Genomic DNA, 57,671 nt, shown 5'->3' with positions numbered 1-57,671 from the left:
CGTACATCCGGATGGAGAGCCCCAGCCCGAGACCGTCCTCGCCCACCTTCCGCCAGGCGTCGGTGTCCGCCACCAGATCGACGAAGACCGTGGTCGTCCCCGGCCGTCTGATCGTCAGCTCCGAGGCCAGCCAGTGCCAGGGCAGCCCCGTGTACCGCAGGGTCGACGGCGTCGACCGGGCGAGCGCCAGATGCGGCAGCCGCTGCTTGCGGTCGAGCTGCAACTGCCCGGCGACATAGAGGAACAGCGGTCCGGGCTCGGCCGCGGCGGCCCGGATACGGGTCAGCACCGTCTGCGGGTCGAGCGGATCGGCGAGTTCGACCACGGTCGCCGCGCCGGTGCCCGTCAGCGCGCTCGGCGGCACCGCGGCGAGCGCGGGCAGCACGGAACTCGCGTCGACCAGACGCCCTTTCCCGACCGGCGCGGCCGCGATGAGCAGCGCGGTCCCCGTCGCGGCAGTGTCCCCACCCGTGATCAGCACACCCCGCACGGTATCCGACGCCGCCCCCGGGGAGCGCCCCGCACGCCGGTTCCGGGGCGCGCCCCGCACCTCACCCGGACAGGACCTTCGGCAGCCAGCGCAACTGGGCCGCCTGCTGGAACGGTCCGCCCCCCTCATGGTCGTTGAAGTCGTAGACCTCGATCTCCTTGCTCCGCCCCGCATAGGCGTTGAACGCCGCGAACACCGTCGACGGCGGGCAGGTCGTGTCCTCCAGGGCCACCGAGAACAGCGCGGGCATCCGGGCCCGCGCCGCGAAGTGCACTCCGTCGAAGTACGCCAGCGTCCGCCGGACCCGCTCCCCGCTGCCCCGGTGCGTCCGGAGGTAGTTCCCCACCTCGACGTAGGGGAGCCGGTCGGTGATGGAGATCGCCCGGGGGAAGTCGCACAGAAAAGGCACATCCGGAGCTATCGCCACCAGGTCGGGGACGAGCCCGCCCACCGCGAGCGCGACTCCGCCGCCCTGGCTCTCCCCGACCACCGCCGTGCGGGTGGCGTCGGTGAGCGGATGCGCGCGCGCCGCCTCCACCGCGCGGACCGCGTCCGTGATCAGCCGTCGGTAGTAGAAGCTCTCGGGGGCCTCGATGCCCCGGGTCAGAAAACCGGGGTGGGAGGGAGCGCTGCCGACCGGGTCGGCCGTCGTCCCCCCGCTCCACATGCTGCCCTGGCCCCGGCTGTCCATCACGAAGTGGGCGAACCCGGCCGAGGCCCAGAGCAGATGGGCGTGCGGCAGCCCGCGCCCACCGCCGTACCCGACGAACTCCACCACCACCGGGAGCGGTTCACCGGCCCGCGCGGGGAGCACCAGCCAGCCGTCGACCGGATGCCCGCCGAACCCGGCGAAGGTCACGTCGTACACCTCGACCGTGGCGAGCCCGGTCTCCACCGGTTCGAACCGCGCCCCGAGTCCGTGCGCCCGGGTCCGCGCCAGGGTGTCCGCCCAGAACCGGTCGAAGTCCTCCGGCTCGGTGGAGCTGCTGTGGTAGGTGCGCAGTTCTTCGATGGGCAGATCGAACAGGGGCATCGGGCACCGCCTTGGGCTCGGGGACGGCCGCGGCCGCGGGGTGAACGGGGCGGAACAGGGGAAGCGCGGGGAAATTGTGCCCGAAGTCCTGACGATTGTTCAGACGGCGTCGCCCGTATCCCCTTGAAGTGCCGGACCGGGGTGGACACCCGTCCGCGGGGGCGGTACGGCCCCGGCGCCCACCGCCCCCTGTCCGCGCCGGGCGCCCCACCCCTGCGGGGAAGCGCGTACGGCTCCGTACCGCCCCCTGTGTCCGCCGCTCCGCGCCCCCTGTGTCCGCCCGGCACGGTCCGGGCGGAAGACCCTAGGCGTCCGACACCGAGTCGAAGTCCACCTCGTCGCGCGGGATGCCGCGCTCATCCGCGTCCACCGACCGGCGCATCGCCTCGTGCAGCTTCGCCGGGGTCAGCACCCCGGCGAAGCGCGCTCCGTCGACCACCGCGACCCACCCGGCGTCGTGCTGGAGCATTTCGCTGAAGGCCTGCTTCAGGGGCGCCCCGAGCGGTACCCACGCCTCCATGCGGCGGGCCTGGTCGCCCACCGTGGCCTGATCCCCGGCGAGCGAGAGCGCCTCGGCCGACACCCAGCCGTGCAGATCGCCGCTCGTGCCGACCACCACGGCCCAGCGCGCCTCCTCGGCCCTCAGCCGGGCCGCCGCCGCCCGCGCCGGCTCGTCCAGCCGGGCGAGCGGCGGCTGCTCCAGGTCGTCCCGCTCGATCGCGGTCACCGAGAGCCGCTTCAGCCCCCGGTCGGCGCCGACGAACCGGGCCACATAGGGGGTGGCGGGGGCGCCCAGCACGGCGGCCGGGGTGTCGAACTGCTCGATGTGCCCCTGTCCGTACACGGCGATCCGGTCGCCCATCCGCACCGCCTCCTCGATGTCATGGGTCACCAGGAGCACCGTCTTGCGCACGGTCGCCTGGAGGCCGAGGAACTCGTTCTGGAGCCGTTCGCGCACCACCGGGTCGACCGCCCCGAACGGCTCGTCCATCAGCAGCACGGGCGGGTCGGCGGCGAGCGCGCGGGCGACACCGACCCGCTGGCGCTGGCCCCCGGAGAGCTGGGCCGGGTAGCGGGGCCCGTAGGTGCCGGGGTCGAGCCCCACCAGATCCAGCAGTTCGGCCGCCCGGGCGCGCGCCTTCGCCCGTTTCCACCCGATCAGCGCGGGCACCGTCGCCGTGTTGTCCAGAACTGTGCGGTGCGGGAAGAGCCCGACCTGCTGGATGACATAGCCGATACGGCGGCGCAGCCGCACCGGATCGACGGCCGCGATGTCCTCGCCGTCGACCAGGATGCGGCCCGAGGTCGGCTCGATCAGCCGGTTCACCATCATCATCGTGGTGGTCTTGCCGCAGCCGGACGGCCCCACCAGGGTGACCAGCTCACCCTCACCGACCTCGAAGGACAGGCCGTCGACGGCGGCCGTGCCGTCCGGGTAGACCTTGCTGACCTGCTCGAACCGGATCATGTCCCCACGCTAGGAGCGCGGCCGTGCCGCCGCACACGGGCGGGACTGTACGAGTTGCCCGCCCCGGGGCCGGGGGGCCGCGCCGGTGGCCGATCTTTACTTGTCATGACCCTTGCAGACCATGGCCGGGACTGGTTCCATCGTTAGGAAAGTTTCCTTCCAGTCCCGGTCTGTACCCCAACCAGGCAACGGAGACCTCATGAAACCCTCACGGAACGTGCTCCGCTCCCTCGGCGGCTTCGGCGCGGTGGCGGCCGCCCTGCTCCTCGGCGCCACCGCCGTCCCCGCCGCCCAGGCCACCCCCGCCGCCCAGGTCACCGCCCCCGTCTCCCGGGCCGCCGCCCCCACCGCGCCCCGCCCGGCAGCCGCCACCGTCCACGAGGCCGAGAGCGCGGCCGTCTCCCGGGGTGCCGTCGAGTCCAACCACCGCGGCTACACCGGAAGCGGTTTCGTCAACTACGACAACGTCACCGGCAGCAGCGTCGAGTGGACCGTCGCCGCCGCACAGGCGGGCGCCACCTCACTCACCCTCCGGTTCGCCAACGGCACCACCGCCAACCGGCCGATGGACATCAGCGTCAACGGGACCGTCGTCGCCGCGAAGAAGTCCTTCGCCGGCACCGGCGCCTGGACCACCTGGACCACCGTCACCGTGGAGGCCGACCTCAGGGCCGGTGCCAACGCCGTCCGGGCCACCTCCACCAGCGCCAACGGCGGACCCAACGTGGACAGCCTCAGCAGCGAGCCGAAGGGCGCGCCGCCCGCCGGGAACACCCCCGCCGGGATCAACGGCCAGCTCACGGTCTGCGGCACCAAGCTCTGTAATCAGTACGGCAAACCCATCCAGCTGCGGGGCATGTCCACCCACGGCCTCCAGTGGTACCCCCAGTGCGTGACCAACGGCTCCCTCGACGCCCTCGCGGGCGACTGGAAGGCCGACGTCCTGCGGATCTCCATGTACATCCAGGAGGGCGGCTACGAGACCAACCCGCGGAAGTTCACCGACCAGGTCCACGCGATCATCGAGCAGGCCACCGCGCGCGGGATGTACGCGATCGTCGACTGGCACATGCTCAGCCCCGGCGACCCGCACCACAACCTCGCCCGAGCCAAGACCTTCTTCACGGAGATCGCCCAGCGCCACGCGGGCAAGAGCAATGTGATCTACGAGATCGCCAATGAGCCCAGCGGTGTCACCTGGTCGCGCATCAAGAGCTACGCCGACCAGCTGATCCCCGTCATCCGCCGGCAGGACTCCAACGCCCCCGTCCTGGTCGGCACCCGCGCCTGGTCGTCCCTCGGGGTCTCCGAGGGCGCCAACGAGACCGAGATCGTGAACAACCCGGTCAGCGCCTCCAACATCATGTACACCTTCCACTTCTACGCGGCCTCGCACCGCGACGAGTACCTCAGCACGCTGTCCCGCACCGCCGACAAGCTCCCCGTCTTCGTCACCGAGTTCGGCACCCAGGACTACTCCGGTGACGGTGCCAACGACTTCACCATGTCCCAGCGGTATCTGGACCTGATGGCGAGCAAGAAGATCAGCTGGGTCAACTGGAACTTCTCCGACGACCACCGCTCCGGCGCCGTGTTCCAGCAGGGCACCTGCGACAGCGGCGGACCCTGGGCCGGCACCTCGTCCCTGAAGCCCGCCGGTGTCTGGATTCGCGACCGGATCAGGACCGCGGACAACTTCCCCACCGACTGATCCGCCCCTCCCCCGCGGACCGGCCCGCCACCGATCCGCCGGCCGGCCCCCGCCGGCCGTCTCCCGACCGGGCCCACCGGCCCGTCTCCTGACCGGTCCGGCACGGCCCGCCCCACCGCTGAACAGCACAGCGGCCGGGCGGCGCCGGCCGGACCCCGCAGTGCCACCCGCGCCCGCCCGGGGCATCGCCGTGTGATCCCATGGGCGGGCGTGCAGCACAGAACATCAGGAGTGCCAGTGACCCGTTACCGCCAGCCCGGCGTCGTCCTCACCGATCGGTCCTTCACCGTCCCGCTCGACCACACCGAACCCGGTGGCGAGCAGCTGGAGCTCTACGGCCGCGAGGTCGCCGCCGCCGGGCACGGCGGCGAGGAGCTGCCCTGGCTGGTCTATCTGGAGGGCGGCCCCGGCTGCGGCGCCCGCCGCTTCGCCGGTGCGCAGGCCTGGCTGGGCCGCGCCGTCCAGGACTACCGGGTCCTCCTCCTCGACCAGCGCGGCACCGGCCGCTCCACCCCGCAGAACCGCCAGACCCTCCCGCAGCGCGGCGGCCCCGGGGCCCAGGCCGCCCACCTCGCCCACTTCCGCGCCGACAGCATCGTCCGCGACTGCGAGCTGATCCGGCGGCGGCTCACCGGCGGCGCCCCCTGGAGCGTGCTGGGCCAGAGCTTCGGCGGCTTCTGCGCCACCCACTACCTCTCCACCGCGCCCGAGGGCCTGCGCGAGGTGTTCATCACCGGCGGCCTGCCCTCCCTCGACGCCCACGCCGACGACGTCTACCGCGCCGCGTACCCCCGTATCCAGCGCAAGACCGAGGCCCACTACGACCGCTACCCCCAGGACGTGGCGCGGGCCCGCCGGGTCGCCGCCCATCTCGCCGAGCACCCCACCGTGCTCCCCGGCGGCTACACCCTCACCCCCGAGGCGTTCCAGTCGCTCGGCATCCTCCTCGGCGGCGGGGACGGCAGCCACCAGCTCCACTACCTCCTGGAGGACGCCTTCATCAGGACGGGCTCCGGACACCAGCTCTCCGACGCCTTCCAGGAGGCGGCCCTGGGCCACCTCTCCTTCGCCACCCGCCCGCTGTACGCCGTACTGCACGAGGCCATCTACGGCCAGGGCGGGCGGCCCACCGGCTGGTCCGCCGAGCGGGTCCGGGCCGAGTTCCCGCAGTTCGACGCCGCCGGCGCGCTCGGCGGCGGCGCGCCGCTGCTGTTCACCGGCGAGACCATCCACCCCTGGCACTTCACCGCCGACCCGTCGCTGCGCCCCCTGCGCGAGACCGCGGAACTGCTCGCCGCCCGCACCGACTGGGCCCCGCTGTACGACGCCGGCCGGCTCGCCGCCAACGAGGTGCCCGTCGCCGCCGCGATCTACCACGACGACATGTACGTCGACACCGCCCACTCGCTGCACACGGCCCGCGCCATCCGCGGACTGCGCACCTATGTCACCGACGAGTACGAGCACGACGGGGTGCGGGCCGGCGGACGACGGGTGCTGGACCGGCTGATCGCCCTGGTCCGCGGAGAGGTCTGAGCGGCCTCCCCGTCCTAGGGTGTGATCATGACCGACTCCCGTGATCAGCAGCTCGCACCCATGCCCGAGGACTGGCGGCGCGCGCTCGCCGTCGTCGCCCACCCCGACGACCTCGAATACGGCGGCGCCGCGGCCGTCGCGGGCTGGACGGACGGCGGCCGGGAGGTGTCGTATCTCCTCGCCACCCGCGGCGAGGCCGGGATCGACACCATCCCGCCGGCCGCGTGCGCGCCGATCCGCGAACGGGAGCAGCGGGCGAGCGCGGCGGCCGTCGGGGTGTCGACGGTGGAGTTCCTGGACCACCCCGACGGGGTGATCGAGTACGGCACCGCCCTGCGCCGGGACATCGCGGCGGCGATCCGCCGCCACCGCCCCGAGCTGCTGATCACCCTGAACCACCGGGACACCTGGGGCGGCGGGCACTGGAACACCCCCGACCACCGGGCCGTGGGCCGGGCGGCGCTCGACGCGGTGGCCGACGCGGGCAACCGGTGGATCTTCCCCGAACTGATCGCCGAACAGGGCCTCGAACCCTGGAACGGGGTCCGCTGGGTCGCGGTGGCCGCCTCCACCACCCCGACCCACGCGGTCGACGCGCGCCCGGGCCTGGAGCGCTCCATCCGCTCGCTCCTGGAGCACCGCACCTACCTTGAAGCGCTCACGGACGAGGACCCGGAGACCTACTGCCGGACCTTCCTCACCGGCCACGCGGAGGCGGCGGGGGAGCGCTTCGGAGGACGGCCCGCGGTGACCTTCGAACTGTTCCCGCACTGACCGGTCCCGGACCGGCGCTCACCCGCCCCCGGGCGTCTCCCGGAGCAGCAGGGTGACGAAGCCGAGCGTGCGCCGGTAGCCGCGCAGCCAGCCGGCCCGGTGCTCGGCCGCCGCCCTGAGCGCGTCCCCGCTCTCCGGGTCCTCCGGATGGTCGAGTCCCCAGCGTGCCAGGGTCCCGGTCCACGCCCACTCGTACGCGTCCCACTCGGCGAGCGAGCTGACATGCCCGTGGACCGGCGTCCAGCCCTCGGCGGTCACCCGGTCGACGGTCACGGCGAGAGTGTCGTACTCGTCCGCCGCGAACCCCGCGCCGAGCGCGGCCCGGTCCGGCTCCCGCTCCCAGAACCCGTCCCCGATCAGCGCGGTGCCGCCCGGCGCGAGATGGCGGCGGGCGGCCTCCAGGGCGGGCAGCAGACCCCCGAAGGCATGGGCGGCCCCGACGCAGATCACCACGTCGAACCGGTGGCCGGGCGCGAAACCGGCCGCGTCCCCGGTGTGCAGCGCGATCCGCCCGTCCAGACCGGCCGCGCGGAGGTTCTCACGGCCCCGCGCGACGGCCGCCGCGTCCAGGTCGACGCCCTCCGCCCGCAGCCCGGGGCGGTTCCGCGCCGCCCGCTCCAGCCAGACCGCCCGGCCGCAGCCGAGATCGAGCACCCGTTCGTCACCGCGCGGCAGGGCGCGGTCCAGGAGCGCGGCCACCGAGTCGTCGCTCAGGGGCGCGGCGACGGGATGGTCGCCATGGGCGAGCGCACTGATCCTCTGACGTTCCATGGGCACATCCTGCCGCCGGCCGCCCCGCGCGTCTCCTGGATTCTCCCGCCGGGCCGCGCCCCCGCTTCAGCCCGCCGGGAGCTGCTCGGCGGTGGGGTACGAGTCCTGCGCGCCCTTCCGCGTGACGGCGGCGGCTCCCACCCGCGCGGCGTAGGCGGCTGCCGCGGCCAACTCCTCTCCGAGTCCCAGCCGCCACGCCAGGGCGGCGGTGAACGCGTCGCCCGCCCCGGTGGTGTCGACGGCCCGGACCCGGGGGCTCGGCACCCGTACCGCCGTGTCCCCGTCGCCCTCGGCGACCAGCGCGCCCTCCGCGCCCAGCGTCACCACCACCGAGCGGGGGCCCCGGGCGAGCAGGGCCCGTGCCCAGCCGGCGGGGTCGTCGCCCGCCTCCTCGCCGAGCAGGAACCGGGCCTCGTGCTCATTGACGATCAGCGGATCGCAGGCGGCCAGCACCTCGGCGGGCAGCTCGGCCGGCGGCGACGGATTGAGCACCAGCCGCCCGCCGGGCGGCAGGGCGCGCACCGTCTCCGCGACCGTCGCGAGCGGGATCTCCAACTGGACCGAGACCACCCGGGCGGCCCGGAACAGCGGCGCGGCGTCCCGGACATCCGCCGGGGTCAGCCGGGCGTTGGCGCCGGGCGACACCACGATGCTGTTGTCGCCCGAGGGGTCCACCGTGATCAGCGCGACGCCCGTCGGCGCGCCGCCCACCAGCACTCCGCTCACATCGACCCCGGCCTCGCGCTGGGCTTCGAGCAGCAGCCGCCCATGGCCGTCGTCGCCGACCCGGGCCAGCAGGGCGGTACGGGCCCCGAGCCGGGCCGCCGCGACGGCCTGGTTGGCGCCCTTGCCGCCGGGGTGGACGGCCAGATCGGAGCCGAGCACCGTCTCACCCGCCCCCGGCCGGCGCTCCACCCGGGTCACCAGATCGGCGTTGGCCGAGCCCACGACCAGCAGTTCACAGTCGTCCATCCGCAGTCTCCCTCGCTCCCACAGGTCCGGGTCCGTGTCCGGGTCCGGTTCAGCTCCGGGACCGGGTCCGGTCAGCCGGAGCCGGTCGCCTTCCCGCCCCTGTCCATCCTCATGGGCACCGGCACCCGGCGGCGGGCCTCACGCGCCGGGCCGCGCCGGCCGTGTGCCCCGCGGCCGCCCGGCGGCCCGGTCGCCCGGAGCCCGCCGCCGTCGCGGCCGGCCGCCGTCACCGGGGAGCCGCGCGGGCGCGGGCGGGCGCCCCGGTCGGGGGCTGTCGGGCGGGTGTGCTCATGAGGCCGCCGTCCGGCCCTCCGGCCTCCCACCGCCGGAGCCGTGGAGGGTCTGTCCGCGACCGGGGGAGGGGGCGGCGGGCGGCGGCGGGTGCGGCTCGCCGCAGGAGCGCCGGACGACCAGCCTGGCCGGGAGGGTCACCGACCTCGGGGGCCGGCCCTCGATCCGGTCGATCAGCGCCCGCACGGCGGCGCGGCCCAACTCCTCGGTGGGCTGGGCCACCGAGGTGATGGGCGGATCGGTGTGGACGAACCAGGGGATGTCGTCGAAGGCCGCCAGCGCGATGTCCTCCGGGACCCGCAGACCGCGGGCCCTGATCGCGTCCAGCGCGCCGAGCGCCATCAGATTGTCGGCGGCGAAGACGGCCTCGGGGGGCTCGGGCAGCGCGAGGAAGCGCTCCATGGCCGTCCGCCCGCTCCCGGCCTGGAAGTCGCCCTGGCCGATGTACGTTTCGGGCAGCGCCAGGCCCAGGGCGCCGAGCCCCGCGCGGAACGCCGTCACCCGCTCGCTGCCGGTGGTCGTGGCGGGCGGGCCCGCGATGATCGCGAGCCGGCGGTGGCCGAGGCCGTGCAGATGGCCGACCAGATCCGCCACGGCGGCCCGGCCGTCGGCCCGGATGACGGGCACGTCCAGGCCAGGAATCCAGCGGTCCACGAAGACCACCGGCATACCCGACCGCACGGCGTCGGGCAGCAGCGGGGAGCCCCCGCCGGCCGGGGAGACCAGCAGCCCGTCGATCCTGCGGTCCAGCAGGGTGCGGATGTGGTGGTCCTGGAGTTCGGGCCGCTCGTCGGCGTTGCCGAGGATGACGCTGTAGCCGAGGGTGCGGGCCTCCTCCTCGACGGCGCGCGCCAGCGCGGTGAAGTAGGGGTTGAGCAGATCGCTGATGACCAGGCCCAGGGTGCGGGTGCGGTCGGTGCGCAGCGACCGGGCGACCGCGTTGGGCCGGTACTCCAGCGCGGTCACGGCCGCCAGCACACGGGCCCGCGCGCCGGGGCTGACCGAGGGATGGCCGTTGAGCGCGCGCGACACCGTCGCCACGGACACCCCGGCGCGCGCCGCGACATCCTTGATGCTCGCCACCGCCGGACCGCCTCCCTGCCGTGTCATGTTCCGCGTGTCACCGTTTCCAGCGCCGATTGGAATCGATTACACCGAGGTGTGACAAGAGGTCGTGACCGGATTGTGATCTGCCGGTTCGCTTCTCTGTTCCGGCTGGGCGACGGCTCCCGGCCCTGGTCTCATGGGTGCGTACCCGGCGTCCGGCCGGGCGCGGCGCCTCCTTCCCGGAGTGCAAGCGACCGCTTAGTATGCGCTCCGTGGGCAGTGCTGCCAACGGTTTGTGGGAGGCCACGAGATGCAGGCATGGCGAGTGCGCCGCAACGGCGAGCCGAACGAGGTGATGCGGCTCGAAGAGGTGGAGCGGCCGGTCCCCGGGGAAGGACAGGTGCTGCTCAGGGTCCGCGCCGCCACGGTCAACTTCCCCGACGCGCTGCTCTGCCGGGGGCAGTACCAGGTGCGGCCCCCGCTGCCCTTCACCCCCGGGGTCGAGGTCTGCGGCGAGACCGGCGACGGGCGCCGGGTGATCGCCAACCCGGTGCTCCCGCACGGCGGCTTCGCCGAGTACACCCTCGCCGACGCCGCCGGGCTGCTCCCCGCGCCCGACTCCCTGGACGACGCCGGTGCCGCCGCCCTGTGCGTCGGCTACCAGACCGGCTGGTTCGGGCTCCACCGCCGGGCCCGGCTGCGGGCGGGCGAGACCCTGCTCGTCCACGCGGCGGCCGGCGGGGCCGGCAGCGCGGCGGTCCAGCTCGGCAAGGCGGCGGGTGCCACGGTCATCGGAGTGACCGGCGGGCCCGAAAAGGCCGCCGCCGCCCGGGAGTCCGGCTGCGATCTGGTCATCGACCGGCACGCTCAGGACGTGGTGGCCACCGTGAAGGAGGCGACCGGCGGGCGGGGCGCGGATGTCGTCTACGACCCGGTCGGCGGTGACGCGTACACCATGGGGGCGAAATGCGTCGCCTTCGAGGGCCGCATCGTCGTCGTCGGGTTCGCGAGCGGCACGGTCCCGGCCCCGATGCTCCACCACGCCCTGGTGAAGAACTACTCGATCGCCGGGCTCCACTGGGGCCTGTACCGCCAGAAGGACCCGGCGGCCGTGCGCGACTGCCACCGGGAGCTGACCCGGCTGGCCGCCGAGGGCGCGATCGCGCCGCCGATCAGCGAACGGGTCCCCCTGAAGGAGGCCGCCGACGCCGTCCAGCGGGTCGCCGCCGGCACCACCACCGGCCGTCTGGTGGTCTTCCCGGGCGCCGTCGAGGCCCCCCGGACCGGGGCGGTCGCCGACGGGAGCCGCACCCGGCGGGGGGACACCCGATGACCGCCACCGGCGACGGCGGCGTGCGCGGCCTCGCCCGGGACCTGCTCGCCGCCCATCCGCCCGCCACCACCGCGCGGGCCGACTTCCTCCGGGCCCGTTTCGACGCCGGGCTCGCCTGGGTGCACTACCCCGAGGGCCTCGGCGGCCTCGGACTGCCCCGTTCCCTCCAGGCCGTCGCCGACGCCGAACTGGCCGCCGCCGGCGCGCCCGGCAATGACCCCCGCCGGATCGGCATCGGCCTCGGCATGGCCGCTCCCACTCTGCTCGCCCACGGCTCCGAGCAGGTGAAACGGCGCTTTCTGCGCCCCTTGTGGACCGGCGAGGAGATCTGGTGCCAGCTCTTCAGCGAACCCGGCGCCGGTTCGGACCTGGCGGCGCTCGCCACCCGCGCCGTCCGGGCCGGCGAGCACTGGACCGTGGACGGCCAGAAGGTGTGGACCTCCGGCGCCCACCTGGCCCGCTGGGGCATCCTCATCGCCCGTACCGACCCCGATGTGCCCAAGCACCGGGGCATCACCTACTTCATCTGCGACATGACCGACCCCGGTGTGGAGGTCCGCCCGCTCCGCCAGATCACCGGCGAGGCCGAGTTCAACGAGGTCTTCCTCAGCGGGGTGCGCATCCCCGACGCCCACCGCGTCGGCGGCATCGGCGACGGCTGGAACGTGGCCCGCACCACCCTGATGAACGAGCGGTTCGCCATCGGCGGCGGCCGGCTGCCGCGCGAGGGCGGGATGATCGGCCGGGCCGCCCGCACCTGGCGCGAACGCCCCGAACTGCGCACCCACGATCTCCATCAGCGGCTGCTGGCCCTCTGGGTGGAGGCCGAGGTCGCCAGGCTCGCCGGGGAGCGGCTGCGCCAGCAACTCGCCGCCGGCCGCCCCGGGCCCGAGGGCAGCGCGATGAAGCTCGCCTTCGCCCGGCTCAACCAGCGGATCAGCTCCCTGGAGGTGGAACTCCTCGGCCAGGAGGGGCTGCTCTACGACGACTGGACCCTGCGCCACCCCGAACTGGTCGACTTCACCGGCCGGGACGCGGGCTACCGCTATCTGCGCGCCAGGGGCAACTCCATCGAGGGCGGCACCAGCGAGGTGCTCCTCAACATCGTCGCCGAACGGGTGCTCGGACTGCCGTCCGAACCGCGCGACGACAAGGACACCGCCTGGAAGGACCTCGCCCGATGAACCCCGGGACCACCCGCACGACCGGCCCGGCCGGCGACACAGCGGCCGGCCCGCCCGGCCTCCTCTACTCCGACACCGAGGACGAACTGCGCGCCGCCGTGCGCGCCCTGTTCACCGACCGGGCCGGCACCCCCGCCCTGCTCGCCCGCGCCGAGGCCGGGGCGCCCTACGACCCGGTGCTCTGGAAGACCCTCACGGCGGACATCGGCGCCGCCGGACTCCTGGTGCCCGAGCGCCTCGGCGGACAGGGCGCCGGCCACCGCGAGGCCGCCGTCGTCCTGGAGGAGATCGGCCGGGGCATGGTGCCCGCGCCCTATCTCACCAGTGCGGTCATCGCGACCGAGACCCTGCTCGGCCTCGGCGGCTCACACCCCGGCGCCCCCGGCCTCCTCGGCGAGATGGCGGCGGGCCGGGCCACCGCCGTCGTCGCCGTGCCGCTCTCCACCGCACCGCACGGACGGCTCCCCGCCGGCACCGCCCCCGTCCCCGCGGTCGCCGACGCCGCCGCCGCGGATGTGCTGCTCATGCTGCTGCCCGACGGTCTGTACGCCGTCGAACGCCCCCCGCTCGTCCCGCAGACGGCCCTCGACCTCACCCGCCCGCTCGCCACCGTCACCCCGGTCCGCGAGGGCCTCCGGCTCGCGGACCGGCCCGCCGCCGAGCGGGCCGTCCGCCGGGGGCTGCTCGCCGGGGCAGGGCTGCTCGCCTCCGAGCAACTGGGCACCGCCGAATGGTGCCTGGAGGAGACCGTCCGCCACACGCGCCGCCGTCATCAGTTCAACCGTCCCATCGGCTCCTTCCAGGCACTCAAGCACCGTATGGCGGAGCTGTGGCTGGAGATCGTGTCGGCCCGCGCCGCCGCCCGCAACGCCGCCGGGGTCCTCGCCGCCGGCGGTCCCGGCGCACCCCTCGCGGTCGCCGTGGCACAGGCGTACACCTCCAGGGTCGCCGTCCACGCCGCCGAGGAGTGTGTCCAATTGCACGCGGGCACCGGCATGACCTGGGAACACCCCGCGCATCTGTACCTCAAGCGCGCCAAGTCGGCGGAGATCGCCCTCGGTTCCCCGGGCAGCCACCACCGGGCGCTGGCCGAGCTGACCGGGCTCCGCGGCCCCTAGCCGCCGTCCCGCTTCCCGGAGGTATTACGCACCCCATTGACATGCTGTTTAATGCAATCCGTTCGCAATAACAGCTGATCTTCAGTAGGGGTGTGGGTAGCGTGTCCGCGCGACCGAACCGACCGACGCGATCCAAGCGATCGATACGCGGCCTGGCCGCCATGACGACCGTCGCCGCGCTGACCGCCGGCGCGGCGGCGTGCTCCAACCCGGAGAGCTCCGGCTCGGACGGCAAGGACGCCGGGACCAGCGCCGTCGTCGGTATCGCCTATGAGCCGGAGACCCTCAGTCCGCTCCTCGGCTTCGGCAAGGACGGCAACTCCAAGATCTTCGACGGGCTGCTCGCCTTCGACGCCGAGATGCGGCTCAAGCCCGCCCTCGCCGCCGCGCTCCCCGAGGTCAGCGCGGACGGCCTCACCTACACGTACAAGCTCCGCCAGGGCGTGGAGTTCAGCGACGGGAAGCCGTTCACCGCCAAGGACGTGCTCTTCACCTACCGCACCATCCTGGACGAGAAGACCAACAACGCCTCGAAGTCCGAACTCGACGCGATCGAGGACATCCGGGCCCGGGGCGACGACACCGTCGTCTTCACCCTGAAGTACCCCTACGCGCCCTTCGCCCAGCGCACCGTCCTGCCCATCGCGCCCGAGCACATCGCCGGGGAGCAGGACGTCAACACCGGCCCCTTCACCACCAAGCCGATCGGGACCGGCCCGTACACCCTGACCAACTGGTCCAAGGGCGAGAAGATCAGCTTCACGGCCAACCCGTCCTACTGGGGCGGCGCGCCCAAGGTGAAGAAGTTCACCATGGCGATCATCAAGGACGACGACGTGCGCGCCACCCGGCTGCGCGCCGGCGACCTCGACGGCGCGATCCTGCCGCCGAACCTCGCCGAGGGCTTCAAGGGCGACAAGGGCCGGAAGACCCACGCCGCGAAGACCTACGACTACCGCACCGTGACCCTCCCGACCGGCAACAAGGTCGCCGGGGACACCGCCGTCCGCCGGGCGCTCGATGTCGCCGTCGACCGGCAGGCCATGGTCGACCAGATCCTGGAGGGCGCCGGAAAGCCCGCTCACGGCCCCGTGCCCACCGACAGCGAGTGGTTCACGAAGGGCACCGAGCGCACCCACGACCCGGCCCGGGCCAGGAAGATCCTGGACGACGCCGGCTGGAAGCCCGGCGAGGACGGCATCCGGGTCAAGGACGGCGTGCGCGCCGAGTTCCCGCTCTGGTACCTCTCCGGCGACCGGCTCCGCCAGGACCACGCGCTCGCCTACGCCTCCGACGCCAAGAAGGCCGGGATCTCCATCAAGACCCAGGCCGGCACCTGGGAGGTCATCGAGCCCCGGATGAAGAGCGACGCCGTCCTCGCGGGCGGCGGCGCCCCCGGCGACCCCGACTTCGACCAGTACCTGCTGCTCACCTCCTCCCTCGCGGGCGACGGCTTCAACAACATGGCCTGGTACGACAACCCGGTGGTCGACAAGGCGCTGGTCAAGGGCCGGGAGAGCGGGAAGAGGGCCGAGCGGAAGGCCGCGTACGACACCGTCCAGCGCGAGCTGGTCAAGAACCCCGGCTACACCTTCCTCACCCACATCGACCACCTCTACGTCGTGGACGACACCTGGGAGCCGCTGACCAACCAGGTCGAGCCGCACGACCACGGTCTCGCCTCCGGCCCCTGGTGGAACGTCGAGGACTGGACGCCCAAGGGCACGGAGAAGTGACCACCGGCCTCATGAAGGGCGGGGCGGCGACCCGGCGGGCGCGCCGCCTCCCCTGGGGGCCGATGGCACGGATGGCGGGGCGGCGGACACTCTTCGCCGTCCCCGTCCTGCTGGCGGTGACCTTCGGCGTCTTCGCCGTCGCCGCCGCCTCCCCCTTCGACCCGGTGAAGGCGTACACCGGCACCGCCGGGCTCACCGCCTCCCAGGAGAACCTGGACCAGATCCGCGCCAACCTCGGCGTCGACCAGCCCTTCACCACCCGCTGGTGGAACTGGCTCACCTCCGCACTCACCGGCGACCTCGGCGACTCCAGCGTGATGCGCCAGCCCGTCGCCGATGTCATCACCGAACGCGTCGGCTGGTCGGTCCTGCTCGCCACCACCGCTTTCCTCGTCGCGATCGTGCTGGGCACCGTCCTCGGCGTGCTCGCCGCGCGCCGCCCGGGCGGCTGGCTCGACCGCGCTGCCTCCTCCGCCGCGTACACCCTGGAGGCCGCGCCCGCCTTCTGGCTGGGGCTGCTCGCCATCTGGTTCTTCGCCCTCGAACTGGGCGTCCTGCCCGCCGGCGGGCTCACCGACACCGGCAGCGATGTCATCACCCCCGGCCAGGTCGCCTCCCACCTGGTGCTGCCCGCCGCCGTCCTCGGCATCTCCCAGCTGCCCTGGTTCTTCCTCTACGTCCGCCAGGGCGTCGGCGACGCCCTCGACGAGGACCCCGTGCGCGGCGCCCGCGCCCGGGGCCTGGGCGAGAGCACCGTCCTGCTGGGACACGCCCTGCGCTCCGGGATGCTCCCCATGCTCACCCTCATCGGCTCCCGTGTCCCCGAGCTGATCACCGGCGCGCTGCTGGTGGAGACCGTGTTCAGCTGGCCCGGCATCGCCGCCGCCACCGTCGAGGCCGCCACCTCCGTCGACTTCCCGCTGCTCGCGGCGCTCACCGTGCTCGCCACCGCCGCCGTCCTCCTCGGCAATCTGCTCTCCGATCTGCTGTACGGACTCGCCGACCCGAGAGTGGGCTTCGATGGCTGACACCCTCCCCGAGACGTCCTGGCGCTCCCGGGGGCGCACCCGGCGCTCCACCCGCACGGTCCGGATCTCCGTCTCCGGCCTGATCGTCGCCGCCGTCGTCCTCGCCGTGCTGATCGTGCCGCCGCTCGTGCAACTGGACGAGCAGGCCGTCGACCTCTCCCAGAAGCTCCAGCCGCCGTCCTGGGCCCACCCCTTCGGCACCGACGACGTCGGCCGGGACCTGCTCGTGCGCTGTGTCTACGGGCTGCGGATCTCGCTCCTGGTCGGACTGGTCGCCGCGCTCGTCGCCACCGTCGTCGGCACCCTCGTGGGAGCGGCCGCGGCCGCCTTCGGCGGCTGGGTCGACCGGATCGTGATGCGGCTCGTGGACACCTTCGCCTCCGTGCCCCACCTCCTGCTGGGCATCTTCATCGTCGCGATGTTCCGCCCCGGGGTCTGGCCGGTGATCGCCTCCGTCGCCCTCACCCACTGGCTCTCCACCGCCCGGATCGTCCGCTCCGAGGTGCTGTCGCTGCGCTCCCGCCCCTTCATCGACGCCGCCATCTCGGGCGGCGCGTCCCGGCTGCGGGTCACCGGACGGCATCTGCTGCCCAGCGTGCTGCCGCAGGCGGGGCTCGCGGCCGTGCTGATGGTGCCGCACGCCATGTGGCACGAGTCGGCGCTCTCCTTCCTCGGTCTGGGGCTCCCCACCCACCAGGCGAGCCTGGGCAACCTCGTCCAGTCCGCGCGCAGCTCCCTGCTGGCGGGGGACTGGTGGCCGACCCTCTTCCCCGGACTGTTCCTGATCATCCCCACCCTCGCGATAGCGGGGCTCGCGGGGGCCTGGCGGGAACGGATCAACCCGCGCCGTCGATCGGAGCTGATGCTGTGACTCCCGCCCCTCCGGCCTCTCCCGTCGCCCCCGTGTCACCGGCGTCCCCAGTCCTCTCGGTGCGGGATCTCTCCGTACGGTTCCGGATGCGCGGCGGCCGGCACATCGCCGCCGTCAGCTCCGTGGGCTTCGACCTCGCGGCGGGGGAGTGCCTGGCGCTCGTCGGCGAGAGCGGCTGCGGCAAGTCGGTCCTCGCCTCCGCGCTCCTCGGACTGCTGCCGGGCAACGCCCAGACCACGGGCAGCGCCACCATCGACGGCCTCGAACTGCTCGGCGCGGACGAGCGCACCCTCGCCCGCACCGTACGGGGGCGGCGCGTCGGACTCGTACCGCAGAGCCCCGCCGCGCACCTCACCCCCGTACGCACGGTCGGCGCGCAGCTGGAGGAGACCCTGCGGGCCCTGACCGGCACGCCCCGGCGGGAGCTGCGCCGGGCTGCCGTCGCCGCCGCCGAGCGCGCCGCCTTCCCCGCCGACCACCTCGACCGCTACCCGCACGAACTCTCCGGCGGGCTCGCCCAGCGCGCCGCCACCGCCCTCGCGCTCATCGGCGACGCGCCCCTGCTCCTCGCCGACGAGCCCACCACCGGGCTCGACCGCGAGCTGGTCGACCGGACCGCCGACGAGCTGCGCCGGCACATCGACGCCGGCGCCGCCGGCCGGGCGCTGCTGATGATCACGCACGATCTCGCGGCGGCCGAGCGGATCGCCGACCGGGTGGCCGTGATGTACGCGGGCCGGATCGTCGAGATCTCCGCCGCGGGTGCCTTCTTCGGCGAGCCGGGGCCGCGCCACCCCTACGCGCGAGGGCTGCTCGCGGCGCTGCCCGAGCGCGACTTCGCCCCCATCCCGGGCCTTCCGCCGGAGCTGGGCGACCTCCCCGAGGGGTGCGCCTTCGCCGCGCGCTGCCCGCGCGTGACGGAGCGCTGCGCCACCCGCCCGCGCTTCGAGGAGCGCGTGGCCTGCCACCACCCGGCGACCGTGTCCGACGAGCGGAGGACGGCCCGTGTGTGAGCCCGCCGCCCGCCCCGCCCGCCAGGAGGCCCGCCGTGCTTGAACTGGACTCCATCACCGCCGGGTACGACCGCCGCCGTCCCGTCGTCCGCGACGTGTCGCTGACCCTCGCTCCCGGGGAGGCCGTGGGACTCCTCGGCCCCAGCGGCTGCGGCAAGTCCACCCTCGCCCGGGTGGCGGCGCTGCTGCACCGCCCGTACGCGGGCCGGGTCGTCATCGACGGCGAACCCGCCCGGGGCTGGCGGCACACCGCGCCCCGCGCCCAGCGCACCGCGATCGGCGTGGTCTTCCAGCAGCCGAGGATGTCGGCCGACCCCCGGCTCTCCCTGCGCGATCTGATCGCCGAGCCGCTGCGCGCCACCGGCCGCCGGGACGAGACCGGCCCCCGGGTGGCGGAGCTGGCGGACGCGGTCGGCCTCACCGGAGAACTCCTCGCCCGCCGCCCGCACGCGGTGAGCGACGGCCAGCTCCAGCGCGCCTGCCTGGCCCGGGCGCTGGTCCTCCGGCCGCGCTGGCTGATCTGCGACGAGATGACGGCGATGCTCGACGCGTCGACCACCGCGGCCCTGGTGGCGGTGGTCGAGGAGTACCGCCGCCGTGAGGGCGCCGGGCTGCTGGCCGTCGGCCACGACAGGGTCCTCCTGGAGCGCTGGTGCGACCGGACCCTCCACTGGAGCACCCCGGCCCCGGACCCGGCCGCCGTCTGAGGAGCCCCCGGTCCCGCACGGGCGGGCGGGTGCCACCTCGGCCGTCCCCGAGGTGGCACCGGCCGCCCCCGAGGTGGCACCGGCCGCGCCGGCGGGTGGCGTTCCGGTGGCGGTGGCGCGAACTCCCCGTGGTCCCCTGCCCTTCCGGGCCCCGCGGGCCGATACTCGGGGCGTCCCTCCCCTCTCCGCGCACCGGAGGCATCCCCGTGCCGAGCACCCGCCGCAGAGCCCTGACCGCCGCCGCCGCCGCGCTGGCCGGCGGCATCACCGTACCCGCCGCCGCCCGTGCCGACGGGCGCTCCCGCACCCGCGCGCTGCGCCGGGCGCACGCGCACAACGACTATCTGCACCCGCGCCCGCTCCACGACGCCCTGGCGCACGGCTTCACCAGCCTGGAGGCCGATGTCTTCCTGGTCGGCGGGGAGCTGCTGGTCGCCCACACACCCGGGGAACTCGACCCCGCCCGCACCCTCGGCGCCCTCTACCTCGACCCGCTGCTGGAGCGGGTCCGGGCCCACGGCGGCCAGGTCCACCGGGGCCGGCCGCACCCCGTGCAGCTCCTGATCGACATCAAGGCGGACGGCGCCGCCTGCTACGGCGAACTCGACCGGCTGCTGCGGCGGTACCACCGGATGCTCAGTGTCTTCTCGCACGGACGGGTCCGCCTCGGCGCGGTCACCCCCGTGATCTCCGGCGACCGGGCCGCCCGCGCGCCGATGGAGGCGCAGGCGCACCGGTACGCCTTCTACGACGGCCGTCTCGACGACCTCGGCACCTCCGCCCCGGCCTCCCTCATCCCGCTGGTCTCCAGCAACTGGAACCACAGCTTCACCTGGCGCGGAGTCGGCCCCTTCCCGCCGGCCGAGCGGAAGCTGCTGCGCACGATCACCGCCTCGGCCCACGCGGGCCGCCGGCGCGTCCGCTTCTGGGCCACCCCCGACACCCCCGGAGCCGCCCGGGAAGCGGTCTGGGGCGAGCTGCTCGCCGCCGGCGTCGACCATCTCAACACCGACGACCTGGCCGGCCTGGAGCGGTTCCTGCGCCGCCATGGGCCCTGACGGGACGGCCCGCGAGCCCAACCACCCGTACGGCGGACACGCCAGTCGGCCGTACGGACCGCTCACTGCGCCAGACTACGGCCGAATGCCGCAAATCCGGCACAGTGAAGGAGGTTGGCGATGGCCATTTCGATTTCGGTGGTGCTGCTTCTGGTGGTGCTCGCGGTGATCTTTCTCCGCAACGGCGGACTGAAGTTCTCCCACGCGCTCACCTGCGCGCTGCTCGGCTTCTTCCTGGCGGGCACCAGCATGGCGCCGACCATCCACGAGGGGGTCGCGGCCACGGCCGAGGTCGTCGGCAGCCTGCATCCGTGATCCCGGTCCCCGGGCGGCGGATCAGCCGCCCACCACATGGGACCGGATCAGGAACCGCACCCCCTCCGGCGCCTCCAGGGAGAAGCCGCTGCCGCGCCCCTCGACCACATCCACCACCAGCCGGGTGTGGCTCCACAGCTCGTACTGGCTCCGCGACATCCAGAAGGGGATCACCTCCGCGACGCCCTCCACGCGCAGCTCCGCCAGCAGCACATCGGACTGCCCGGTCCGGAACTCGCCTCGCGGATAGCACATCGGGGCGCTGCCGTCACAGCAGCCGCCCGACTGATGGAACATCAGCGGACCGTGCGCCGCCGTGAGGACGGACAGCAGTTCTGCGGCGGCCGGAGCCAGCTCCACGCGCGGGGATGCGGTCATCCCGGCAGCAGAGCACGGACAAGGTTGCGACCCCGTTGCGCCCCGCCATTCGGCCGACGGGCCCTGTCGCCCGCGCCCGTGTCCGGGAATGATGTCGGGGGTCCGGCCGCTTGGACGATGTGGCGGCGAAGCGGCCGTGACCGACGAGAACTGTCTCCGAGGAGAGAAGGGCGGACACCATGCCTCTTGAGGGCGAGTACGAGCCGAGCCCGGCGCAGTGGGTGCGGGACCAGGTCGAGCTGTACGAGAGCTCCGGCGGCACCGAGGGTACGACACTCAGGGGCATGCCCGTCGTCATCCTGACCACCCGGGGCGCCCGGAGCGGCCGTATCCGCAAGTCCCCGCTGATGCGGGTGGAGCACGGCGGCCGGTACGCCATCGTGGCCTCGGCCGGCGGCGCGGACAAGCACCCCGTCTGGTACCACAATGTGGTGGCCGAGCCGGAGGTGGAGCTTCAGGACGGGCCCGTGCGGCAGGACATGACGGCACGCGAGGTGACCGGCGAGGAGAAGGCCGAGTGGTGGGCGCGGGCCGTCGAGGCCTACGCCGACTACGCCGACTACCAGAAGAAGACGGACCGCCCGATCCCCGTGTTCGTCCTCGAACCGGCCGGGGAAGCCGTCTGAGCGGAGTCGTGGAACCCGGCCCCGTCTGCGTGTGCCGCGCGGGGGCCGGCCCTGCCCGCCGGACGGGCTGAATTCGGCGGTCCCGTCATGCGGTGAAGCGCGCCCCGCCCCGCCCCGCCCATCCCGCCCGCCCCGCCGGCCCCGCCGGGAGCCCGGGCGATCCCCGCGATCCCCGCCTCGGCCTCCGAGGCGCGGGGATTCGTGGCCCTCGGCGCGGCTCCTGTGGTCCGGGGTCCTTCCTTGAGCGCCGGACCGACCGGGAGTGCCCGGCGCCGGTCCCTGTGCGCCGGGACGCGTCGTTGAGCGCCGCACGGGCGCGGAGCGTCCGGCGCGGGTTCAGGCCAGATTCGGGGCGGCGGGGCGGCGCCCCGGCCGGCACCCGCCACCGACGGCCGCCGGGCGCGCCCGGGCGGCCGTCCTCCCGGTTCCCGCTCCCCGGCCCCCTGCGGAGCCGCCCCTCGGGCCACATGCCCCGCAGAGCCCGCCAGGCGACCGCGCCCCCCCCGCCCTGTCCGGAACGGACGCGCATTTTCCCCACCCCGACATCGGCGCGGCACCACCATGACCGGTATTGACCATATGAAGGTCAGAAGTGTCGTTTTCCTTATACGCCGGAGACACGCCACGTTCATCCGGCGCTGGTCTCCCGTGCACGCGCGGCGGGCATCACTCCCACACCCCCATCCCTCAGAGCCCAGGATCAGGACCTCGGAGGAACCCATGCGAAGAAGCACCCCCACCCGGCCGGCGGCCCTCCCCATGACCCTCGTCACCGCCACGGTCGTCGCATCGGCCGTGGTGGCGGGCGGCGGCACGGCCCACGCCCGCACCCCCGCCGAGCACCTCACCGCCAGGACCCCGCTCCCCGCACCCCCCGTCGTCGACGGCGGGGGGTGGAAGTCCGGCCACCTCCAGGGCATGGCCCTCGACCGGCTCAAGGGCCATATGTACTTCTCGTACACCAACCTCGTGGTGAAGACCGACCTGCGGGGCAAGCCCATCGGCTCCGTCACCGGTTTCACCGGACACCTCGGAGACCTCGCCTTCAACAAGAGCGACGGCCGGGTCTACGGCTCCCTGGAGTACAAGTCGGCGAAGGCCTTCTACATCGCGATCCTCGACGGCGACCGCATCACCCGGATGAACATGGACGCCGAGTCCACCGGCGTGGTCACCACCGTCCACCTCGGAGAGGTCGTCAAGGACTACACCGCCGACATGAACGGCGACGGGGTCTTCGACGGCAACACCGGCAACACCCCCGATCACCGCTACGGCTGCAGCGGCATCGACGGCGTGGCCTTCGGCCCCGCCCTGGACGGCTGGGGCCAGAGCAGGCTCACGGTGGCCTACGGCGTCTACTCCAACACCACCCGCACCGACAACGACCACCAGGTCCTGCTCCAGTACGACGTCCGCACCTGGTGGAAGTACGAGAAGCCGCTCACCGAGAGCGCCCCGCACACCAGCGGCCCCCGGTTCCACCAGGGCAAGTTCTTCGCGTACACCGGCAACACCACCTACGGCGTGCAGAACCTGGAGTACGACGCCGACAGCGGCAACTGGCTGATGGCGGTGTACAAGGGCAAGAAGAAGACCTTCCCCAACTACTCGCTCTACGTCGTCGACGGTGCGAAACGCCCCCGCTGGGCCCCCGTGACCGGCCAGGCGCGCCCCGAGTACGGCCGCCATCTCTCCCTGCTGCCGCAGGGGCTGCACGACACGAAGACCGGTCTGTACGGGTATGAATCGGCCGGGCAGTACGGGCTGATCCCGCTCGACGACGGCCGCTTCTACGTCGCCGAGGCGGGCACCGTCGACTCGGGGGGCGAGACCCTCCAGACCGGGCGGGCCCTGCTCCACGAGTGGACCGGCGCCACCCCCAACCCGTTCGCCCGGCTCACCCGCCGCTGATCCGTACGCCTCCCCGTTGCCGAGTTCGGCGGCCGGCGGTCAGCGGGCCCCACCGCCGAACTCCTCGGCCAGCTTCTCCACGGCGGCCGGGTTGCGCGGGCTCTCCACCAGATCCACGTAGTCCAGCACGACGAAACGGTTGTTCCGGACCGCCGAGACACCCGCGAGCGGCGGATACGAGCGGAGGAAGTCCTTCTTCTGCCCGGCGGTGGTCCCGCCGTAGTTGTTGATCACGATCACCTCGGGGTCCCGCTCCACCACCGTCTCCCAGCCCACCGTCGTCCAGCTGTCCTCCAGGTCCTTCATCACATGGTCGCCGCCGGCCTTGGTGATGATGTCGTGCGGTCCGGCGAAGGCTCCCGAGGTGAACGGCTTGTCCCGGCCGTCGTCGTAGAGGAAGACCCTCGGCCGGTCCGCCCCTCGCGGCGCCCCGGCCTGCGCGTCGGCCACCCGCTTCCGGAACTCCCGCACCAGCTCGTCGGCGCGCTTCTCGACATCGAAGAGGGTCCCGAGGTTGCGCAGATCGGTGTAGAGGGCCTCCAGCGGCGGCATCACCCCGCGCACCTTGCCCTTGCCGCTGCGGCAGGACTCGGTCAGCAGATACGAGTCGACTCCGAGCCGCTTCAGCACGGCGGGGGTGAAGCCCTCGCCCTCGTTGAAGCCGTAGTTCCAGCCGGCGAAGACCAGATCCGCGCGGGCGTCGAGGACCAGCTCCTTGTTGATCCGCTTCTTCGACAGCCAGGTGGTGCGGTCGTAGGCGCCCTTCCACGGCACGTCCTTGACGGAGCCCTTGTTGTCCGGCATCACATAGCCGGCCATCCGGTCCTCCAGACCGAGGGCGAACATGATCTCGGTGATGCCGACATCGTTGGTGACGACCCGCTCGGGAGCCCGGTCGAAGGTCCTGCGCTCCCCGCAGTTCTCGATGGTCACCGGGTAGTGGCGGCCGGCCCGGGGGCCCTTCTCCTCGGTGGCGACCTCGGCCCCGCAGCCGGAGAGCGCCAGCACGGTGGCGAACGCCAGAGCGGCGGTGAGCGGGGGACGGAACATGGCACGGACTCCTCGGTGAGAGCGGACAGCGCGGCGAAACGAACAGAACAGTCAGCACGGACAGAACAGACAGCACGGACAGCACGGACAGGGCGCACAGGGCGCACAGGGCGGACGGAGGGTCAGAAGGGCCGGGGGATCTCCCCGGGACCCGGCGGCAGCCGGTCGAACAGCAGATGGACCGCGCCCGACACCGGATGCGCCACGCGGTGCGCCCGCACCCCGAACACCTCCGCGAGCAGCTCCGCCGTCAGCACCTCCCCGGGAGGCCCACAGGCCACGATCCGGCCGTGGTCGATCACCTGGAGCACATCGCAGTGCGCCGCCGCCAGATTGAGGTCGTGCAGCGCGGTCAGCACCGTGAGGCCGCTGGCGCGCACCAGCGCGAGCACCTCCAACTGCTGGGCGATGTCCAGATGGTTGGTGGGCTCGTCGAGCACCAGCACACTCGGCCGCTGGGCCAGCGCGCGGGCGATGAGAACCCGCTGTCTCTCGCCGCCGGAGAGGGTGGGGAAGGCACGGCCCGCCAGATGGGCCGCACCGACCGAGGCCAGCGCGGCCCGGCACACGGAGCGGTCCTCGGCCGTGGTCCTGACGGCCGCCCGCTGATGGGGGAGACGCCCCATCGCCACCACCTCGGCGACGGTGAAGTCGAATTCGGCCACGGTCTCCTGGGGAAGCGCCGCCACTCTGCGCGCGCCCTCCCGGGAGCTGAGCGCGTGCAGATCGTCGCCGTCGAGCCGTACCGTGCCGGCCGTGGGCGTCAGCGCCCGGTAGACACAGCGCAACAGGGTGGACTTCCCGCTGCCGTTGGGGCCGACCAGACCCACCAACTGCCCGCTCCCGGCCCGCACGCTGACCTCCTCCACCAGACGGGCCCCGGCCACGGAGACGGTCACGTCCTCGATGTCGATCCGCATCACTTGCCTCCGAAGGCATAGCCGCGACGGCGCATGAGCAGGACGAAGCACGGCACTCCGATGACCGCCGTCAGCACGCCCACCGGCAGCTCGGTCGGTGCCAGCACCGTCCGCGAGAGGATGTCCACCCAGATCAGCAGGATCGCGCCCGCCAGGGGCGCGACCGCCAGCAACCGGCGGTGGTCGGCGCCCACCACCATCCGTACGGCATGGGGGACCATCAGCCCCACGAAGCCGATCGCCCCGCTCACCGCCACCACCGCACCCGTGACGGCGGCGGAGACCAGGAAGAGTTCCCGGCGCAGCCGGTCCGCGTCCACGCCCAGCGCGGCGGCGGTCTCGTCGCCCATGGCCAGCGCGTTCAGCCGGCGGGCGGAGAGTCCGAGATGGACCAGCCCGGCGGCCACCGCGCCCGCCGCGATCGGCACCGAGTCCCAGTTCGCCCCGCCGAGGCTGCCGAGCAGCCACATCATCGCGGAGCGGGCCGCCTCACCGTGCTCGGCCGCGAAGACCATGAAGGTGGTGACGGCCGAGAAGCCGTAGTACATGGCGGTGCCCGTCAGCACCAGCCGGACCGGGGTGAGCCCACGATCCGTCCTGGCCACCGCGTACACCAGGGTCATCGCCAGCAGAGCGGAGACGAAGGCCGCGGTGGAGAGCGCCCAGACCCCGAGGGCGCTCAGCGTCCCGAAGATGAGGACGGCGTTGGCCCCGACCGCCGCCCCCGAGGAGATCCCGAGGACGAACGGGTCGGCCAGCGCGTTGCGCACCATGGCCTGCACGGCGACCCCGATCGCGGCCAGACCGGCCCCGACGACCGCCGCCAGCACGGCGCGCGGGAAGCGCAGCTCCCAGACGATGGTGTACGCGGCGGCCTCGCCGGGGGTGATGGTGCCGCCGGTGAGCCCGGCCCGCAGATGGCCCAGCACCTCGCCCCAGCCGATGCCCGAGGCGCCGATGCCCGCGCCGCAGACCACGGAGAGCGGCAGCGCCGCGCCGAGCGCGAGGACGAGCGGGAGGAGGGGGACGCGCCGGGGCGGCGCGGGGCCCGTGCCCGAGGGGGCCGGACCGCCGGGTGGCGCGGTGGTCTTGCGGTCGGTGCCTACGGCCACGTGCGAGGTCGCTTCCGCCTCGGGCCGTGCTCCGGCGGGGAGAAAGCGGCCCGGTGACGCACGCGCCCGGCCCGGCATCCTCTCGCAGTCCACGGCGAGTTGACAGGATTCAGCGCCGCTGCGGGTGATCGGGCTCACGGGCCCGGCTCTCCCGGGCTCCGTCCACCGTTGCGGGTCAGCGCCGGATTTCGACCGGACTTCCCCCACAGGGCGGTTGCAGCGTAACGCGTCCCCGCGCGGGCCGTCGGGCGGGGGCCGCCGCACGCGGGTCGGCGGCCGGCCCAAGTGCCCCGGGGCACCGCCCGTCACCGGCCGCGCGGGTGTCCCGCCCGGCGCGGCGGCCCGCCGGGCGCCGGTGATCCCGTCACCCCGGCACGAGCGCTCCGTCACCCCGGGTGGCGGGGGCGGGTGCCGCCGTGCGGGGCCGCCGAAGCGGACCTAGCCTGGTGAAAGATGTCCGTCCCCGGCCCGGAGGAGGTCCCGTGAGGTGTTCGCCGTCTCTCCGGCGCGGGGCCTGCGCGGCTCTGGCGACGGCCGCGATGCTGGTGGCACCCGTCTCCACGGGAGCCGCCGGCACCCTGACCGCGCCGGGGGCCGCCGCCTCCGTGTCCGCCGCCTCTGTCGCCGCCTCCGCCTCCGGGGAGCCCTCGCCGGGCGGTGGATTCCCCGAGCTGGACGCCTCCGTCGCCGAGCGGCTGGACACGGCGGTCCAGCGGGTCATGCGGGAGGCCCGGGTGCCCGGTGTCACCGTCGGGCTGTGGGCCGCCGGGAAGGGCGGCTATGTGCGCTCCTTCGGCGTGGCCGACAAGGCCGGCGGCGCGCCCATGGAGCCCGGTCTGAACATGCGGATCGGCAGCGAGACCAAGACCTTCACGGTGACGGCGGTCCTCGAACTGGTGGACCGGGGCGCGGTGGGACTCGACGACCCGATCGAGCGGTACGTCGAGGGGGTGCCCAACGGGGACCGGATCACCCTGCGCGATCTGGCGGGCATGCGGAGCGGGTTGTTCAACTACTCCATGGACGAGGACTTCTTCCGGGCGCTGACCTCCGATCCGGAACGGCCGTTCACCCCGGAGGAGTTGCTGGACTACTCCTTCAAGCACCCGGTGCGGTTCCAGCCGGGGGCGGAGTTCGAGTACTCCAACACCAACGCGATTCTGCTGGGACTGGTCGTGGAGAAGGCCGGCGGCATGCCGCTGAACGAATTCATCGAGGAGAATGTCCTGGAGCCCGCCGGGCTGCACCGCACACTCTTCCCGACCGGCGCGGAGTTCCCCGCTCCGCACGCCCACGGCTACACCGACCAGACGGCGTCCGGCGAGGTCGAGGACGCCACGGACTGGAATCCGTCCTGGGGCTGGGCCGCCGGGGCGATGATCTCCGACCTCGGGAATCTGCGCAGCTGGGCCCGGACCGTCGCCACCGGCACCCTGCTGACCCCGGAGACCCAGGCCGAGCGGCTGAGGACCGGCCCGACCACCATCCCGGGCGCCGGGTACGGCCTGGGCATCTTCAATGTGCGGGGGTGGATCGGCCACAACGGATCACTGCCCGGCTACGAGTCCCTGACGATCCATCTCCCCGAGGAGGAGGCCACCCTGGTCGTCCTCCTCAACACGGACATCGTGCACGACGGGGCCGAGCCCAGCACCCTCTTCGGTGAGGCGGTCACCCGCATCGTGACACCGGACCACGTCTACAACCTCCCGGTACCGGCGACGAAGTCCCCGTCCCCGTCTCCGTCCCGCAGCGGCTGAGCCGCTCAGGACGCCGCGGCCGGCTTCTCCCGGGGGAGGGAGACCGCGGTGAGCAGCGCGGCGGCGACCAGGAGCCCGCCGGCGACCAGAAAGGCCCGGCCGTACCCCGCCGCCAGCGCCTCCTGGGCCGTGCCGCCCGCGTTCCCGGAGGCGCGGCCGGCGCTGAGCGCCAGGGTGGACAGCACCGCGAGGCCGATGCTGCCACCGCACTGGCGGCTGGCGTTGAGCAGCCCGCTGGCCAGCCCTGCCTCCTCGGGCGCCACCCCCGATGTGCCCATATAGGTGTTGGTGACCATGCTCAGCCCGATGCCCACACTCGCCACCAGGGACGGGCCGAGGAAGCCCCCGGCGAAGGTCGACGTCGGCGCCATGGTGCTGAACCACACCATGCCCGTGCCGCCCAGCAGCAGCCCGCCGACGATCAGGGTCCTGCGGTCCACCCGTCGCACCAGGCGCATGCCCAGGGTGCTGCCGGCCACGGCCCCGCAGCAGAACGGGAGGAACGCCGCGCCGGCCTCCATGGGCCCGTACCCCAGCACGTTCTGGAGGAACAGCGAGGCGAAGTAGAAGCCGGCCACCATCCCGGCGCCCACCAGCAGCCCCGTCACATTGGAGAGCCAGACGGTCCGGCTGCGGAAGATCCCCAGCCGGACGATCGGCGCGGGACAGCGGCGCTCCCACCAGACGAAGACGGCGCCGAGCACCACCGCCAGCGCCAGCACCGACAGGGTGCGGACCGAGCCCCAGGCGTGGTGCTCGGTGCCCAGCACGCCGTGGGCGGCCGCGGTCATCGCCGCCGTGACGAGCACCGCGCCCGGCACGTCGAGCCGCGCCCGGCCGCCGGTGCGGCGGTCCCGCACCGATGCCAGGGCGATCGGCAGGGTCAGGGCGACCAGCGGCACATTGATGAGCAGGACCCACCGCCAGCCCAGCAGATCGGTCAGCAGTCCGCCCGCCAGCACGCCCAGCGCGGTGCCGGAGCCGGCCACCGTGGCCCAGACGCCGACCGCCCGGGAGCGGGCCGGCCCCTCGGCGAAGGTCACCAGGATGACGGTCAGCCCGATCGGGGCGAGCACGGCGCCCGCCAGCCCCTGGCCCGCGCGGGCCGCGATCAGCTGCGCCGGGTTCTGCGCGAGGCCGCCGAGCAGTGAGGCGACGCCGAAGAGCACCAGACCGGCGGCCATGGTGCGCCGGTGCCCGAAGAGATCCGCCAGCCGGCCGCCCAGCAGGAGCAGCCCGCCGAAGACCAGGGTGTAGGCGTTCACCACCCACGACAGTCCGCCGGGGGAGAAGCCGAGGTCGCGGCTGATCTCCGGCAGCGCCACATTCACCACGCTGATGTCCAGCACCACGATCAGCTGGGACAGGCACACCGCCGCCAGCACCAGCCCGGTGCGGGGCCCGGGGCACGGTGTCGCTTCCGCCGCCCCGGGCGGCGCGCCGGGCGCCGTACCCCTGGCGGGGGAGTGTCCGGCGGAATCACCCACGGTTGCCTCCTGTGTACCTGGCCGCACTGCTCGGGTAAGGTATGCCTAACTTACCTGCTGTGCAAGGGCGCTCGATCGACACGGCGTCCAACTGGCGGGCAGGCCAAGTTGATTCGCTCATACAAGGATGATTAGGCTTGCCTAATCAAGATCGCATGCAGGGTGTCGGGTGGAATGGGGGAGGCCGGGTGGCTGAGTCATGGTGCCGCTCCGCCGGTACGGAGGCGGCCGGGTGGTGAGGCCGCGCGGTCGGACCGCGTCCGCCCCCACCGCGTCGCCGGCAGGGCCGCGCAAGCGGCCCGGGACGGGATCGCATCCCTCGCAGAGCCGTTTACCGGACCCGGCCCGGAGCGCCGGACCCCCGGAGGGGACGGCGGCGCGGCACCCCGCCCGGGCCACGGGCCGCCGCCGGGCGGCGGCGGTGCGCTGGAGCGGGCTGGCCGCCGGCCTGGTGGCGCTGGCGGCCGTCTGTGTGCTGAGCCTCGCCGTCGGCGCGCGGAGCATTCCGTTCGCCACCGTGTGGGAGGTGCTGGCCCACGGCCGGGGCGGTGAGGAGAGCTTCGTCGTACGGGAGCTGCGGCTCCCGAGGACCGTGCTCGGACTGCTCGCCGGGGCCGCCCTCGGGCTCGCCGGAGCGCTGATGCAGGGGCTGACCCGCAATCCGCTGGCCGACCCGGGGCTGCTCGGTGTGAACAACGGGGCGGCGGCGGCCGTGGTGGTGGCGATCTCCGTGCTGGGCCTCGGATCGCCCGTCGGCTACGTCTGGTTCGCCTTCCTGGGCGCCGCCGTGGCGTACACCGCCGTCTATCTGCTCGGCTCGACCGGGCGGGCGGCGACACCCGACCGGATGGTCCTCGCCGGGGCCGCGGTCAACGCCTCCCTGGTCGCCTTCGTCTCCGCCGTGGTGATCCACGACCCCGCCACCTTCGACGAGTTCCGCTTCTGGGCGGTGGGGTCACTCGCCGGGCGGGACCTCGATGTGGCGTTCCAGGTGGGCCCGCTGATCCTGCTGGGTGTGGTGATCGCGCTGAGCCTGGCCCGGCCGCTGAACGCGCTGGCGCTGGGCGACGAGACGGGCCGGGCGCTGGGCGCGCGGACCGAGCGGACCCGGATCGCCGGTGCCGTCGCGATCGCCCTGCTCTGCGGGGGAGCGACCGCCGTCGCGGGGCCCATCGCCTTCATCGGTCTGGCGGTGCCGCACATCGTCCGCATGGTCACCGGCCCGGATCAGCGCTGGGTGATGGCCTATTCGCTGGTACTGGCGCCGGTCCTGCTGCTGGGCGCCGATGTCGTGGGGCGGCTGCTCGCCGCCCCGGGAGAGCTGGAGGCGGGTATCGTCACCGCATTCCTGGGCGCGCCGGTCTTCATCGCGCTCAGCCGCCGACGCAGGATCACCGCCCTGTGAGCGCCGTACGGGAGCGCCGGCCCGCTGTCCGGCCGGTCACCGGCGAGGTGTTCCGCACCCGCGCGGGCGGCGTCTCGCTCCGCTTCCACCGGCGCACGTTCACCGTGGCCGCGCTGCTGGCCCTGGTGACCGCGGTGGTGGGTGTCGTCAGTCTGACCACCGGCAGCTACCGCGCCTCGGTCCCCGACGTGGTCGCGACCCTGCTCGGCGGCGGACCCGCCGGGCTGGACTTCATCGTCAACGAACTGCGGCTGCCCCGGCTGCTGGTGGCCGTGATGGTCGGTCTCGCGCTGGGCATCAGCGGGGCGATGTTCCAGAGCATCTCCCGCAATCCGCTGGGCAGCCCGGACATCATCGGCTTCACCGTCGGCTCCGCCTCCGGCGCCCTGGTGGTGATCCTGCTGCTGGACGGTGGTGTCCAGGCCATAGCCGCCGGCGCGGTCGGCGGCGGCCTCGCCACCGCCGCGCTCGTCTACGCGCTCGCCTTCCGCCGGGGTGTGCAGGGGTTCCGGCTCATCCTGACCGGCATCGGCACCACCGCCATGCTGGCCTCGCTCAACGCCTATCTGCTCTCCCGCGCCGCGCTCGCCGACGCGCAGACGGCCCAGCTCTGGCTGACCGGAAGCCTGAACGGACGGCGCTGGGAGCACGCCGGGCCGCTGGCCCTCGCGCTGCTGGTGCTGGTGCCCGCCGCCCTCTTCCTCGGCCGCCGGATGACACTGCTCGAAATGGGGGACGACGCGGCCCGCGCCCGCGGGGTGCCCGCCGAGCCGACCCGGCTCACCCTGCTGGTGGTGAGTGTCGCGCTCACCGCGGTGGCCACCGCCACGGCGGGGCCGATCGCCTTCGTGGCGCTCGCCGCCCCGCAACTGGCCCGCCGGCTGACCCGCTCACCCGGCGCCGGCCTGGTGACCGCCGGGCTGATGGGCGCCCTGCTGCTGGCCGCCAGCGATCTGGCGGCGCAGCGGGTACTGGCCCCGACCCAACTGCCGGTGGGGATCGGCACCGCCGCGCTCGGCGGACTGTATCTCGCCTGGCTGCTGGGCCGGGAATGGCGGAACCGGTGAGCGCGCGCCCCGGCCGGGGCCGTACGGCAGACCACTTCGGGCACCACCAGGGAAGCGGACAGGACACGACATGAACGACTCCGCGCACAGCGTCCGGCTGCACGGCGAGGGGCTGACCCTGGCCTATGACGAGCGAGTGGTCGTCGACGGCCTCGACGTCGCCGTACCGGACGGCTCCTTCACGGTCATCATCGGCCCGAACGCGTGCGGGAAGTCCACCCTGCTCAAGGCGCTCTCCCGGATGATCAGGCCCCGGGCCGGGGCCGTCCACCTGGACGCGGCGCCCATCTCCTCGTACTCCGCCAAGGAAGTGGCGCGGCTGCTCGGCCTGCTCCCGCAGACCTCCACCGCCCCGGGCGGGATCACGGTGGGGGACCTGGTCGCGCGGGGCCGCTATCCGCACCAGCGGATGCTGCGCCAGTGGTCCACCGCGGACGAGGACGCGGTGGTCGGGGCGATGGAGATGACCGGAGTCCTGGAACTGGCCGACCGCTTCGTGGAGGAGCTCTCCGGCGGGCAGCGCCAGCGGGTCTGGCTCGCCATGGTCCTCGCCCAGCAGACCGGGATTCTCCTGCTGGACGAGCCCACCACCTTTCTCGACCTCGCCCATCAGATCGAGGTGCTCGACCTCTGCTGGGATCTGCACCGCACACGGGGGCACACCCTGGTCCTGGTGCTGCACGACCTCAACCAGGCCTGCCGCTACGCCACCCATCTGATCGTGATGAAGGACGGCCGGATCGCCGCCCAGGGCGATCCCGCCGAGATCGTCACGGCTGAGCTGGTGCGGGAGGTGTTCGGGCTGTCCTGCCGGATCATCCCCGATCCCGAGGTGGGCACTCCGCTGGTGGTGCCCTCGGCCCGCCCCGACGACCCGCGCCGGCTGCGCTCCGCGCCGGCCGCTGCGCTCACCGCCGCCGACACCCGGCGCGGCTGACCTCCGTCCGCCTCCGTTCCGGCCGGGCCCGCGCGGGCGGTCGCGGAACACCCCCCGCTGTGGAGTGCCGGGGGCGGGACCGTCGCGTGCACCCTGTTCCGGGAGGGTGTTCCGGGGCTCCGGAGGGGTGCGTTCCACCGGCGTCGCACGGTGCGTCAATGTCGCTGTGACGATGGTCATTTGGCCGATGACCAGTGGTGCGCACGGAAGAGATTAGGTTAGACTAACCTTACTATCCGCTGGTCGGGTGGTGGCACGGGTAACCCAGGCCGACGACGTGAGGATCTCGTCCATGACGACGAACCCCTTTGACGACGACAGTGGAACCTTTCACACCCCGCTCAACCAGGAATGCCAGGGGACCGGTACGCGGCCGATGAGCCCGATCGGACGGACGGCCCGCCACGCGCGGAGCCGTGCGCACCTCTGAGATCACCAGTACCGCTGAGCCGGTCATAGGCAATACCTCTCATCAGCAGGTGTCGACCTGCGTTTGAGCCGTCCAGAAAATCTGTCTGTCACGGCGCACTCAGTGCTGCCAGAAGAGGACTTCCCATGCGGACCACGGAGCACCGTCAGCATGCGGTGAGCGTGCGGTGACCACTCTCTCCGATCGATTCGACTACCGGGCCGGCGCCGTCGCCGCCCTCGGCGACCCTCTCGCGGTCGCCGCCTCCCTGGCCAAGGGAGCCACCGCCCCCTATGTGCTGTTCGAGCGCGGCGGCCAGTGGTCCTTCGGCTCCGGGGCGGCCTATGAACTGCTGCTCCACCCCGACCGCATCGAGGTGCGGTCCGGCTCCGGCACAACCGTCACCCCCACCGGGCCCGACCCGCTCCAGCAGGTCGCGGAGCTGCTCGCCGAGTGCCCGCTGCCCGGCTGGCGCGCCTACGGCTGGGCCGGCTTCGAGCTGTCGTATCTGCTGCACGGCCTGCCCGGGCTGATCGGCTCCGAGCCACTGCTGCACTTGATCGTCCCCGAGCGGGAGGTGCGCTGCCGGGAGGGCGAGGCGGCCCTGCGGGCCGTGGACCCGGGGGACCTGCCCGCGCTGGAGGCCCTGGTCGCCGAGGGACCGGCGCCCGCCCCGGGCCGGCCGCTGGAGCTGGACGAGAGCGAGTCGGGCGAGCAGTACCGCAAGGCCGTCGCCGCCGCCGTCGACGACATCAGGGCCCAGCGGCTCCAGAAGGTCATCCTCTCCAGGATCGTCCCGGTGCCCCAGGACATCGACCTGGCCGCCACCTACCTCCTGGGCCGCCGGGGCAACGACCCCGCCCGCTCCTTCATGCTGGACCTGGGAGTGCACCGGGCGGCCGGGTTCAGCCCGGAGACCGTGGTCGAGGTGGACCCGGACGGCTGGGTCTCCACCCAGCCCCTGGCCGGTACCAGAGCCCTCTCCGGCGACGCGGACGCCGACCGGGGCCGGCACGAGGAACTCCTCGGCGACCCCAAGGAGATATTCGAGCACGCGATCTCCGTCAAGGCGGCCTGCGAAGAGCTGTACACGATGTGCGAGCGCGACTCCGTCGTCGTGAACGAGTTCATGACGGTCCGGGAGCGCGGCAGCGTCCAGCACCTCGCCTCCCGGGCCGGCGGGCAGCTCGCCCCCGGCCGCAACGCCTGGCACGCGCTGGCCGGGCTCTTCCCGGCGGTCACGGCCTCCGGCCTGCCCAAGGCCGCCGCCTGCACCACCATCCACCAGTACGAGAACAGCCCGAGGGGGCTGTACAGCGGCGCCGTCCTCACCGTCGACGCCGATGGCTCCCTCGACGCCGCCCTCGTCCTGCGGACGGTCTTCCAGCGCGACGGCCGCACCTGGCTGCGCGCGGGCGCCGGAATCGTCGAACACTCCACTCCGGAACGCGAGTTCGAGGAGACCTGCGAGAAGCTCCGCAGCACCAGCAGATTCCTCGTCCCCTCGACGCCGTCCGACACCGGCCGCCCCGCGGGGCCCCGGCGACCCGCGTAACCGCGATTCGGGAGCAGCTGACTGATGAGCCCACACGACCTGACCCCCGACGGCCTGCGCCGGGTGATCGCTGAACTGGTCGAGGAGGAACCGGAGTCGATCGACCCCGATGCCAACCTCTTCGCGCTGGGGCTGGCCTCCATCGAGGTGATGCGCCTGGTCGGCGGATGGCGCCGGGCCGGACTGACGGTGAACTTCGCCGAGCTGGCCGAGCAGCCCACGCTGGCGGGATGGACCGGGCTGGTCGCCGCCCGGAGCCCGGCCGCGGCGCAGCCGCCGCGGACCGCCGCCCCGGAGCCGCCGGTGGAGCCCGGCGACCCGGACGCCGAGTTCCCGCTCGCGGTGATGCAGCACGCGTACTGGGTCGGGCGGACGGACGGGCAGCGGCTCGGCGGGGTCGCGGCGCACCTCTACACCGAGTTCGACACCGCCCCGGGCGGCGGGGTCGACCCCGGGCGCCTGGGGGCCGCGCTGGAGCGGCTGGTGGAGCGGCACGCGATGCTGCGCGCCCACTTCACCGACGACGGGCGGCAGCGGATCGGGGCCCGCTCCGGCTGGCGCGGGCTGACCGTGCACGATCTGCGCGGCCTCGACGGGCCCGCGGTCGGCAAGCGGCTCGAACACACCCGGGACCTTCTCTCCCACCAGATGCTCCGCATCGACCGGGGCGAGGTCTTCTCCACCGCGCTCAGCCTGCTCCCCGGCGACCGGACCCGGCTGCACCTCGATGTCGACATGGTCGCCGCCGACGCGGTCAGCTACCGGCTGCTCCTGGCCGACCTCGCCCGGCTGCACACCGATCCGGACACCGAGCTGCCCGCCATCGGCTACGGCTACCGCCAGTACCGGGCGGCCCGGCCCGGCAGCCGTGCCACGGCCGCCGCCCGGGCCGCCCGCTACTGGGCGGACCGCCTGCCCGAGCTGCCCGGCGCACCGGAGCTGCCGCTCGCGGCGGCCACCGGGGACCGCCCCGCCGCCCGGGTCACCCGCCGCCACTTCGTCCTCGGCCCCGACGGCCGCCGCCGGCTCACCGAGGCCGCCCGGCGGCGCGGACTGACCCCGGCGATGGCCGTGGCCACCGCCTTCGCCGAGGTCGTCGGGGCCTGGTCCGCCCAGCCCCGGTTCCTGCTCAATGTGCCGCTGTTCGACCGCGAGCCGCTCCACCCGGACATCGACCGCGTCGTCGGCGACTTCACCGGCTCGGTCCTGCTCGACGTGGACCTCTCCCGGCCGCTGCCGTTCGTGGAGCGGGCCCGCGCCGTCCAGGCCCGGATGCACGCCGACATGGCCCACGCCGACCACTCCGGCGTCGAGGTGCTGCGCGACCTCTCCCGGCGGGCCGGGGAACAGGTCCTGGCCCCCGTGGTCTTCACCAGCGCCCTCAATCTGGGCGAGCTGTTCCACCCCGCCGTGCGCACCGCCTTCGGCGAGCCGGTGTGGATCGTCTCCCAGGGTCCCCAGGTGCTGCTCGACGCCCAGATCACCGAACTCGGCGGCGGTCTGCTGGTGAACTGGGACATCCGGGAGGACGAACTCGCCCCCGGAGTGGCCCCGGCGATGTTCGCCGCCTTCGAACAACTGGTGCGCCGGCTCACCGAGTCCGGGCCCGCCTGGGACCTCCCGGTCGACGGACTGCTGCCCGCCGCCCAGCTCACCGCCCGTGAGCGGGCCAACGACACCGCCCGCCCGCGCCGTGACCGGCCACTGCACCAGGACTTCTTCGACCGGGCCGGTACGCACCCCGAGGCGCCCGCGCTCCTCTGGGGCGAGGACGGAGTCCTGACCCACGGCGAACTCGCCGACCGGGCGCTGCGGGTGGCGCAGGCGCTGCGGAACCGGGGAGTGGGCCCGGGCGACCGGGTCGGGGTGACCCTGCCGAAGGGCCCGGACCAGGCCGTCGCGGTCCTCGGAGCGCTCGCCGCGGGCGCCGCCTATGTGCCGCTGGGGGTGGAGCAGCCGCCCGCGCGCGCCGCCCGTATCACCGCGGCCGCCGGGTTCGCCGCCGTCATCGCCGAGCGCGGCGGGGCCGGGAGCGGAAGCGGGGACGACGGCGCCGGTACGGCCCGTGCGCTGACCCTGGCCGATGCGCTCGCCGAAATCCCCCCGGGGGCCGCGCCCGCGCCGTACACGGGCGACCCCGAGCACCCCGCGTATCTGCTCTTCACCTCCGGCTCCACCGGAGAGCCCAAGGGCGTCGACGTGCCGCACCGGGCCGCCGTGAACACCCTCGACGACCTCGTCGAGCGCTACGCCCTGGGCCCGGACGACCGCACCCTGGCCCTCTCCGCGCTCGACTTCGACCTCTCGGTCTTCGATCTGTTCGCCCCGCTCTCCACCGGCGGCGCCGTGGTCTGGCCGGGCCAGGACGACCGCCGCGACGCCCGGAGCTGGGCCGAGCTGGTCAACCGGCACCGGGTCACGGTCCTCAACTGTGTGCCCGCGCTGCTCGACATGCTGCTCACCACCGGGGAGGAGCTGGGCACCTCCCTGCGGCTGGTGCTGCTCGGCGGCGACCGGATCGCCCCCGAACTGCCCGGCCGGCTGGGCGATGCCGTCCCCGGCTGCCGCTTCGTGGGCCTCGGCGGCACCACCGAGACCGCCATCCACTCCACCGTCCGCGAGGTGGACACCGCCCCCGCGCACTGGCACTCCGTCCCGTACGGAACGCCGCTGGGCAATGTGGTCTGCCGGGTGGTGGACCCCCTCGGCCGGGACTGTCCCGACTGGGTCCCCGGCGAGCTGTGGATCGGCGGCGACGGTGTCGCCCTGGGGTACCGGGGCGATCCCGGGCGCACCGCCGACCGCTTCGTCCAGCACCTGGGCCGGCGCTGGTACCGCACCGGCGACCAGGCCCGCTACACCCCCGCCGACGGCATCGAGTTCCTCGGCCGCCGCGACCACCAGGTGAAGATCCGCGGCTTCCGGATCGAGCTGGGCGAGGTGGAGGCCGCCCTCGCCGCCGACCCCCGGGTCCGCTCCGCCGTGGCCCTCGCCACCGGCACACCCGCCGCCCTCGTCGCGGCCGTCGTCCCCGCCGCGGCGGACGCCGGCCGGGAACCCGCTCCCGGCGCGGAGCCCGCGCCGGACCCCGGCGCCGGCCGGGACCCGGAATCCGCCCCGGACCGGGGCGCCGGACCCGGCGGCGGACCGGACCACGGCCCCGAGGCCCTCCGGGAGGCCCTGCGCGCCCTGCTGCCCCCGCACATGGTGCCCGACCGGATCACCTTCCTGGAGGCCCTGCCGCTCACCGCCAACGGCAAGACCGACCGCGCCGCCGTCGCCGCCCTCACCGGACGGGACCGCTCCGGCCCCGCCCGTACCGCACCGTCCACCCCCCTGGAGCGCGCCGTCGCCCACATCTGGGAGGAGACCCTCGCCGTCCGGGACATCCCCGCCGACGAGGAGCTCTTCGCCCTCGGCGGCGACTCGGTCCGCGCCACCGGCATCGTCGCCCGCATCCGGGAGGACCTGGACGCCCCCCAGGCGTCCGTGCGGATGCTGTTCGCCGCCCCCACCGTTGCGGGGCTGGCCCGTGCGCTGGCCGCCGCCCACCCCGACCCCGGGCGGCTCGACCGGGTGGCACGGCTCTTCCTCGACATCGAGGCCCTCTCCGACGACGAGGTCGCCGCCCGGCTGGAAGCCGCCGGCACCCCGGACGCGGGGGAGGGGCGATGAGCGCCGCGACCGGGGACCCCGGGCCCGCCTTCACCCCCTGGCCCGGCGCGGACGCCGCGCGCTACCGCGGCCTCGGCCACTGGCGCGGCACCGCGCTCGGGGAGCTGCTGCGCACCTGGGCCGCCCGCTCCGGCGGACACACCGCCGTGATCGCCGGCTCCGAACGGCTCACCTACACCGAGCTGGACGAGCGCGCCGACCGGCTCGCCGCCGGTCTGATCGCCCTCGGTGTCGAGCCCGGCGACCGGGTCCTGGTCCAGCTCCCCAACACCACCGACTTCGTGGTGCTGCTCTTCGCGCTGACCCGCTGCGCCGCCGTACCCGTCCTCACCCTGCCCGCCCACCGCCGCTCCGAGATCGCCCATCTCGCGGCCCTCTCCGAGGCCGTCGCCTATGTCGTCCCCGACCGGCACGCGGGCTTCGACCACCGGGAGCTGGCCGCCGAGGTCGCCGGGCTCGTCCCGACCCTGCGGCACATCCTGGTCGCCGGGGACCCCGGGCCCTTCACGGCGCTGCGCGACGTGACGGCGGAGCCCGGTCCGCTGCCCGCGCCGGACCCGGCCGCCCCCGCCGTGCTGCTGGTCTCCGGCGGCACCACCGGCAAGCCGAAACTCATCCCCCGCACCCACGACGACTACGCCTACAACGCCCGTGCCAGCGCCGAGGTCTGCGGACTGACCGCCGCCGACGTCTATCTCGCCGCCCTGCCCGTCGCCCACAACTTCCCCCTCGCCTGCCCCGGGCTGCTCGGCGTGCTCGGCACCGGCGGCACCGTGGTGCTCGCCCCCGCGCCCAGCCCCGATGTGGCCTTCCCCCTCATCGAGCGCGAACGGGTCACCGTGACCGCGCTGGTGCCGCCGATGGCCCGGATGTGGACCGAGGCCACCGAGTGGGCCCCCGAGGACCTCTCCTCGCTCCGGCTGCTCCAGGTCGGCGGGGCCAGACTGGAGGCCGATCTCGCCCGGCGCATCCCGCCCGCCCTCGGGTGCGCGCTGCAACAGGTCTTCGGCATGGCCGAGGGGCTGCTCAGCTACACCCGGCCGGAGGACCCCGACGAGACGGTCGCCACCACCCAGGGCCGTCCGCTCAGCCCGGAGGACGAGGTGCGCGTCCTGGACCGCGACGGCGCCCCGGTGCCGCCCGGCACCGTGGGGGAGCTGTGGGCCAGGGGTCCGTACACCCTGCGCGGCTACTACCGCGCGGCCCGCCACAACGCGGGCGCCTTCTCGCCCGATGGCTTCTTCCGCACCGGCGACCTGGTGCGCCGGCTGCCCAGCGGCCATCTCGTCGTCGAGGGCCGGGCCAAGGACGTCGTCAACCGGGGCGGTGAGAACGTCTCCGCCACCGAACTGGAGGAGCACCTCCTCACCCATCCGGCCCTCTCCCAGGCCGCGGTCGTCGCCCTGCCCGACGAGAGCCTCGGCGAACTGGTCTGCGCCGTGGTCACCCTCGCCCCCGGTGCCGCCCGGCCCAGGCTCAAGGAGCTGCGCGCCCATCTCGCCGGGTGCGGCCTCGCCGACTTCATGCACCCCGACCGGCTGGAGGTGCTCGACACCCTCCCGCTCACCGCGGTCGGCAAGATCAGCAAACGCGACCTGGTGACCCGGCTCACCGAGGGCTCCGGCTGAGTGCCGCCCTCGCCCCACCGATCTGACCGAACCATGCCAATGGAAGGCGAACCCCCCGTGACAACTGACGGTGCCCGGACGGAACGAGGAGCGGCTGAGCGCAGGCGGGAACTGCTGCGCCTCGCCAAGGAGCGCGAGAACCTCGGCGCCGACCCCGCCCCCCTGTCCGCGCCCGCCGCCGCGGACCGCCAGGACCTGCCGCTCTCCGCGGGCCAGCGGCGCATGTGGTCGATCCAGCAACTGCACCCCGAGAGCGTCGCCTACAACGTGCTGATCGCCCTCGACCTCACGGGACCGCTGGACGGCGCGGTCCTGGGCCGGGCCCTCGCCCGGCTCACCGCCCGCCACGACATCCTGCGCACCACCTACCGCACCGGCCCCGACGACACCCCCGTCCAGCGGGTCGAGGCCGGCCTCGCCGTGCCCTTCGACCGGGTGGACCTCAGCCATCTGCCGGGCCCCGCCGCCGCCGAGCGCACCGCGGCGGAGGCCAGGGCCGCGGCCGGCCATGTCTTCGACCTCAGCGCCGAGGCCCCGCTGCTGCTGCGGCTCATCCACACCGGCGCGGACACCCACACCCTGGTCCTCGTCGCCCACCACATCGCCTGGGACGACAGCACGTCCGCCGTCTTCTTCGGCGAGCTGATGGAGGAGTACCTCGGACTCATCGGCGGTACGCCGCCCCCGCGCGGCCCGGCCCTCCAGTTCGCCGAAGCCGCCGCCCCGGACCGGCCCGCGGACCCCCGGCCCGAGGGACTGGCGTACTGGCGCGAACGGCTGGCCGCCCCGCCGCCCCCCGTCGACCTGCCCCGGCTCAGCGGCGGCTCCGGTGGCACCGGGCGCCCCGGGGACGACCAGGCGCACCGGCTGCTGCCGGGCACCGGCCGCCGCGTCCGGGAGTTCGCCCGCCGCGAGGGCGCGTCCCCGTTCATGGTGCTCCTCGCCGCGGTCAACGCCCTGGTCCACCGCTACACCGGCGCCCAGGACTTCCTGGTGGGCGCGCCCGTCGTCAACCGGGACTTCCCCCGCGCCGATGAGGTCGTCGGCTACCTCGGCAACACCCTCGCGCTCCGCGCCGACGTCCGCCCCGGGGACAGCTTCACCGAACTGGTCGCCAAGGCCCGGGCCCGCTGTGTCGAGGCGTACGAGCACCAGGACATCGAGCTGGACCATGTCGCCCGGGAGGCCGACCCGCAGCGTCTGCGGGGCGACCAGGGCCTGTTCAACCTGGTCCTCTCGCTGCGCAGCACCGTGCTCGCCCCCTTCACGGCCGCCGGTCTCACCGCGACCCGCCGCCACCTCTACAACGGCAGCGCCCGCTTCGATCTGACGCTGGCCGCCGAGTTCGACGGCGACGAGGTGGGCGTCGAGGCCAACCACTGGGCCGACGACGGCGCCGCCGCCATGGCCCGGCAGCTCCTGCGCCATCTCGACACCCTCCTCGACGCGGCCCTGGAGCGGCCCGACGCCCCCATCGGCTCCCTGGAACTGCTCACCGCCGGCGAGCGGGCGCGGATCACCGCCGCCGCGGCCGGTCCCACCCCCGAGCTGCCCGGCACCCTGCTGCCCGCGCTCTTCGAGGCCCAGGCGCGGCGCACCCCCGAGGCCACCGCCCTGCTCTCCCCGGCCGGTTCGCTCACCTACGCCGAACTCAACGCCCGCGCCAACCGGCTCGCCCGCGAGCTGGCCGGCCGGGGCATCGGCCCCGAGGACCTGGTGGCCCTCTCGGTGCCCCGCTCCCACGACACCGTCGTCGCGGCGCTCGCCGTGCTCAAGTCCGGCGCCGCCTATGTGCCCGTCGACCCCGACTACCCGCCGGACCGGGTCCGCTTCATGCTCACCGACCCCGCGCCCGCGCTGCTGCTGACCACGGCCGGCGCCGCCGCCGGGCTGCCCGGGGACGCGGGCCCCGAGCGGCTGCTCCTGGACGCCCCCGGGACCGCCGCCCGGCTCGCCGCGCACGGCGGGGAGGACCTCACCGACGCCGACCGGACCGCCCCGCTCCACCCGGACCACCCGGCGTATGTCATCTACACCTCCGGCTCCACCGGCACCCCCAAGGGCGTGGTCGTCGCGCACCGCGCGCTCGCCGCCCATCTGGACTGGGCCGTACGGCTCTTCAAGGGCCTCGCCGGGCACACCCTGATGCACTCCTCGGTCTCCTTCGACTTCTCCGTGACACCGATGTACGGGCCGCTGCTCCAGGGCGGTGTGCTCGAACTCTGCGAGGACACCCTCGACGCCCTGGCCTCCGCCGCCGGCCGGGCCAGCTTTCTCAAGATCACCCCCAGCCATCTCCCGCTGCTGCCCGCCGTACGGCTCGCCGAGGCGGGGGAGCGCACCCTCGTGATCGCCGGTGAGGCGCTGCGCGGCGAGGCCCTCGCCGAATGGCGGCCCCCGGCCGGCGGCACCACCGAGGTGATCAACGAGTACGGTCCGACGGAGACCACGGTCGGCTGCCTCCTGCACAGCCTCGGCACGGGCGACGGCACCCCGCCGGGCCCCGTCCCCGTGGGCCGCCCGGTGCCCCACACCACCTGCCATGTGCTCGACACCTCCCTCGCGCCCGTCCCCGACGGGGTCACCGGCGAGCTGTACATCGGCGGAACCCAGCTCGCCCGCGGCTATCTCGGCCGCCCCGGCCTCACCGCCGCCCGCTTCGTCGCCGATCCGTTCGGCGCGCCCGGCACCCGGCTCTACCGCACCGGGGACCTGGTCCGCCGCCGCACGGACGGCACCCTGGACTTCGTCGGCCGCGGCGACGACCAGGTGAAGGTCCGCGGCTTCCGGGTCGAGCTGGGCGAGGTCGAGGCCGCCGTCGCCGCCTTCCCCGGCGTCACCGCCGCAGCCGTGACCACCCACCACGACGGCCCCGGCGGCACCTATCTCGCCGCCTACGCCGTTCCCGCCGGACCCGGCGCCGTCGACGAGGCCGCACTCCGCGGCCATCTGGCCGCCCGCCTCCCCGAACACGCCGTCCCCGCCGCCGTCGTCCTGCTCGACGCGCTGCCGCTCTCCCCGTCCGGCAAGACCGACCGCCGGGCCCTGCCCGCTCCCTCCTTCACCGCCACCGCGCCCGCCCGGGAGCCGCGCACCGACGCCGAGCGGACCCTGTGCGAACTCTTCGCCGGGCTGCTGGGCATCGAGTCCGTCGGGGTGGACGACTCGTTCTTCGAACTCGGCGGGGACAGCATCGTCGCCATCTCCCTCGTCAGCCGCGCCCGCGCGGCGGGCCTGCGGATATCGCCCGGCGACGTCTTCACCCACCGCACCCCCGCCGCGCTGGCCGCCGCCACCGCCGCGCCCGAGGAAGCGGCGGCCCCCGCCGACGACGGCACCGGCACCGTCGTGCCCACGCCCGTCATGCGGGCCTTCGCCGCCCGCCCCGGCGGCCTGCTGCCCCGGCACCACATGTCCGCGCTGCTCGACGTGCCCGGCGAGCTGGACACCGAGGCGCTGACCACCCTGCTCCAGGCCCTCATCGACCACCACGGCGCTCTGCGCTCCCGGCTCGAACCGGGACCGCAGCTGGCCGTGCCCGCTCCCGGAGCCGTGTCCGCCGCGACCCTGCTGCACCGCGTCGACACCACCGGGACCACCGGCCCCGGACTCGCCGATCTGATCGCGGCCGAGCACGCCGCGGCCCTCGCCCGGCTCGACCCCCGGGCCGGGGCCATGGCCCAGGCGGTCTGGTTCGACGGCGGCCCGGACGGCGGCAGGCTCGCCCTGCTCGTCCACCACCTCGCCGTGGACGGCGTCTCCTGGCGGATCGTCACCGAGGACCTCGCCACCGCCTGGCAGCAGCTCCGCGCCGGCGAACCGGTCCGGCTGCCGGAGGTCCGCACCTCCCTGCGCCAGTGGACCAGCGCCCTGGTCGACGCGGCGAACCAGCCCGGGCGCACCGCCCAGCTCGACATCTGGCGGGAGGTCCTGGACGGCCCCGACCCGGTTCTCGGCACCCGCAGGCCCGACCCCGAGCACGATCTGTGGTCCACCATGGACACCGTCACCGTCACCGTGCCCCCCGCGACCACCACCGCGCTGCTGACCACCGTCCCCGCCGCCTACTCCGCCGGCGTGGAGGACATCCTGCTCACCGCGCTCGGCCTCGCCGTCACCGCCTGGCGCCGCGACCAGGGCACCGACGAGCCCACCACCCTGGTCACCCTGGAGGGCCACGGCCGCGAGGAGAGCGTGCTGCCCGGCGCGGACCTCACCCGCACCGTCGGCTGGTTCACCAGCCAGTACCCGGTCCGCCTTGATGTCGCCGGGCTCGACCTCGACGACGCGCTGGCCGGCGGCCCCGCCGCCGGGGACGCCGTCAAACGCGTCAAGGAACATCTGCGCCAACTCCCGGACCGGGGACTGGGGTACGGACTGCTCCGCCGGCTCAACACCGCCACCGCGGCCACCCTCGGCGCCTTCCCCGAACCACAGATCGGCTTCAACTACCTCGGCCGCTTCGGCACCACCGACGGGGAGAGCCGCCGGGACTGGACGATCGGCTCCGGCGGCCTCACCGCCGCCTCCGACCCCCGGATGCCCGCACCCTCCGCCGTCGTCGTCAACGCCCTGACCGAGGACACCCCCGAAGGCCCCCGGCTCACCGCCCACTGGACCTTCCCCGAGGGCGTGCTCGGCGCCGCCGGCGTCACCGCGCTCGCCGATCGCTGGCTCGCCGCCCTGACCGCCCTCACCACCCACACCGAGCGCCCCGACGCGGGCGGTCTGACCCCCTCGGACCTCTCCCTGGTCTCCCTCGACCAGGCCCAGCTCAACGCCCTGGAATCGAGGTGGCGCACCGCATGAGCACCCGCTCCCCGATCGAGGACGTCCTGCCCCTGACCCCCCTCCAGGAGGGTCTGCTCTTCCACTCCGTCTACGACGAGACCTCCCTGGACGTCTATGTCGCCCAGCTCGTCGTCGATCTGACCGGCCCGCTGGAGCCCGCCCGGCTGCGCCGCGCCGCCGAGGCCCTGGTCCGCCGGCACACCTGTCTGCGCGCCGGCTTCATCCGCGACACCGGCTCCCCGGTGCAGGTGGTCCTCCGCGAGGTCACCGTCCCCTGGCGGCAGACCGATCTGTCACCGCTCGACGAGAGCGCCAGGGACGCCGAGCTGACCCGGCTCGTGGAGGCCGACCGAGTCCGCCGCTTCGACCTGGAACAGCCACCGCTGATCCGCTTCCTGGTCGTCACCACCGGCCCCGGCCGGCACCGCCTGGTGATGACCAACCACCACATCGCCCTGGACGGCTGGTCCACCCCGCTGCTGATGCGCGACCTCTTCGCGCTGTACGCCGCCGACGGCGACCCCGCCGCGCTCCCCGCGGCCAAGCCCCACCGGGACTTCCTCGCCCACCTCGCCGGGCGGGACCGCGAAGCGGCGCTGGCGGCCTGGCGCACCGCCCTGGACGGCGTCCACGAACCCACCCTGCTCGCCCCCGCGGGCCGGCCCGACCGCCCCCAGCTGCCCGAGGAGGTCGGCGCACGGCTGCCCCAGCACCTCACCGAGCGGCTCACCGCGCTGGCCCGCGCCCACGGCGTCACCCTCAACACCGTCGTCCAGACCGCCTGGGGTCTGCTCCTCAGCAGGCTCACCGGCCGCCGGGACGTGGTCTTCGGCGCCACCGTCTCCGGCCGGTCGCCCCTGCTCCCCGGCGTCGAGACCATCGTCGGCCTGCTGATCAACACCCTTCCGGTACGGGTCCGCACCGACCCCGCCGAGACCGTCGCCGAACTGCTCGTCCGCGTCCAGGCCGAACAGGCCGCCCTCATGGACCACCAGCACCTGGGCCTCGCCGACATCCAGCGGATGACCGGCACCGGGGAACTCTTCGACACCCTCACCGTCTTCGAGTCCTTCCCCTTCGACGCCGACGCCATCACCGCCGCACAGCGGGGCGCCGGACTCACCGCCGCCTCCACCACCCGGCCCATCGCCACCCACTACCCTCTCACCCTCATGGTGGAGCCCGGTCCGGGCGGCACCGGTCTCCTCCTCAAGCACCGGCCCGACACCTTCGACCGGGCCGCCGCCGAGACCGTGCTGGACCGCTTCCAGCGCGTCCTCGTGGCCATCGCCGACGACCCCGGCGCCCGCTGCTCCCGGCTGGACGTGCTCAGCCCCGGCGAGCGCCGCGAACTGCTGAGGCCGGCCGCCGAAGCCCCGGCGCCACCGCCCGGCGCCACCCTGCCCGCGCTCTTCGAGGAGCGGGCCGCCGCCGCCCCCGGGCGCGTCGCCGTCGTCGACGGCGAGGAGCGGCTCACCTACGGCGAACTCAACTCCCGGGCCAACCGGCTCGCCCACCGGCTGATCGCGCTCGGCGCCGGCCCCGAACACCTGGTGGCCCTCGCCCTGCCCCGCTCGGCCGAGCTCGTCGTCGCCGTCCTCGCGGTCCTCAAGACCGGCGCGGGCTACCTTCCCGTCGACCCGGACTACCCGGCCGACCGGATCAGGCTGCTGCTCACCGACGCGGCCCCCACCGCCCTGCTGACCGTGCGCGGCACCCTCACCGACACCACCCTGCCCGCTCTGCCCACCCTGCGCCTCGACGACCCCGGCACCCTCGCCGACCTCGGCCGCCGCCCGGACACCGATCCGGACGACGCCGCGCGCCGGGCCCCGCTGGACCCCCGGCACCCCGCGTACGCCATCTACACCTCCGGCTCCACCGGCACCCCCAAGGGCGTCCTGATCCCGCACGCCAACGTCGTCCGCCTCTTCGCCGCCACCGCGCCGCTGATCGAACCCGGCCCCGACGACGTGTGGACCCTCTTCCACTCGTACGCCTTCGACTTCTCCGTCTGGGAACTCTGGGGCGCCCTGCTCCACGGCGGCCGGCTCGTCATCGTGCCCACCGCCGTCAGCCGCTCGCCCGAGGACTTCCTCACCCTGCTCGACGAGCGGGGGGTGACCGTGCTCAACCAGACGCCCTCCGCGTTCCACCAGCTCACCGCGGCCGTGACGGAGCGCGGCACCCCCACCGCCGGTCTGCGCGCCGTCATCTTCGGCGGCGAGGCCCTCCAGCCCCCGCGCCTCGCCGACTGGTACGCCGCCCACCCCTCCGGCGGCCCGCGCCTGATCAACATGTACGGCATCACCGAGACCACCGTCCACGCCACCCACCAGCCCCTGCACGCCGGGATGACGGACACCGCCGCGAGCCCCATCGGACACGCCCTGCCGGGCCTCGGCCTCCATCTGCTCACCCCGGACCTGGACCTGGCACCGCCCGGTGTCATCGGTGAGGTGTACGTCGGCGGGGGCCAGCTCGCCCGGGGCTATCTGGGCCTGCCCGGGCTGACCGCCGGCCGCTTCGTCGCCAGCCCCTTCGCCCCCGGCGAGCGGCTCTACCGCACCGGCGACCTGGCCCGCCGCGCCGCCGACGGCACCCTGGAGTTCGCCGGCCGCGCCGACGACCAGGTCAAGATCCGGGGCTTCCGGATCGAGCCCGGCGAGGTCGAGGCCGCCGTCGCGACCCACCCGGGGGTCTCCCGCTGCGTGGTCGTCGCCCGCCGGGACGGCCCCGGCGGAACCCGGCTGACGGCCTACGCGGCCACCGCCGCCGGCCCCGCGCCCACCCCCGCCGAACTGCGCGCCCACACCGAGAAGGTGCTGCCCCCGCACATGGTGCCGGCCTCCTTCACCGTGCTCGACACCCTCCCGCTCACCCCCCACGGCAAGGTCGACACCCGGGCCCTGCCCGCCCCCGACACCAGCGGCACCACCACCGCGAGGCAGCCCTCCGGCCCCGCCGAGACCACCCTGTGCGAGCTGTTCGCCCACGTGCTCCACCTGGACCGGGCCGGGCCCGATGACTCGTTCTTCGAACTCGGCGGAGACAGCATCCTCGCCATCGGACTGGTCTCCCGCTCCCGCGCCGCCGGACTGCCCCTGACCCCCAGGGACGTCTTCACCCACCGCACGCCGGCCGCCCTGGCCCGCGCCGCCGGCCGGGCCGCGCCCGCCGCCCCCGCCGAGGCCGACGACGGCACCGGCGAGGTCGGCCCCACACCCATCACCGCCTGGCTCGGCGCCCTCGGCGGCCCGGCGGCCGGACTCTCCCAGTCCGCCACCGTGCCCGTCCCGGCCGGCACCACCGAAGAGCACCTCACCACCGCCCTCCAGACGCTCATCGACCACCACGACGCCCTCCGGCTGCGCACCGAACGCACCGCACCCGACTCCTGGACCCTGCGCGTCCAGCCCCCGGGCGCCGTGCCCGCGGGCCCCCGGCTGCACCGGGTGGAGTGCGCCGGACTCGGCGGCGCCGAGCTGGCCGGGACCGTCCGCGCCCGCGCCGAGGCCGCCCGCGCCCGGCTCGCACCCGACGACGGCGACCTGCTGCGGGCCGAGTGGCTCGACGCCGGACCCGGCCGCCCCGGAACGCTGCTGCTGGTCCTGCACCACCTCGCCGTCGACGGCGTCTCCTGGCGCATCCTGCTGCCGGACCTCGCCACCGCCCTCACCGCCGCCGCCGCGGGCACCCCGCCCGGGCTGCCCGCCGCCACCACCTCGCCGCGCCGCTGGGCCCAACTCCTCGGCGAGGAGGCACGGAACCCCCGCAGAACCGCCGAACTCCCGCTGTGGACCGAGATCCTCACCGACCCCGGCCCCCTCCTCGCCGGGCGCCGGCCCGACCCCGAGCGCGACACCCAGGGCACCGCGGGCCGCCTCGAACTCCGGCTGCCCGCACACCTCACCGAACCCCTGCTCGGACGCGTCCCCGCCCTCTTCCACGCCGGAGTGCAGGACATCCTGCTCACCGCGCTGACCCTCGCCCTCGCCCAGTGGCCCGAGGGCGGCAGCCCCGCCGTCGTCGAGGTCGAGAGCCACGGCCGGCACGAACACCTCTTCCCCGGCACCGACCTCTCCCGCACCGTCGGCTGGTTCACCGCCGTCCACCCGGTCCGGCTCGCCACCGACCCGCTCACCCCCGCCCGGCTCCGCGACGACGGCGCCGCCCTGGGCCGCGCGGTCAAGGAGGTCAAGGAGCAGCTGCGGGCCGTCCCCGACGCCGGAATCGGCTACGGACTGCTGCGCCGGCTCAACCCCGACACCGCGCGGGCCCTGGCCGCCCTCCCCGCGCCGCTGGTGGGCTTCAACTACCTCGGCCGCTTCACCGCCCCCGCCGGCGACGCGCCGGCCGCCGGGGGACCGGTGGGCAGCGGCGCCGACCCGGCGATGCCGCTCGGCCACGCCATCGAGGTCAACGCCGCCACCTGGGACACCCCCGAGGGACCCCGCCTCACCGCCCGCTGGACCTGGGCCCCCACCCTCCTCACCGAGGACCGCGCCCACGCGCTGGCCACCGCCTGGTTCACCGCCCTGGAGGCCCTCGCGTCCACCGAGGACCTGGCGGGCGCCGGCGGACGCACCCCGTCGGACCTGCCCCTGACGGGGCTCTCCCAGGACGACATCGACGACCTGGAAGCCGAGTTCGACGACACCGTGACCGACAGCGACAGGATGCCGTCATGACCCAGCAGTCCCGCATCGAGGACGTCCTGCCCCTGACGCCCCTCCAGGAGGGCATGCTCTTCCACACCCAGCTCGACGACGGGCAGGGGCCCGATGTCTACACCGTGCGGCTGGGCATCGACCTCACCGGACCGGCCGACCCCGCGGCCCTGCGGCGCGCCGGACAGGCCCTGCTGGACCGGCACCCCAACCTCAGGTCCGCCTTCCGCACCAGCAAACAGGGCCGCCCGATGGCCGTCGTGCTCCGCCGGGTCGCGCTCCCCTGGACCGAGCACGACCTCTCCGCACTCGACGAGGGGCCGCGCCGCGCCGCCCTCGCCGAACTCGCCGAGCGCGAACGCGCCCGCCGCTTCGACGTCCGCACCCCGCCCCTGCTGCGCATGGCGCTCATCCGCCTCGGCGCGGACCGCTTCCGTCTCACCCTCACCTTCCACCACGTCCTGCTCGACGGCTGGTCCTCCCCGCTGGTCCTGCGGGAACTGCTGGCGCTGTACGCGGGCGGCCCGGACGCCGCCGCGCTGCCCCCCGTCACCCCCTACCGCGACTATCTGGCCTGGCTCGCCGAGCAGGACCGCGACGCCACCGCCGCCGTCTGGGACCGGGCGCTCGACGGGCTCGACGGACCCACCCTGCTGGCCGGCCCCGCGCCCGCCCGCACCCCCGCGCTGCCCCGGCGGGTCGACCTCACCACCCCGCCGGAGCTGGCCGCGGCCCTGCACACCCTCACCCGGAGCCGGGGACTGACCACCGCCACCCTCGTCCAGGCGGCCTGGGGCCTGCTGCTCGCCCGCCGCACCGGCCGCACCGATGTCGTCCTCGGCACCGCCGTCTCCGGCCGCCCCCCGGAGATCCCCGGGGTGGAGACCATGGTCGGCCTCTTCATCAACACCGTTCCGGTACGGGTCCGGCTGGACCCCGCCGAACCCCTCGGCGCCCTCCTCGAACGCCTCCAGGACGAGCAGTCCCGGCTCCTCGGCCACCAGTACCCCGGCCTCGCCGAGATCCAGCGCTCGGCCCCGTCGGCGGGCGGCGGCGAACTCTTCGACACCCTCGCCATCGTCGAGAACTACCCGCCGCCCACCACCCGCGAGCCGGTGGCCGGACTCCGGGTCACCGGCCTGGACGGCGAGGACGCCACCCACTACCCGCTCACCCTCACCGCGGTCCCCGACCCCGCCACCCCCGGCGGGCTCGCCCTCACCCTCGACTACCGGCCGGACACCTTCGAGCGCGCGGACGTCCTCCTCATCGGCGAGCAACTGCTCCGTGTCCTCGGCCACCTCGCCGCCGACCCCGGCCTGCCCACCGCCCGCTGCGAGGCCCTCGCCCCCGCCGAGCTGACCCGCGCCCTGGAGAGCTGGCGCGGTGAGAGCGCCCCGCTGCCCGAACAGACCCTGCCGGAGCTGTTCCGGGCCCGGGTGGCCGCCGACCCCGGCGCCGAGGCCCTGGTGCACGAAGGACAGAGCCTCAGCTACGCGCGGCTCAACGCCCGCGCCAACCGGCTCGCCCGGCTGCTGACCGCGGCGGGCGCCGGCCCCGAGGACCTCGTCGCCGTCGCCCTGCCCCGCTCGCCCGAACTGGTCGTGGCGCTCCTCGCCGTCCACAAGGCCGGAGCCGGCTACCTGCCCATCGACCCCGGCTACCCCGCCGAGCGCGTCACCCTCATGCTCGACGACGCCCGGCCCGCCCTGCTGCTCACCCCGCCCGGGGTGCCGCACCCGGCGCCGGACACCGGCACACCGCAGCTCACCGTCGGACCCGACACCGGCGCGGAGCACCCGGACCACGACCTGGAGCCCGGGGAGCGCACCGCCCCGCTGCGCCTCCAGCACCCCGCGTACACCATCTACACCTCCGGCTCCACCGGCCGTCCCAAGGGCGTCACCGTCCCGCACACCGCGATCGTCAACCGGCTGCGGTGGACCCAGCGGGCCTACCCCCTGCGCCCCGGCGACCGGGTGCTCCAGAAGACCTCCGCGAGCTTCGACGTCTCGGTCTGGGAGTTCTTCTGGCCGCTGATCACCGGCGCCACCCTGGTCCTCGCCCGCCCCGAGGGCCACAAGGACCCCGCCTATCTCGCGGCCCTCATCCGGGACGAGCACATCACCACCGTGCACTTCGTCCCCTCGATGCTCGACGCCTTCCTCCAGGAGCCGGCCGCGGCCGGCTGCCGCGGGCTGCTGCGCACCCTGCTGTGCAGCGGGGAGGCACTGCGCCGGGAGACCGCCGACCGCTGCCACCGGCTGCTCGGCATCAGCCCCGACAACCTCTACGGGCCCACCGAGGCGGCCGTGGACGTCACCGCCCACGCGCACCGGCCCGACGCGCCGCCCGCGCCGACCGTCCCGATCGGCCGCCCGGTGCACAACACCCGGGTGTACGTCCTCGATCCGGCGCTGCGCCCGGTCCCGCCCGGCGTCACCGGCGAACTCCACCTGGCCGGGCCCCAGCTGGCGCGCGGCTACCTCGGCCGGCCCGGCGCCACCGCCGAACGGTTCTGCGCCGACCCCTACGGCCCTCCCGGCGAGCGCATGTACCGCACCGGGGACCTGGTGCGCTCCGACGCCGACGGCGTCCTGGAGTTCATCGGCCGCACCGACGACCAGGTCAAGATCCGGGGCTTCCGGGTCGAGCCGGGCGAGGCCGAAGCCGCCCTCACCGGCTTCCCCGGCACCGCCCGGGTCTGTGTCGTCGCCCGCGAGGACCGCCCCGGCGACCTCCGCCTGGTGGCCTACGCCGTACCCGCCGAGGGGGCCGGAACCCCCGACCTCGAAGCGCTGCGCGCCCACGCCGCCCGCACCCTGCCCGAGCACCTGGTGCCCGCCGACTACGTCCGGCTCGACACCCTTCCGCTCACCCCCAGCGGCAAACTGGACCGCCGCGCCCTGCCCGCCCCCGGGCGGACCACCGGCGCCGGGGGACGGGCCCCGGCCACCCTCCGCGAGAAGCAGCTGTGCGCGCTCTTCGCCGATGTCCTCGGCCTGCCCGCGACCGGCCCCGACGACCACTTCTTCCACCTCGGCGGCCACTCGCTGCTCGCCACCCGGCTCGTCAGCCGCATCCGCGGCGAACTGGACACCGACGTACCCCTGCGGGCCGTCTTCGACGCCCCCACCCCGGCCCGGCTCGCCCTCCTCCTCGACGGCGGCGCCACCGCCCGGCCGGCCCTCGCACCCGCCGTACGGCCCCCGGCGATACCGCTCTCCTTCGCCCAGCGCCGGCTCTGGTTCCTGGACCGCCTCGACCCGGACGGCACCACCTACAACATCCCCTGGGCCTGGCGGCTGTCCGGACCGGTCGACCCCGGCGCCCTCCACGCGGCCCTCGGCGATCTGACCGGCCGCCACGAGGCCCTGCGCACCGTCCTCCCCGACGACGACGGCGTCCCGCGCCAGCACGTACTGGCCCCCGAGGAGGCCCGCCCCCCGCTGCACACCGAATCCCTCGCCCCCCGGGACCTTGCCGCACGCCTCGCCGAGGTCGCCGCCCACCGCTTCGCCCTGGACCGGGAGATCCCCTTCCGGGCCCATCTGCTCACCATGGGCCCCGCCGACCACCTCCTGGTGCTGCTGGTGCACCACATCGCCGCCGACGGGGCCTCGCGCGGCCCCCTCCTGCGCGACCTGGACACCGCCTACGCGGCCCGCCGCGAGGGCCGCGAGCCCTCCTGGGCGCCGCTGCCCGTCCAGTACGCCGACCACACCCTGTGGCAGCGCGAACTCCTCGGCGACGAGGACGACCCGCGGAGCACGGGCCGCCGCCAGGAGGCGTTCTGGACCTCCGCCCTGGCCGGTCTCCCCGAGGAACTGCCCCTCCCCGCCGACCGCCCCCGGCCCGCCACCGCGAGCCACCGGGCCGACACCGTCCCCTTCACCGTGCCGCCGCGGCTCCACCGCGCCCTGCGCGACCTCGCCGACCAGTGCGACGCCAGTGTGTTCATGGTCCTCCAGGCCGCCCTGGCCGCCCTGCTGACCCGGCTCGGCGCCGGCCACGACATCCCCCTCGGCACCCCCGTCGCGGGCCGTGCCGACGAGGCTCTCGACGGCCTGGTGGGCTCCTTCACCAACACCCTCGTGCTGCGCGCCGACACCTCGGGGAACCCGGGCTTCCTGGATCTGCTGCGCCGGGTCCGGGACACCGACCTCGCGGCCTACGCCCACCAGGAGCTGCCCTTCGAACGCCTGGTTGACCTGCTCAACCCGGTCCGCTCGCTCTCCCGCCACCCGCTCTTCCAGGTGATGGTGGCCCACCAGGTCGTGCCGGCGCCGGGCACTCGTCTGCTGGGGGTGCCCGCCGCCCAGCACGACACCGGGCTGCGCACCGCCAAGTTCGACCTCGCCCTCGATCTCACCGAGCGGCCGGGCGAGGACGGCATCAGCGGCCGGCTCGACTACCGGCTCGACCTCTTCGACCCGCCGACCGCCCGGGCCCTGGCCGAACGCCTGGTCCGGGTCCTCGAAGCGGTCGCCGCCGAACCGGACCGTCCGATCGGCGCGATCGAGGTGCTCTCCCCGGACGAGCGGACCAATATCCTCGGCCCCTGGAGCGGCTCCCCCTCCTCCCAGGCCCCCATCACCCTGGTGGACGCCTTCGAGGAGCAGGCCGGGCTGCGGCCCGACGCGGTGGCGGTGGTCCTGGAGACGGAACAGGTCACCTACCGGGAGCTGGACGAGCGCGCCAACCGGCTGGCCCGGCTGCTGCTGTCCCGGGGAGCCGGACCCGAGCGGCTGGTCGCCCTCGCGCTGCCCCGCTCGATCGACACCGTCGTGGCGCAGCTCGCCGTGGTCAAGACCGGCGGTGCCTATCTGCCGCTCGACATCGACTACCCGGCCGAGCGGATCGCCCTGATGCTCGACGACGCCGCGCCGGTGATCGTGGTGACCGTCGCCGCGCTCACCGGGGGACCGGCCGCCGCCCGACCGGAGGCGGTGGCCGTGGTGCTCGACGACCCGGCGACCGCCGCCCGCGCCGCCGCGCTGAGCGCCGGCCCGGTCACCGACGAGGAACGCGGCGGTGCCGTGACCCCGGACCACGCCGCCTACCTCGTCTACACCTCGGGCTCGACGGGCCGGCCCAAGGGGGTGCTGCTCACCCACTCCGGAGTCGCCGGGCTGATCGCCACCCAGCGGGAGCGGTTCGGCGTGGGCCCCGACAGCCGCATCCTGGCCTTCGCCTCACCCGCCTTCGATGTGGCGTTCTGGGAACTCTGCCTGGCGCTCTGCTCCGGCGGCCGGCTGATCGTCGTACCCTCCGAGCGGCGGGTGGCCGGACCGGAGCTGACCGAGTACGCCCTCGACCACGGAGCGACCGTCTTGATCCTGCCCCCCGCGCTGCTGGAGGCCCTGCCGCCCGAGTGCGAACTGCCCGAGGACTCCGTGCTGCTGGCCGGCACCGAACGGGTCTCCCCCCAGCTGGTGACCCGCTGGGGCGCCAACCGGCGGCTGTTCAACGCCTACGGGCCCACCGAGGCGACCGTCAACTCCACCCTCGGCGCCTGCGATCCGCAGGAGTACGCGGACACCGCGCCGGGCTCCGTGCCCATCGGCATCCCCGACCCGGGGACCCGTGCCCATGTCCTCGACGCCGCCCTGCGCCCGGTGCCGCCCTCGGTCCCCGGTGAGCTGTACCTGGGCGGCGGCGGACTCGCCCGGGGATATCTCGGCCGCCCCGGCCTGACGGCGGAACGGTTCGTGGCCGACCCCTTCGGACCGGCGGGCAGCAGGCTCTACCGCACCGGCGATGTCGTGCGCCGGCGGCCCGACGGCCGGATCGACTTCATCGGACGCAGCGACGACCAGGTGAAGATCCGGGGCTTCCGGATCGAACTCGGCGAGGTGGAGGCCGCCCTGACGGCGCAGCCGGAGGTGGTGTCGGCCGCCGCCGCGGTCCGCGACGACCTCCCCGGCGGACGCCGTCTGGTGGCGTACGCCGTCCCCGCGCCGGGCCGGACCCCCGACCCCGAGGAACTGCGCGCCGCGCTGGCCGGCGTGCTGCCCGGGGCCATGGTCCCGTCCGCCGTGATGCTCCTCGACGCGCTGCCGGTCACCGGCAGCGGCAAGCTGAACCGTGCCGCGCTGCCCGCGCCCGACCGGCTCGGCCCCGCCGAGGGGGAGCGGCCCACCGACCCGGTCCAGAAGACGCTGGCGGATGCCTTCGCCGAACTGCTCGGCCTGCCCGGGGTGGGGGTCCACGAGGACTTCTTCGCCATCGGCGGGCACTCGCTGCTCGTCCCGCGGCTCCTGGCCCGGGTCCGCTCCGAGCTGGGGGCGAGGATCGCGACCAGGACCTTCTTCGACGCGCCCACCGTCGCCGCCCTGGCCGCGCAGGTCACCGCGGCGACCGGTGGGGCCGACGCGCCCGGCGGCGCGGACGCGCCCGACCCGGCGGCCCAGCTCCGGCTGGACGCCCGGCTGGACCCGGCGCTGCGCGCCCTGCCCGGCCCCGCGCACCCCGCCGACCGCCCGGCGGAGATCCTGCTGACCGGGGCCACCGGCTTCGTCGGCGCGTTTCTGCTGGAGACGCTGCTCTCCGTCACCGGGGCCCGGGTGCACTGCCTGGTCCGCGCCGCCGACGAGACGGCGGCCGGCGCCCGGCTGCGGGAGACCAGGGACCGCTACGGCCTGCCGGAGCTGCCGCCCGGCCGGGTGACGGCGGTCCCCGGCGATCTGGGCCGGCCCGGGCTCGGACTGGACCCGGCGACCTATGCGGCGCTCGCCGGGCGGATCGACACCGTCTTCCACAACGGCGCCTCGATCAGTCTGCTGCGCGGGTATCCGGCCCTGCGGGCGGGCAATGTGCTGGGCACCGCGGAGATGGTGCGCTTCTCGCTCACCGGGCGCCTCAAGCGGCTCCACCACACCTCGACCCTGTCGGTGATCCCGCGCCTGGAGACGGGGCTCGCCCGCTGGCCCGAGGAGGCGGAGCTCCCGGAGATCGAGGGGCCGGGCAACGGGTATGTGCAGAGCAAGCGCGCGGCGGAGGCGCTGGTGGCGGCGGCCGGGCGGCTCGGTGTCCCGACGACCGTCCACCGGCTCGCCCGGGTGACCGGGCACAGCCGCACCGGCGCGTGGACCACCGAGGACTTCCTCGGCAGGCTGCTGGTCGGCTCGCTGCGGGTGGGGCTGCTGCCCAGCCACGGCCCGGCCGAACTGTGGACGCCGGTGGACCAGGTGGCCGAGGGGATGGTCCATCTGGCGCTGCGGCCCGAGTCGCGGGGGCAGGTCTTCCACCACGCGGACACACCGGCGGTCTCCATGGCCGACCTGGCCGAGTGGATGACCGCCTGCGGGCGGCCGGTGGGGCTGGCGGAACCGGCGCGGTGGGCGGACGCGCTGGCCGAGGACCCGGGGAACCCGGTGGGTCCGTTCCTGCCGCAGCTCCGCGGCCAGGCTCCCCGGCCGGCGGCTCCCTGGGTGCCCGAGCCCTTCCACACCGACCGTCTGCGGTCCGGGCTCGCGGACTCGGGGCTGCCGCGCCCGCAGCCGGGGCCCGGGCTGCTGGCCCACTACCTCCGCTTCTTCGAGTCCCAGGGCCTGCTGCCCCCGCCGCCGTCCTAGCCACCCGAGCCCGGGCCGCCCGCACCCCGCGGGCCCCGGGGCCCATCACCGGTGTGCGGGCTCCCGCGGCCCCGGGTCGGTCCTCAGTCGCCGGACGGGCTGGGAATGTTGCTGGGCGGGCCGCGAGTGTGGGCTCCCGTGGCCCGGGGTCGGTCCTCAGTCGCCGGACGGGCTGGGAATGTTGCTGGGCGGGCCGCGAGTGCGGGTTCCCGTGGCCCGGGGTCGGTCCTCAGTCGCCGGACGGGCTGGGAATG

The 57,671-nt window shown here is 74.6% G+C and carries 36 protein-coding genes (1 of these 36 running past the window's edge); 25 read left to right on the top strand and 11 right to left on the bottom strand.

Going from position 1 to position 57,671, the window contains the following annotated elements:
- The 3 genes from ABT122_RS21805 to ABT122_RS21795 form a co-directional block, all read right to left on the bottom strand.
- Positions 1–481, bottom strand: the beginning of a protein-coding gene (locus ABT122_RS21805; protein ID WP_351554631.1) for a hypothetical protein. It extends 1,118 nt beyond the left edge of the window; 481 of the gene's 1,599 nt are visible here — the first part of the coding sequence; its start codon is at positions 479–481; its stop codon lies off the left edge, out of view.
- A 70-nt stretch (positions 482–551) separates the two neighbouring features.
- Complete coding sequence (locus ABT122_RS21800) at positions 552–1,523, bottom strand: acetylxylan esterase (RefSeq protein WP_351554628.1); 972 nt, start codon at positions 1,521–1,523, stop codon at positions 552–554.
- 304 nt (positions 1,524–1,827) lie between these two features.
- On the bottom strand, positions 1,828–2,991 hold the full coding sequence (locus ABT122_RS21795) for an ABC transporter ATP-binding protein (RefSeq protein ID WP_351554625.1): 1,164 nt from the start codon (positions 2,989–2,991) through the stop codon (positions 1,828–1,830).
- Positions 2,992–3,190: 199 nt separating this feature from the next.
- Between ABT122_RS21795 and ABT122_RS21790 the strand changes: the two genes are divergently transcribed.
- From ABT122_RS21790 to ABT122_RS21780, 3 genes are all read left to right on the top strand, one after another.
- Positions 3,191–4,702 (top strand): cellulase family glycosylhydrolase, encoded by a 1,512-nt coding sequence (locus tag ABT122_RS21790; protein WP_351554622.1) that lies wholly within the window; start codon positions 3,191–3,193, stop codon positions 4,700–4,702.
- A 237-nt stretch (positions 4,703–4,939) separates the two neighbouring features.
- A complete protein-coding gene (locus ABT122_RS21785; RefSeq protein ID WP_351554669.1) occupies positions 4,940–6,238 on the top strand; it encodes an alpha/beta fold hydrolase in 1,299 nt (432 codons plus the stop codon).
- Between the two features lie 27 nt (positions 6,239–6,265).
- On the top strand, positions 6,266–7,012 hold the full coding sequence (locus tag ABT122_RS21780) for a PIG-L deacetylase family protein (RefSeq protein WP_351554619.1): 747 nt from the start codon (positions 6,266–6,268) through the stop codon (positions 7,010–7,012).
- 18 nt (positions 7,013–7,030) lie between these two features.
- On the opposite strand, the gene ABT122_RS21775 is transcribed toward ABT122_RS21780, so the two are convergent.
- The 3 genes from ABT122_RS21775 to ABT122_RS21765 form a co-directional block, all read right to left on the bottom strand.
- Positions 7,031–7,783: an SAM-dependent methyltransferase gene (locus tag ABT122_RS21775; RefSeq protein WP_351554616.1), complete on the bottom strand. Its 753-nt coding sequence runs from the start codon at positions 7,781–7,783 to the stop codon at positions 7,031–7,033.
- A gap of 66 nt (positions 7,784–7,849) precedes the next feature.
- On the bottom strand, positions 7,850–8,755 hold the full coding sequence (locus tag ABT122_RS21770; protein WP_351554614.1) for a ribokinase: 906 nt from the start codon (positions 8,753–8,755) through the stop codon (positions 7,850–7,852).
- A gap of 288 nt (positions 8,756–9,043) precedes the next feature.
- Entirely contained in the window at positions 9,044–10,129 is a 1,086-nt protein-coding gene (locus ABT122_RS21765) for a LacI family DNA-binding transcriptional regulator (RefSeq protein WP_351554611.1), read from the bottom strand.
- 274 nt (positions 10,130–10,403) lie between these two features.
- On the opposite strand from ABT122_RS21765, the gene ABT122_RS21760 reads away from it, so the two are divergent.
- From ABT122_RS21760 to ABT122_RS21715, 10 genes are all read left to right on the top strand, one after another.
- On the top strand, positions 10,404–11,426 hold the full coding sequence (locus ABT122_RS21760) for an NADPH:quinone oxidoreductase family protein (protein WP_351554610.1): 1,023 nt from the start codon (positions 10,404–10,406) through the stop codon (positions 11,424–11,426).
- Positions 11,423–12,610, top strand: a complete 1,188-nt coding sequence (locus ABT122_RS21755; protein ID WP_351554609.1) for an acyl-CoA dehydrogenase family protein — start codon at positions 11,423–11,425, stop codon at positions 12,608–12,610. The genes ABT122_RS21760 and ABT122_RS21755 overlap by 4 nt, the downstream gene beginning before the upstream one ends.
- Positions 12,607–13,728, top strand: a complete 1,122-nt coding sequence (locus ABT122_RS21750; RefSeq protein WP_351554606.1) for an acyl-CoA dehydrogenase family protein — start codon at positions 12,607–12,609, stop codon at positions 13,726–13,728. Before ABT122_RS21755 ends, ABT122_RS21750 begins: the two co-directional genes overlap by 4 nt.
- A 161-nt stretch (positions 13,729–13,889) precedes the next feature.
- Positions 13,890–15,464: an ABC transporter substrate-binding protein gene (locus ABT122_RS21745; RefSeq protein WP_351554603.1), complete on the top strand. Its 1,575-nt coding sequence runs from the start codon at positions 13,890–13,892 to the stop codon at positions 15,462–15,464.
- A gap of 62 nt (positions 15,465–15,526) precedes the next feature.
- Entirely contained in the window at positions 15,527–16,492 is a 966-nt protein-coding gene (locus tag ABT122_RS21740) for an ABC transporter permease (RefSeq protein WP_351554667.1), read from the top strand.
- Positions 16,485–17,363 carry an ABC transporter permease gene (locus tag ABT122_RS21735; protein WP_351554600.1) on the top strand — a complete coding sequence of 293 codons (879 nt, stop codon included), beginning with the start codon at positions 16,485–16,487 and terminating at the stop codon, positions 17,361–17,363. The genes ABT122_RS21740 and ABT122_RS21735 overlap by 8 nt, the downstream gene beginning before the upstream one ends.
- A gap of 86 nt (positions 17,364–17,449) precedes the next feature.
- Complete coding sequence (locus tag ABT122_RS21730; protein ID WP_351554664.1) at positions 17,450–18,376, top strand: ABC transporter ATP-binding protein; 927 nt, start codon at positions 17,450–17,452, stop codon at positions 18,374–18,376.
- Positions 18,377–18,411: 35 nt separating this feature from the next.
- Positions 18,412–19,083: an ABC transporter ATP-binding protein gene (locus ABT122_RS21725; protein ID WP_351554596.1), complete on the top strand. Its 672-nt coding sequence runs from the start codon at positions 18,412–18,414 to the stop codon at positions 19,081–19,083.
- Positions 19,084–19,334: 251 nt separating this feature from the next.
- Positions 19,335–20,141 carry a phosphatidylinositol-specific phospholipase C/glycerophosphodiester phosphodiesterase family protein gene (locus tag ABT122_RS21720; protein WP_451068423.1) on the top strand — a complete coding sequence of 269 codons (807 nt, stop codon included), beginning with the start codon at positions 19,335–19,337 and terminating at the stop codon, positions 20,139–20,141.
- Between the two features lie 120 nt (positions 20,142–20,261).
- A complete protein-coding gene (locus tag ABT122_RS21715; RefSeq protein WP_351554594.1) occupies positions 20,262–20,456 on the top strand; it encodes a hypothetical protein in 195 nt (64 codons plus the stop codon).
- 21 nt (positions 20,457–20,477) lie between these two features.
- Here ABT122_RS21715 and ABT122_RS21710 read toward each other — a convergent pair whose 3' ends face one another.
- Positions 20,478–20,834, bottom strand: coding sequence for a DUF779 domain-containing protein (locus tag ABT122_RS21710; protein WP_351554591.1), 357 nt, complete (start codon positions 20,832–20,834; stop codon positions 20,478–20,480).
- 179 nt (positions 20,835–21,013) lie between these two features.
- Here ABT122_RS21710 and ABT122_RS21705 point away from each other — a divergent pair, with 179 nt between their 5' ends.
- Positions 21,014–21,460: a nitroreductase family deazaflavin-dependent oxidoreductase gene (locus tag ABT122_RS21705; RefSeq protein ID WP_351554588.1), complete on the top strand. Its 447-nt coding sequence runs from the start codon at positions 21,014–21,016 to the stop codon at positions 21,458–21,460.
- Positions 21,461–22,180: 720 nt separating this feature from the next.
- On the top strand, positions 22,181–23,374 hold the full coding sequence (locus ABT122_RS21700) for a hypothetical protein (protein WP_351554585.1): 1,194 nt from the start codon (positions 22,181–22,183) through the stop codon (positions 23,372–23,374).
- Positions 23,375–23,413: 39 nt separating this feature from the next.
- Here ABT122_RS21700 and ABT122_RS21695 read toward each other — a convergent pair whose 3' ends face one another.
- From ABT122_RS21695 to ABT122_RS21685, 3 genes are all read right to left on the bottom strand, one after another.
- On the bottom strand, positions 23,414–24,424 hold the full coding sequence (locus tag ABT122_RS21695; RefSeq protein ID WP_351554582.1) for an ABC transporter substrate-binding protein: 1,011 nt from the start codon (positions 24,422–24,424) through the stop codon (positions 23,414–23,416).
- Between the two features lie 122 nt (positions 24,425–24,546).
- Positions 24,547–25,344, bottom strand: coding sequence for an ABC transporter ATP-binding protein (locus ABT122_RS21690; protein WP_351554579.1), 798 nt, complete (start codon positions 25,342–25,344; stop codon positions 24,547–24,549).
- Positions 25,344–26,456 (bottom strand): FecCD family ABC transporter permease, encoded by a 1,113-nt coding sequence (locus ABT122_RS21685; protein WP_351554576.1) that lies wholly within the window; start codon positions 26,454–26,456, stop codon positions 25,344–25,346. The genes ABT122_RS21690 and ABT122_RS21685 overlap by 1 nt, the downstream gene beginning before the upstream one ends.
- 539 nt (positions 26,457–26,995) lie before the next feature.
- On the opposite strand from ABT122_RS21685, the gene ABT122_RS21680 reads away from it, so the two are divergent.
- A complete protein-coding gene (locus ABT122_RS21680) occupies positions 26,996–28,216 on the top strand; it encodes a serine hydrolase domain-containing protein (RefSeq protein ID WP_351554658.1) in 1,221 nt (406 codons plus the stop codon).
- Positions 28,217–28,221: 5 nt separating this feature from the next.
- Here ABT122_RS21680 and ABT122_RS21675 read toward each other — a convergent pair whose 3' ends face one another.
- Positions 28,222–29,703, bottom strand: a complete 1,482-nt coding sequence (locus ABT122_RS21675) for an MFS transporter (RefSeq protein ID WP_351554573.1) — start codon at positions 29,701–29,703, stop codon at positions 28,222–28,224.
- A 421-nt stretch (positions 29,704–30,124) separates the two neighbouring features.
- Between ABT122_RS21675 and ABT122_RS21670 the strand changes: the two genes are divergently transcribed.
- From ABT122_RS21670 to ABT122_RS21630, 9 genes are all read left to right on the top strand, one after another.
- Complete coding sequence (locus ABT122_RS21670; RefSeq protein WP_351554570.1) at positions 30,125–31,108, top strand: FecCD family ABC transporter permease; 984 nt, start codon at positions 30,125–30,127, stop codon at positions 31,106–31,108.
- Positions 31,105–32,175: a FecCD family ABC transporter permease gene (locus ABT122_RS21665; RefSeq protein WP_351554567.1), complete on the top strand. Its 1,071-nt coding sequence runs from the start codon at positions 31,105–31,107 to the stop codon at positions 32,173–32,175. The genes ABT122_RS21670 and ABT122_RS21665 overlap by 4 nt, the downstream gene beginning before the upstream one ends.
- 70 nt (positions 32,176–32,245) lie before the next feature.
- The gene (locus ABT122_RS21660; RefSeq protein ID WP_351554564.1) at positions 32,246–33,112 is read left to right on the top strand and encodes an ABC transporter ATP-binding protein; all 867 of its coding nucleotides are present in this window, start codon (positions 32,246–32,248) and stop codon (positions 33,110–33,112) included.
- Between the two features lie 596 nt (positions 33,113–33,708).
- The gene (locus ABT122_RS21655) at positions 33,709–35,076 is read left to right on the top strand and encodes a salicylate synthase (protein ID WP_351554561.1); all 1,368 of its coding nucleotides are present in this window, start codon (positions 33,709–33,711) and stop codon (positions 35,074–35,076) included.
- 24 nt (positions 35,077–35,100) lie between these two features.
- On the top strand, positions 35,101–38,751 hold the full coding sequence (locus tag ABT122_RS21650) for a non-ribosomal peptide synthetase (RefSeq protein WP_351554558.1): 3,651 nt from the start codon (positions 35,101–35,103) through the stop codon (positions 38,749–38,751).
- On the top strand, positions 38,748–40,379 hold the full coding sequence (locus ABT122_RS21645; RefSeq protein WP_351554555.1) for a (2,3-dihydroxybenzoyl)adenylate synthase: 1,632 nt from the start codon (positions 38,748–38,750) through the stop codon (positions 40,377–40,379). The genes ABT122_RS21650 and ABT122_RS21645 overlap by 4 nt, the downstream gene beginning before the upstream one ends.
- 57 nt (positions 40,380–40,436) lie before the next feature.
- Positions 40,437–45,188 (top strand): non-ribosomal peptide synthetase, encoded by a 4,752-nt coding sequence (locus tag ABT122_RS21640; RefSeq protein ID WP_351554552.1) that lies wholly within the window; start codon positions 40,437–40,439, stop codon positions 45,186–45,188.
- Positions 45,185–49,861 carry a non-ribosomal peptide synthetase gene (locus ABT122_RS21635; RefSeq protein ID WP_351554549.1) on the top strand — a complete coding sequence of 1,559 codons (4,677 nt, stop codon included), beginning with the start codon at positions 45,185–45,187 and terminating at the stop codon, positions 49,859–49,861. Before ABT122_RS21640 ends, ABT122_RS21635 begins: the two co-directional genes overlap by 4 nt.
- Positions 49,858–57,417 (top strand): non-ribosomal peptide synthetase, encoded by a 7,560-nt coding sequence (locus tag ABT122_RS21630; RefSeq protein WP_351554547.1) that lies wholly within the window; start codon positions 49,858–49,860, stop codon positions 57,415–57,417. Before ABT122_RS21635 ends, ABT122_RS21630 begins: the two co-directional genes overlap by 4 nt.
- Positions 57,418–57,671: the final 254 nt, after the last annotated feature.

The sequence above is a fragment of the Streptomyces sp. NPDC001985 genome (assembly GCF_040296845.1).
In the GTDB taxonomy this organism is placed as follows: domain Bacteria; phylum Actinomycetota; class Actinomycetes; order Streptomycetales; family Streptomycetaceae; genus Streptomyces.
This window is presented reverse-complemented; position numbering and strand designations above follow the sequence as displayed.

Excerpts from the sequence above, each read along its gene's own strand:
- ABT122_RS21790 (WP_351554622.1), top strand. The coding sequence starts at position 3,191 with ATGAAACCCTCACGGAACGTGCTCCGCTCCCTCGGCGGCTTCGGCGCG.
- ABT122_RS21780 (WP_351554619.1), top strand. The coding sequence starts at position 6,266 with ATGACCGACTCCCGTGATCAGCAGCTCGCACCCATGCCCGAGGACTGG.
- ABT122_RS21705 (WP_351554588.1), top strand. The coding sequence starts at position 21,014 with ATGCCTCTTGAGGGCGAGTACGAGCCGAGCCCGGCGCAGTGGGTGCGG.
- ABT122_RS21715 (WP_351554594.1), top strand. The coding sequence starts at position 20,262 with ATGGCCATTTCGATTTCGGTGGTGCTGCTTCTGGTGGTGCTCGCGGTG.
- ABT122_RS21635 (WP_351554549.1), top strand. The coding sequence starts at position 45,185 with ATGAGCACCCGCTCCCCGATCGAGGACGTCCTGCCCCTGACCCCCCTC.
- ABT122_RS21745 (WP_351554603.1), top strand. The coding sequence starts at position 13,890 with ATGACGACCGTCGCCGCGCTGACCGCCGGCGCGGCGGCGTGCTCCAAC.
- ABT122_RS21735 (WP_351554600.1), top strand. The coding sequence starts at position 16,485 with ATGGCTGACACCCTCCCCGAGACGTCCTGGCGCTCCCGGGGGCGCACC.
- ABT122_RS21680 (WP_351554658.1), top strand. The coding sequence starts at position 26,996 with ATGCTGGTGGCACCCGTCTCCACGGGAGCCGCCGGCACCCTGACCGCG.
- ABT122_RS21760 (WP_351554610.1), top strand. The coding sequence starts at position 10,404 with ATGCAGGCATGGCGAGTGCGCCGCAACGGCGAGCCGAACGAGGTGATG.
- ABT122_RS21770 (WP_351554614.1), bottom strand. The coding sequence starts at position 8,755 with ATGGACGACTGTGAACTGCTGGTCGTGGGCTCGGCCAACGCCGATCTG.
- ABT122_RS21695 (WP_351554582.1), bottom strand. The coding sequence starts at position 24,424 with ATGTTCCGTCCCCCGCTCACCGCCGCTCTGGCGTTCGCCACCGTGCTG.
- ABT122_RS21750 (WP_351554606.1), top strand. The coding sequence starts at position 12,607 with ATGAACCCCGGGACCACCCGCACGACCGGCCCGGCCGGCGACACAGCG.
- ABT122_RS21755 (WP_351554609.1), top strand. The coding sequence starts at position 11,423 with ATGACCGCCACCGGCGACGGCGGCGTGCGCGGCCTCGCCCGGGACCTG.
- ABT122_RS21740 (WP_351554667.1), top strand. The coding sequence starts at position 15,527 with ATGGCACGGATGGCGGGGCGGCGGACACTCTTCGCCGTCCCCGTCCTG.
- ABT122_RS21710 (WP_351554591.1), bottom strand. The coding sequence starts at position 20,834 with ATGACCGCATCCCCGCGCGTGGAGCTGGCTCCGGCCGCCGCAGAACTG.
- ABT122_RS21730 (WP_351554664.1), top strand. The coding sequence starts at position 17,450 with ATGCGCGGCGGCCGGCACATCGCCGCCGTCAGCTCCGTGGGCTTCGAC.
- ABT122_RS21775 (WP_351554616.1), bottom strand. The coding sequence starts at position 7,783 with ATGGAACGTCAGAGGATCAGTGCGCTCGCCCATGGCGACCATCCCGTC.
- ABT122_RS21795 (WP_351554625.1), bottom strand. The coding sequence starts at position 2,991 with ATGATCCGGTTCGAGCAGGTCAGCAAGGTCTACCCGGACGGCACGGCC.
- ABT122_RS21630 (WP_351554547.1), top strand. The coding sequence starts at position 49,858 with ATGACCCAGCAGTCCCGCATCGAGGACGTCCTGCCCCTGACGCCCCTC.
- ABT122_RS21650 (WP_351554558.1), top strand. The coding sequence starts at position 35,101 with ATGAGCCCACACGACCTGACCCCCGACGGCCTGCGCCGGGTGATCGCT.
- ABT122_RS21690 (WP_351554579.1), bottom strand. The coding sequence starts at position 25,344 with ATGCGGATCGACATCGAGGACGTGACCGTCTCCGTGGCCGGGGCCCGT.
- ABT122_RS21700 (WP_351554585.1), top strand. The coding sequence starts at position 22,181 with ATGCGAAGAAGCACCCCCACCCGGCCGGCGGCCCTCCCCATGACCCTC.
- ABT122_RS21800 (WP_351554628.1), bottom strand. The coding sequence starts at position 1,523 with ATGCCCCTGTTCGATCTGCCCATCGAAGAACTGCGCACCTACCACAGC.
- ABT122_RS21660 (WP_351554564.1), top strand. The coding sequence starts at position 32,246 with ATGAACGACTCCGCGCACAGCGTCCGGCTGCACGGCGAGGGGCTGACC.
- ABT122_RS21645 (WP_351554555.1), top strand. The coding sequence starts at position 38,748 with ATGAGCGCCGCGACCGGGGACCCCGGGCCCGCCTTCACCCCCTGGCCC.